50 protein-coding genes and 3 tRNA genes (1 of these 53 only partly in view) are annotated in these 56,847 nt (G+C 72.3%); 24 read left to right on the forward strand and 29 right to left on the reverse strand.

Going from position 1 to position 56,847, the window contains the following annotated elements:
- Positions 1-157: 157 nt before the first annotated feature.
- Positions 158-652 (reverse strand): hypothetical protein, encoded by a 495-nt coding sequence (locus CLV35_RS20060; protein WP_183061924.1) that lies wholly within the window; start codon positions 650-652, stop codon positions 158-160.
- A gap of 1,829 nt (positions 653-2,481) precedes the next feature.
- Here CLV35_RS20060 and CLV35_RS10950 point away from each other — a divergent pair.
- Both CLV35_RS10950 and CLV35_RS10960 read left to right on the forward strand, forming a co-directional pair.
- On the forward strand, positions 2,482-2,811 hold the full coding sequence (locus CLV35_RS10950; RefSeq protein ID WP_147431942.1) for a hypothetical protein: 330 nt from the start codon (positions 2,482-2,484) through the stop codon (positions 2,809-2,811).
- Between the two features lie 460 nt (positions 2,812-3,271).
- Complete coding sequence (locus tag CLV35_RS10960; RefSeq protein ID WP_121193549.1) at positions 3,272-4,423, forward strand: IS30 family transposase; 1,152 nt, start codon at positions 3,272-3,274, stop codon at positions 4,421-4,423.
- 4,096 nt (positions 4,424-8,519) lie between these two features.
- Here CLV35_RS10960 and CLV35_RS10975 read toward each other — a convergent pair.
- The 5 genes from CLV35_RS10975 to CLV35_RS10995 form a co-directional block, all read right to left on the reverse strand.
- The gene (locus CLV35_RS10975) at positions 8,520-9,125 is read right to left on the reverse strand and encodes a hypothetical protein (protein ID WP_121193552.1); all 606 of its coding nucleotides are present in this window, start codon (positions 9,123-9,125) and stop codon (positions 8,520-8,522) included.
- Positions 9,126-9,220: 95 nt separating this feature from the next.
- Positions 9,221-9,293 (reverse strand) — tRNA-Lys (locus CLV35_RS10980).
- A 45-nt stretch (positions 9,294-9,338) separates the two neighbouring features.
- Positions 9,339-9,467 carry a hypothetical protein gene (locus tag CLV35_RS20795; protein WP_269203911.1) on the reverse strand — a complete coding sequence of 43 codons (129 nt, stop codon included), beginning with the start codon at positions 9,465-9,467 and terminating at the stop codon, positions 9,339-9,341.
- A gap of 159 nt (positions 9,468-9,626) precedes the next feature.
- Positions 9,627-10,889, reverse strand: a complete 1,263-nt coding sequence (locus CLV35_RS10990) for a cupin domain-containing protein (RefSeq protein ID WP_121193554.1) — start codon at positions 10,887-10,889, stop codon at positions 9,627-9,629.
- Positions 10,890-10,898: 9 nt separating this feature from the next.
- Positions 10,899-11,153 (reverse strand): BatC protein, encoded by a 255-nt coding sequence (locus CLV35_RS10995; RefSeq protein WP_121193555.1) that lies wholly within the window; start codon positions 11,151-11,153, stop codon positions 10,899-10,901.
- Positions 11,154-11,365: 212 nt separating this feature from the next.
- Between CLV35_RS10995 and CLV35_RS11000 the strand changes: the two genes are divergently transcribed.
- The 3 genes from CLV35_RS11000 to ppk2 are packed head-to-tail and all read left to right on the forward strand — an operon-like array spanning position 11,366 to position 13,698.
- Complete coding sequence (locus tag CLV35_RS11000; protein WP_121193556.1) at positions 11,366-12,529, forward strand: inorganic phosphate transporter; 1,164 nt, start codon at positions 11,366-11,368, stop codon at positions 12,527-12,529.
- A 10-nt stretch (positions 12,530-12,539) separates the two neighbouring features.
- On the forward strand, positions 12,540-12,782 hold the full coding sequence (locus CLV35_RS11005; protein ID WP_121193557.1) for a hypothetical protein: 243 nt from the start codon (positions 12,540-12,542) through the stop codon (positions 12,780-12,782).
- Between the two features lie 46 nt (positions 12,783-12,828).
- The gene (gene ppk2 / locus CLV35_RS11010) at positions 12,829-13,698 is read left to right on the forward strand and encodes a polyphosphate kinase 2 (protein WP_121193558.1); all 870 of its coding nucleotides are present in this window, start codon (positions 12,829-12,831) and stop codon (positions 13,696-13,698) included.
- Position 13,699: 1 nt separating this feature from the next.
- Here ppk2 and CLV35_RS11015 read toward each other — a convergent pair whose 3' ends face one another.
- Entirely contained in the window at positions 13,700-15,958 is a 2,259-nt protein-coding gene (locus CLV35_RS11015) for a family 43 glycosylhydrolase (protein ID WP_121193559.1), read from the reverse strand.
- 72 nt (positions 15,959-16,030) lie between these two features.
- Between CLV35_RS11015 and CLV35_RS11020 the strand changes: the two genes are divergently transcribed.
- On the forward strand, positions 16,031-17,548 hold the full coding sequence (locus CLV35_RS11020) for a diguanylate cyclase (RefSeq protein ID WP_121193560.1): 1,518 nt from the start codon (positions 16,031-16,033) through the stop codon (positions 17,546-17,548).
- A 6-nt stretch (positions 17,549-17,554) separates the two neighbouring features.
- On the opposite strand, the gene CLV35_RS11025 is transcribed toward CLV35_RS11020, so the two are convergent.
- Entirely contained in the window at positions 17,555-17,977 is a 423-nt protein-coding gene (locus CLV35_RS11025; RefSeq protein WP_121193561.1) for a hypothetical protein, read from the reverse strand.
- A 111-nt stretch (positions 17,978-18,088) separates the two neighbouring features.
- Positions 18,089-18,286 carry a hypothetical protein gene (locus CLV35_RS11030; RefSeq protein WP_121193562.1) on the reverse strand — a complete coding sequence of 66 codons (198 nt, stop codon included), beginning with the start codon at positions 18,284-18,286 and terminating at the stop codon, positions 18,089-18,091.
- Between the two features lie 101 nt (positions 18,287-18,387).
- On the opposite strand from CLV35_RS11030, the gene CLV35_RS11035 reads away from it, so the two are divergent.
- The 4 genes from CLV35_RS11035 to CLV35_RS11050 are packed head-to-tail and all read left to right on the forward strand — an operon-like array spanning position 18,388 to position 22,325.
- Positions 18,388-19,365 carry a VWA domain-containing protein gene (locus CLV35_RS11035; protein WP_121193563.1) on the forward strand — a complete coding sequence of 326 codons (978 nt, stop codon included), beginning with the start codon at positions 18,388-18,390 and terminating at the stop codon, positions 19,363-19,365.
- A gap of 46 nt (positions 19,366-19,411) precedes the next feature.
- Positions 19,412-20,443, forward strand: a complete 1,032-nt coding sequence (locus tag CLV35_RS11040; RefSeq protein ID WP_121193564.1) for an AAA family ATPase — start codon at positions 19,412-19,414, stop codon at positions 20,441-20,443.
- Positions 20,440-21,372, forward strand: a complete 933-nt coding sequence (locus CLV35_RS11045; protein WP_121193565.1) for a DUF58 domain-containing protein — start codon at positions 20,440-20,442, stop codon at positions 21,370-21,372. Before CLV35_RS11040 ends, CLV35_RS11045 begins: the two co-directional genes overlap by 4 nt.
- A complete protein-coding gene (locus CLV35_RS11050; protein WP_121193566.1) occupies positions 21,372-22,325 on the forward strand; it encodes a VWA domain-containing protein in 954 nt (317 codons plus the stop codon). Before CLV35_RS11045 ends, CLV35_RS11050 begins: the two co-directional genes overlap by 1 nt.
- Positions 22,326-22,332: 7 nt before the next feature.
- Here the strand turns inward: CLV35_RS11050 and CLV35_RS11055 are convergent, their stop codons facing one another.
- From CLV35_RS11055 to orn, 3 genes are all read right to left on the reverse strand, one after another.
- Positions 22,333-23,076: a class I SAM-dependent methyltransferase gene (locus tag CLV35_RS11055; protein ID WP_121193567.1), complete on the reverse strand. Its 744-nt coding sequence runs from the start codon at positions 23,074-23,076 to the stop codon at positions 22,333-22,335.
- Between the two features lie 115 nt (positions 23,077-23,191).
- Positions 23,192-23,267, reverse strand: a tRNA-His gene (locus tag CLV35_RS11060).
- Between the two features lie 44 nt (positions 23,268-23,311).
- The gene (gene orn / locus CLV35_RS11065) at positions 23,312-23,926 is read right to left on the reverse strand and encodes an oligoribonuclease (protein WP_121193568.1); all 615 of its coding nucleotides are present in this window, start codon (positions 23,924-23,926) and stop codon (positions 23,312-23,314) included.
- A gap of 69 nt (positions 23,927-23,995) precedes the next feature.
- Between orn and CLV35_RS11070 the strand changes: the two genes are divergently transcribed.
- From CLV35_RS11070 to CLV35_RS11095, 6 genes are all read left to right on the forward strand, one after another.
- On the forward strand, positions 23,996-26,062 hold the full coding sequence (locus CLV35_RS11070) for a cytochrome c oxidase assembly protein (RefSeq protein ID WP_121193569.1): 2,067 nt from the start codon (positions 23,996-23,998) through the stop codon (positions 26,060-26,062).
- A 75-nt stretch (positions 26,063-26,137) separates the two neighbouring features.
- Positions 26,138-26,210: transfer RNA gene (locus tag CLV35_RS11075), tRNA-Arg, on the forward strand.
- 54 nt (positions 26,211-26,264) lie between these two features.
- Positions 26,265-26,654: a YybH family protein gene (locus CLV35_RS11080; RefSeq protein ID WP_183061925.1), complete on the forward strand. Its 390-nt coding sequence runs from the start codon at positions 26,265-26,267 to the stop codon at positions 26,652-26,654.
- 187 nt (positions 26,655-26,841) lie between these two features.
- On the forward strand, positions 26,842-27,351 hold the full coding sequence (locus CLV35_RS11085) for a hypothetical protein (protein ID WP_147431943.1): 510 nt from the start codon (positions 26,842-26,844) through the stop codon (positions 27,349-27,351).
- 51 nt (positions 27,352-27,402) lie between these two features.
- The gene (locus tag CLV35_RS11090) at positions 27,403-27,972 is read left to right on the forward strand and encodes a type VI secretion system tube protein Hcp (RefSeq protein ID WP_121193572.1); all 570 of its coding nucleotides are present in this window, start codon (positions 27,403-27,405) and stop codon (positions 27,970-27,972) included.
- Between the two features lie 87 nt (positions 27,973-28,059).
- Positions 28,060-28,314, forward strand: a complete 255-nt coding sequence (locus CLV35_RS11095) for a hypothetical protein (protein WP_147431944.1) — start codon at positions 28,060-28,062, stop codon at positions 28,312-28,314.
- Positions 28,315-28,405: 91 nt separating this feature from the next.
- On the opposite strand, the gene CLV35_RS11100 is transcribed toward CLV35_RS11095, so the two are convergent.
- The 3 genes from CLV35_RS11100 to CLV35_RS11110 form a co-directional block, all read right to left on the reverse strand.
- Positions 28,406-29,230: a hypothetical protein gene (locus CLV35_RS11100; protein ID WP_121193574.1), complete on the reverse strand. Its 825-nt coding sequence runs from the start codon at positions 29,228-29,230 to the stop codon at positions 28,406-28,408.
- A gap of 12 nt (positions 29,231-29,242) precedes the next feature.
- Positions 29,243-30,835, reverse strand: coding sequence for a hypothetical protein (locus CLV35_RS11105; RefSeq protein ID WP_121193575.1), 1,593 nt, complete (start codon positions 30,833-30,835; stop codon positions 29,243-29,245).
- A 108-nt stretch (positions 30,836-30,943) separates the two neighbouring features.
- Positions 30,944-31,723 carry a hypothetical protein gene (locus CLV35_RS11110; protein WP_183061926.1) on the reverse strand — a complete coding sequence of 260 codons (780 nt, stop codon included), beginning with the start codon at positions 31,721-31,723 and terminating at the stop codon, positions 30,944-30,946.
- Between the two features lie 235 nt (positions 31,724-31,958).
- Between CLV35_RS11110 and CLV35_RS20065 the strand changes: the two genes are divergently transcribed.
- Entirely contained in the window at positions 31,959-32,495 is a 537-nt protein-coding gene (locus CLV35_RS20065) for a dihydrofolate reductase family protein (RefSeq protein ID WP_183061927.1), read from the forward strand.
- A gap of 213 nt (positions 32,496-32,708) precedes the next feature.
- Positions 32,709-33,161 carry a hypothetical protein gene (locus CLV35_RS11120; RefSeq protein WP_121193578.1) on the forward strand — a complete coding sequence of 151 codons (453 nt, stop codon included), beginning with the start codon at positions 32,709-32,711 and terminating at the stop codon, positions 33,159-33,161.
- A gap of 19 nt (positions 33,162-33,180) precedes the next feature.
- On the opposite strand, the gene CLV35_RS11125 is transcribed toward CLV35_RS11120, so the two are convergent.
- Genes CLV35_RS11125 through CLV35_RS11135 form a run of 3 tightly spaced genes read right to left on the reverse strand, consistent with a single transcriptional unit; the run spans position 33,181 to position 35,216 of the window.
- Positions 33,181-34,032, reverse strand: coding sequence for a phosphotransferase enzyme family protein (locus CLV35_RS11125; protein ID WP_231121716.1), 852 nt, complete (start codon positions 34,030-34,032; stop codon positions 33,181-33,183).
- Positions 34,033-34,053: 21 nt separating this feature from the next.
- Positions 34,054-34,770, reverse strand: coding sequence for a helix-turn-helix transcriptional regulator (locus CLV35_RS11130; protein WP_121193579.1), 717 nt, complete (start codon positions 34,768-34,770; stop codon positions 34,054-34,056).
- A 41-nt stretch (positions 34,771-34,811) separates the two neighbouring features.
- Positions 34,812-35,216, reverse strand: a complete 405-nt coding sequence (locus CLV35_RS11135; protein ID WP_121193580.1) for a nuclear transport factor 2 family protein — start codon at positions 35,214-35,216, stop codon at positions 34,812-34,814.
- Between the two features lie 236 nt (positions 35,217-35,452).
- Between CLV35_RS11135 and CLV35_RS11140 the strand changes: the two genes are divergently transcribed.
- Positions 35,453-38,824: a BTAD domain-containing putative transcriptional regulator gene (locus CLV35_RS11140; RefSeq protein WP_121193895.1), complete on the forward strand. Its 3,372-nt coding sequence runs from the start codon at positions 35,453-35,455 to the stop codon at positions 38,822-38,824.
- Positions 38,825-38,831: 7 nt separating this feature from the next.
- Here CLV35_RS11140 and CLV35_RS11145 read toward each other — a convergent pair whose 3' ends face one another.
- The 10 genes from CLV35_RS11145 to CLV35_RS11185 form a co-directional block, all read right to left on the reverse strand.
- Positions 38,832-39,215, reverse strand: a complete 384-nt coding sequence (locus CLV35_RS11145; protein ID WP_121193581.1) for a RidA family protein — start codon at positions 39,213-39,215, stop codon at positions 38,832-38,834.
- A gap of 31 nt (positions 39,216-39,246) precedes the next feature.
- Complete coding sequence (locus CLV35_RS11150; protein WP_121193582.1) at positions 39,247-40,521, reverse strand: type III PLP-dependent enzyme domain-containing protein; 1,275 nt, start codon at positions 40,519-40,521, stop codon at positions 39,247-39,249.
- Positions 40,518-41,426, reverse strand: coding sequence for an SMP-30/gluconolactonase/LRE family protein (locus CLV35_RS11155; RefSeq protein ID WP_121193583.1), 909 nt, complete (start codon positions 41,424-41,426; stop codon positions 40,518-40,520). Before CLV35_RS11155 ends, CLV35_RS11150 begins: the two co-directional genes overlap by 4 nt.
- A gap of 13 nt (positions 41,427-41,439) precedes the next feature.
- Positions 41,440-42,201, reverse strand: a complete 762-nt coding sequence (locus CLV35_RS11160) for an SDR family oxidoreductase (protein ID WP_121193584.1) — start codon at positions 42,199-42,201, stop codon at positions 41,440-41,442.
- Between the two features lie 93 nt (positions 42,202-42,294).
- On the reverse strand, positions 42,295-42,918 hold the full coding sequence (locus CLV35_RS11165; RefSeq protein ID WP_183061928.1) for a CG0192-related protein: 624 nt from the start codon (positions 42,916-42,918) through the stop codon (positions 42,295-42,297).
- A gap of 34 nt (positions 42,919-42,952) precedes the next feature.
- Entirely contained in the window at positions 42,953-43,192 is a 240-nt protein-coding gene (locus tag CLV35_RS20070; RefSeq protein ID WP_183061929.1) for a hypothetical protein, read from the reverse strand.
- 21 nt (positions 43,193-43,213) lie between these two features.
- Entirely contained in the window at positions 43,214-44,446 is a 1,233-nt protein-coding gene (locus CLV35_RS11170; RefSeq protein WP_121193585.1) for a PD40 domain-containing protein, read from the reverse strand.
- A gap of 52 nt (positions 44,447-44,498) precedes the next feature.
- A complete protein-coding gene (locus CLV35_RS11175) occupies positions 44,499-45,302 on the reverse strand; it encodes an amino acid ABC transporter ATP-binding protein (RefSeq protein WP_121193586.1) in 804 nt (267 codons plus the stop codon).
- Positions 45,299-46,246 (reverse strand): amino acid ABC transporter permease, encoded by a 948-nt coding sequence (locus CLV35_RS11180; protein ID WP_121193587.1) that lies wholly within the window; start codon positions 46,244-46,246, stop codon positions 45,299-45,301. The genes CLV35_RS11175 and CLV35_RS11180 overlap by 4 nt, the downstream gene beginning before the upstream one ends.
- A 4-nt stretch (positions 46,247-46,250) precedes the next feature.
- Positions 46,251-47,231, reverse strand: a complete 981-nt coding sequence (locus CLV35_RS11185; protein WP_231121717.1) for an ABC transporter substrate-binding protein — start codon at positions 47,229-47,231, stop codon at positions 46,251-46,253.
- A gap of 391 nt (positions 47,232-47,622) precedes the next feature.
- Between CLV35_RS11185 and CLV35_RS11190 the strand changes: the two genes are divergently transcribed.
- From CLV35_RS11190 to cobN, 5 genes are read left to right on the forward strand one after another with little or no spacing between them, the layout of a single operon-like run.
- Entirely contained in the window at positions 47,623-47,880 is a 258-nt protein-coding gene (locus CLV35_RS11190; protein WP_121193589.1) for a CbtB domain-containing protein, read from the forward strand.
- A 12-nt stretch (positions 47,881-47,892) separates the two neighbouring features.
- Positions 47,893-48,657 (forward strand): CbtA family protein, encoded by a 765-nt coding sequence (locus CLV35_RS11195; RefSeq protein WP_121193590.1) that lies wholly within the window; start codon positions 47,893-47,895, stop codon positions 48,655-48,657.
- A gap of 17 nt (positions 48,658-48,674) precedes the next feature.
- A complete protein-coding gene (locus tag CLV35_RS11200; protein ID WP_121193591.1) occupies positions 48,675-49,628 on the forward strand; it encodes a cobalamin biosynthesis protein in 954 nt (317 codons plus the stop codon).
- On the forward strand, positions 49,625-51,148 hold the full coding sequence (locus tag CLV35_RS11205; protein WP_121193592.1) for a cobyric acid synthase: 1,524 nt from the start codon (positions 49,625-49,627) through the stop codon (positions 51,146-51,148). The genes CLV35_RS11200 and CLV35_RS11205 overlap by 4 nt, the downstream gene beginning before the upstream one ends.
- Positions 51,145-54,795 carry a cobaltochelatase subunit CobN gene (gene cobN, locus CLV35_RS11210; RefSeq protein WP_183061930.1) on the forward strand — a complete coding sequence of 1,217 codons (3,651 nt, stop codon included), beginning with the start codon at positions 51,145-51,147 and terminating at the stop codon, positions 54,793-54,795. The genes CLV35_RS11205 and cobN overlap by 4 nt, the downstream gene beginning before the upstream one ends.
- A gap of 31 nt (positions 54,796-54,826) precedes the next feature.
- Here cobN and CLV35_RS11215 read toward each other — a convergent pair whose 3' ends face one another.
- A protein-coding gene (locus tag CLV35_RS11215; protein ID WP_121193593.1) for a glycoside hydrolase family 2 TIM barrel-domain containing protein crosses the window boundary here: on the reverse strand, positions 54,827-56,847 show its 3' portion. Its footprint extends 319 nt past the window's final position; only the last 2,021 of its 2,340 coding nucleotides appear in the window; its start codon lies beyond the right edge, outside the window; the stop codon is at positions 54,827-54,829.

Here is a 56,847-nt window from a genome sequence, read left to right on the forward strand (position 1 = left end):
TTCGGACAAGTCACTTCCCGGACCCACCACGCCCGACGCTACGCCCGCGATCGACACCCGACCAGACCCCGCCGCCCCTCCCGTCCAAGCGCTCTTCGCGTGAGTCCCAACGGCACCCTTGACACAGAAGGGAGCCATGAGCGGGCGCTCGGCCGGGCTATCCCACGGACAGCACCGTGCTACCCGCCAGGGGCCTGGGCTCGCCGTTCCCGCCGGTCTGGACACTGACGAGGCACGGCAGCCCCGACTGCGCATCGGCGGTGATGACCATGGCTCGCACCATCGCGTCCGGCGGGAGGCTGCCCGAAGGAGCCGGGTGACCCGTGGTGACGGTAAGGGGGAAACGTCCGATAAGTTTGATCTGTAGTTCGCGGCCCGAAGTGCACGGGTGACCCGTGTTCGAGTGCTCCACACTGCCCGAACGCTCTATGGCGGTGGCGCTCGAGACCGAAGCTCCTTGCTCTGCGATCGTCTGGCGGGCCACCGCCTCGGCCTTCGTGATCGCATCCGGATCCAGCGAACTGACGCCCACCTGCCCGGCGCTTCGAGACGTCTCACGATTGGTCGGGGTCGAGGTCGGCTGCGGCGTCTGCGTAGAAGAGCACGCTGAGAGCACCGGCAGGACGACGAGAGCAGCGAGCGACACCTTCACGCCAGTCGGACGGCGAGTCATGCCCGATGGTTCCACGCCTGAGGCCAGGCGGTGCATCCCACTGACCACGTCGAGACAGTGCCTGGTTCCGATTGCGTACCCAACAGATCGGTCGGCGCGGCATGTCCGTGCATCTGGGCCGATTGCTTACCGCGACTCTGGGGCTGCGGCGAGCCGTCTCGGTCCGGGGATACCCGTCGGGTGCATGCAACGGACGGCCTGGGTGCGAGGGCGACGTGTTGACGAAGGCTCGGGTCCTCGATCTGCCCCCTTCCCTAACCGGCCTCGGTCTCGACAAGAGCGAGGCGGAGGTACGTGCAGTCGTCGCTCACATGGACGCCGAACAGGTGCGACGGATAGTTGACCGCTTCTGTTCTGGCTGGCCGGGAGAGGAACCCGGGAGCGCGTGCGTATGCGGTGCCATGGGAGCCGAGCGGCACGGGCGTCGAGTTGAGGCTCACTTTGAAGCCGAGGAGCTCGGCGCCGAGCGCGTAATGGCCTGGTGGGCGTATGAGCGCTACGGGCCGGACATGCCGTTCAATGGGCAGTCCGTCCGTGAGTACGTTCTCAAGTTCAAGCCGTACGACCCGGGCTGAGGACGAGGCACGCAAGTGGGCCGCTCTTGTTGCAGGCCGCCATGCATGATGGGCAACACAGCGCGCCTCGCGGTATGAGCGAGCGTCTGGCGGGCATGCACGTGACGCAGGAGGTGTAGTTGTGGCGAAGCGCAAGAAACCCCCAGCTAGCGAACTGTTGCGCTTGGCGTGGCAGTCGCCTGGAGGTCAGCGGCGCTGTCTAAGCGCGCTCGCGGCGGCGGTAGTACTTGGGCTGCTGCTCGGCGCTGCAGGCATCGACGACAGTCCTTTGGCGTACGTCGCGCTCGCTGTGCTGGTCGCCATCGTCGTCCCGGTGGTCCTAAGGCCGGCCAGTCGCGAGTGGAGCCGCCGGCAGGGCCTCTAGGCACCAGTGTTCAGCCCACCTCGTGCACATCGGCACGACCATGAGGTATTCGCCGTGCGCCTCGCACTCCGACCGTGGCATGTGTGGAGGCTTGCCGCTACTTGATCGCGGCGACGCGACCGCCGCGCCTCAAGCGGCACCGCAACTCGAGCCCTCGGCTAGAGCGGGACGGTGACAGTTCGCGGCGAGCTCCTCCTGTCACCTCATCAAGACCCGGAAGTTGATCAACGCGATGACTACCCCAGCGGACCCAAGGAGGCCTCCTCCCGCGACATGACCAAGCAGCGCGAGCACAAGACCCGCCAACCCTATGAGGATCGCGCCGAGGAAAGCGGCCCGCTCCATCGACGTCATGCGGCGCCAAGTTGACCGCTGATCTTGTCGCGGCATCGGTTCTCTCCAGTGATACGGACGGTCCCCTCATACCCGTCTAACTCTTTCGCACTTCGGCATGGTCGGGGGACACGCGGGCCTACCGCTGGGAGCCGCTCCGTCGTGCGGCGAGGAGAGCGAGAGTCACAGGGACGGCAGCCGCAAGCACGGGGACGAGCCGAGCGGCTCCATCGGCTCCAGTCAAGCGCAAGGACAGGTAGAGGCCGATGAGGGCGAGGACTGCGAACGCGCCCGTGGTCCAGTAGGTCCGCACACAAGATCACTTCCCCGGCGTCGCGGCGCCAACCGCACGTCCGTCCCGGCGCGCTCGTCGGCACGAGCGGTCATCGCCACGCGCTCCGTCGGCGGCATGAGCGGTGAGCGCTCGGAGCTAGGGACTGGCCTCGGCGCTTTATGCGCGCCCCGACGCTGGTCGTGTTGGCCCTGAGAGAGTGTGACAGCGATTGACGGGCTGACGACTCTAGGCGGCGGGCGACGTGCTTCAGATTGAGCGCTTCGGCAAAGTTCAAGAAGGTCGATGGAAAGGCTGGTGGATCTACGCAACCCGCCAGTCGGGCGATGCGGTGATGTTCTTCGCATTCGATTTTGATAACGATGCAAGCGGCATGGTGGCCGACGAACTATGGGCGCCAACTGCCGAATACGCGACTGATCTGGCTACTGACTGGGCTGTCGATTGGCTGAGTCTGGAGGAGTCTGAGCGTATCTGGGCGACCCGAGGCGTCCTCCGCAGCGAGCTCGACTACAAGCCGTTGCCATCGAGGAGCGAGAAGCTTCGGGCTTGGTGGGCGGGTAGGCGGCGCTGACTCGATTACCTGCAACTAGGGAGGAATCGACTGTGCCCGCCCTCACCTTCCTGAGCTTCGGTGCCGCAGGAAGCAGTGCGCCTGCTCTCGGAGCGGCATGGTCGCTCGCCCGCGAGCTCGGCGGCAAGAGCGGACGTTCCGTGCAAGTCTCACCGGCATGTCCCTGGACGACGAGACGAGCAGCGACCAGCCCACAGTCGTGACCGTGCGGGTGGAGTTGGGCCGAGATCCTGACGGCCCGCCTGACGTCTACGAGCTCTCTCACGTGAGTCCCTGGCCGCTGATGCTCGAGGATGAGGCCATCTCATCTGCTCTCCAGAGGGGCCTCGAGGCGCTGCTTGAGCAGCTTGGTTGGCAGGGGCCGCCCTGGCCGTCCTAGTCAAGCCCGCACCGATAGCGGGGCGGTCTCTAGCGGTCGTCGCAACACTCCTTGATCATCGGCTCTGCCGAGGAAGGGGTGGTGGTTGTGGCGGTGCGGACAGCGTTGACGCCGGCTGAGGTTGATGAGGTGTGGTCGCGGTGGCGTTCGGGGCAGGCGGTGAAGGTGCTGTCGCGGGAGATGCGGCGGCATCCAACGACGGTGCGTGATCTGCTCAAGCGCTGCGGAGGGATCCGGCCCAGGCCGCGCACGCGCCCACCGTTGCGGCTGAGTCTGGGCGAGCGGGAGGAGATCTCCCGCGGTCTGGCTGCTGGGCTGTCGTTGCGGGCGATCGCCACCGGGCTCGGTCGTGCCCCGTCGACGGTGAGCCGCGAGGTCGAGCGCGCAGGCGGCCGAGACGCGGATCGCGCGTTGGACGCGGACGCCGCGGCGTGGGCGGCGGCGTGCCGGCCTAAGCAGTGCAAGCTGGCGGCCCATCCGCGGCTGCGGGCGGTCGTGCAGGACAGACTGCGGGAGGACTTCTCCCCGGAGCAGGTTGCCGGGTGGCTGGTCCGCCAGTTCCCCGACGAGCCGGAGATGCGGGTGTCGCACGAGACGATCAACCGCTCACTGTTCGTGCAGTCCCGCGGCGCGCTGAAGAAGGAACTGACCCAGCACCTGCGCACCCGGCGGGCGATGCGCCGACCGGCCGGCAAGCGCCTGCCTGATGGTCGCGGGAACCGGCTGCATGAGCTGACGATCAGTGACCGGCCCGCAGAGGTCGAGGACCGCGCGGTCCCCGGGCACTGGGAAGGCGACCTGGTCTTTGGGCGCGGGATGAGCCCGGTCGCGACACTGGTCGAGCGCTCGACCCGGTTCGTGATGCTCGTCGCGCTGCCCGAGGGACACAAGTCCGAGCTCGTCGTCGACGCCCTCGCCGCCAAGATCCAGACCCTGCCCGCGGCGCTGGCGAAAACGCTGACGTGGGATCAGGGCAACGAGATGAGCCTGCACGCAAGGTTCACCGTCGCGACAGGTGTCCAGGTCTACTTCTGCGACCCGAAATCGCCGTGGCAGCGCGGCAGCAACGAGAACACCAACGGACTGCTTCGCCAGTACCTCCCAAGAACGCTGAACTTCCGCACACTGACCCAAGCCGACTTCGACGCCATCGCCGACAAGCTCAACACCCGCCCTCGACAGACGCTCGGCTTTCGGACACCATCCGAAGCACTGGACGAGGTGTTGCGTTAGCCGCCTGAGCCCGCAGGCAAGAGCGGACGTTGGACCAGACGAGCCCGATGATGGTTGAGTGGCGGACGAGAGCGACTACTGGCGTTGCCCCAACTGCGGTCACACGGATGAGACGCGCCCTCATCGCCGCGGCGTACAAAGAGCGTCCACCCTGCTCGGGATCACCGCCGCTCGAGGACCCCGCGAGCTGCACTGCGGCAACTGCGGGCACGTGTGGGGGATGCCAGCTCCCGATGAGTGGGACCGCCAGCAGCAGCGACAACAAGCCGCACGGCTCAGCAGGGTCGAGCAGCGCAACCGTGAGCTCGGCGGCCAGTGACGCGCTCCGCGGCATGACCGTGAGATCGAGGGTTCGCCTGATCCGAAGGATCACCGACGCCAGCATCAGCCCTGGAGGAGTTGTGCCATTTCCGACGCTTCAGCCCACTTCGACGCATAGGACTTCGCTTTGCCGGCGAAAGCGAAAGAGATGCGTCCTGCCTTCTCGCTGCGTTCGCGCCACCGCACGTCACTAAGGCTTGCGCGCGGGAACCGCTCTAAAACCCGGTCTCGCCTGAGCGCGAACGCGCTGGCTTGGACTCGGTACAAGTCCTCGTCAGTGAGAATCAACGCCTGTACTCCGTTGAAGCCATACCAGGGACCTCTACTGACGTGCGCGACGAGTCTGATCGGATGGCTCGGGCCAACCACCTTCTGCAGATTGTCCAATTCAGGCCCGCTGTACCCTCGTCGCTTCATGTAATCATCCTTCCGCATGAGCTGCTCGGAACTGCACCTACCCGCGTGTGGGCCTGCGCAGCCGTTGGCGTGAGCCTCCCACGCAGTCCCTCGATCGTCCGACCTTCGGCAGGGGCGGACGTCGCCGGCGCGCGGAGCGCGGCAAGAGCGGACACTGGCGGCGAGGCACGAGTGCCGCTGCTCAGTCCTGCGGGTGGTGCGCTCCTCGCAGGGCCATGTGAGGACGTTGCTCAACTTGCGAAGAAGAAGGCGACGCCGAAACAGATGAATCCTGCGCCGATGATGCGCATCATCCAGGGACTGGTCCGTCCCTCGTAAGCCTGGTAGCCGTAGTTGCGTAACCAGGCGGGACCCTTCGTGTCATTAGCGCGCGCTATCGGCGCAGCCTTGACCACGAGAGTGCCTCCAACTAAGAGGAAGATGATCCCGACAGTGATACCCAGATGGCTCACTTCCTTCTGCTCCGGACGAGCGTGACTACGAAGGATACGACCAGGAACGCGACAGCTAGCAGCACCAGCCAGAGCGGCCTCCCGCCTCCGCCTCCGTGGCTACTGTCCGCCGCCTGTGAAAGACCCTCGATCATGAGTTTGATCATCGCCTCGCCGGTGTCGACGCAAACGAAGCTTGCCTCTCGGCGCATGGTCGCTCATCGGCAGGAGCGGTCAGGGCTACGCACCATGACCGCGGCAAGACCGGATGATGGTTCGCTAGGGGTGGCGGTGCATGACTATGCAGCGCCGCGACAGGGACGGGCCCGGGTCGGGGCTGGACGTTACGCAGCAACCACGACCTTTCCTTGAGCATCCTGCCGGGCGCGCTCCGGTAGCTTCGGCACGAGGTGCGGCGCACCGCTTGGACGGTGCCGGTCACGGCCGCGCTGTGGGTCGCTGCCTACGTGACGAGATGCGGCCTCCTTTCTCCCACGGGCGGGCGGGCGCGTAGTGTCCGGTGAACACGAAGGACCTCACCGCCCTTGCGGACGCCTGCGTCAAACGTCTATGTCTAGGTGATAGCGCGCGACAACCGCGACAGGCATAGCGGAGGACAAGGGATAAGCGCGCACCCTGCGAAGGGAGGCGCGAAGTTACTTCGTTCCGCACGCCGTATGCGACGGCAACCGCGAGACCCGAGCGGTACTCCAGGCGCAGAAGATTACGGTTCCCGACCGGGGAAGTCCTCCCCTGAAGAAGTGCTTCGCTACTACCGGCACCCGAGTCCGAGCAACGACGGCATCAACAGCCAACGTGTACGGTGAGCCTCCTGGGCCGGTCACGATCACGCGGTAAGCCGCGTTCTGAGGCCCAAAGAGCAGGACTCCGGACCAGCCCCGTCGCCCGCGACGGTACACGGAGTAAGGAATCGCGCTTGACGAACCCCGCTTTGTTGCGCCGGTTCCATGGCCGTGCTTGTCCTTCACCAGCAACTGGTTTGGCGGCTCCTGTATGGCGTAGAACGGCCTGATCCACCCGAGATGTTGGGTGAGTGTGACGTGAATGTCCGACTCGGCCAACGGAATGAAGTCTGATGGCTTGTCGACGGAGTGCACGCGGTAGCAGTAGGTAAAGGGGCCCGAGTTGTAGAGTTCGGCTCCGAACTGGGTGCCCGCGTGCCAGATCTCATGGAATCCATCGGTGTGCCAACGGAGATACAAGTCCCCTGATCCGCCGACCACGCAATTGCTGACTACCTTCGTGGAGTTCTCAGGATTGGGCCACCGACAGTCCGGCGCCCCCGGATTCTGTCTCAGTATGTCGAGGTGGGCAGTGGCCTTGCTTTGGATGAGCACCTCGAACAACTGCATCACCGAGGGGCCGATGCCGATACGCACATTTAGTGTTCCGGATCCGCTATAAGAACAGGTGGCGTCAGGGGCCGGCTGCACGGGTGCGAAGTCCAACGGCAACGGGTCGTAGCGAACGCGTAGCAATTTCAGTGCGTCGTGGTAAGAAATGTCGATTGCGGGCAGAGTGACAAAGACATGAGCGGGACTGCATGAGGGTCGGAAGCTCCACGCTATATGGCCGTGGCAGGAAGCGTCTACGCCGTAGTGAAGATCCGCGGAGCCTGCAATGACGTCCGCTGCCGGTTTGTACGATCCCTGCATGTGCAGCAAGTCGCACGAGGTGATGGCGCTACCCTCGTCCCATGCGTCCGGCTGGTCGCAACCAGCCCCCACGAAGTGCAGGTCTACTGGGAGTTGTGACGGCCCCAGGATCCAATCGTATGAGAGGCCGCCGCTGCCGTCTGGAGGATCCTGCCAATGCTGGCTGTCGTCTGGAGGAGTAGGCGTCCGACTTGCAGTGGCTGAAGCGGTCGCCGTCTCCGCCGCGCCTTCGGGAGATGCGCAAGGAAATGTGACGGTTTTGCTTTGATGACCGCTGGCGGACAGGACTTGGATCTTGGTTATCACGGCGCCGTCACCGCTGTTCTGCTGTGTCAGGGCTGCGCTCATCATCAGATCCTCAGTGACAGTGCTGTGACTGCCTGGGGCCTCAGCGCCATCGACTTCAGCACCGCCGCTGAATGTTATGGTGCCAGTCCACTCCCTGGCCGGGTCGACACCAGTCGACTGGTGCGCGCTTGACGTCAGCGCCGTGACCGGCACGGGAAGCGTCGTGGCGGCAGCCACACTTGCGAAGGCAAAGCAGATGGCTCGTGACCGTGCCCCCATGCCCATGCTGAAGGATGCCCCCCAAGCGGCTCGCTGGCAAGACTCGCCGGACAGGCAGCCGAGGAGTGCTCGCCGGACCACTCGCCGTTGCTGACGCACCTTGGAGATGGCGCTCGGGCCGCTGTCCCGTAAGCCCACGGGTGAAAATGCCCGCTTAGGCACTTCATATGGCACAAGATCTGAGGGTCACCAGCCAGGCCTCGAGATGGAACGTTCGGCTCCGGGCTTGAACTCCGCTCTGCATGACCTTCCGGACCGCGGCATCCCTTGCAACCAATGCCGCTTTGCGCTTCTCGGCAGGACCGCGAAGTCGGCGGCGCCTGCCTAGCCAGAGCGTGGTTAGGCTGCCTGATCGGAACTAGTGCGGCCGGTGGTCGGAGCGCCGGCGAATGACCGCCATCGCTGTGGCGCCGACGACACCGCCGAAGAGGACAGCACGCACCCAAGTAGGCCAACCGACGGCATCAGACACATACGAGACGAGCAGCGCAACGAGGATCCCTGCGCAGAAGAGGACGAGCTGATTCGGCGGGCGCATCGGCCGAGCATGTCACTACGTCTGGAGCTTCCCGCCGGCTGTGCGCGGGGCGTGCGGTCGTCATCCGACCATCGGCAAGAGCGGAAAACGCTGACTGGTCTAGGCGGTCGCGCCGGCTCAGGCGTCCGAAATCGCCGTGCGACGTTTCAGCGTCTTGCGCCTGGTTCAGAGGTGGAGGCGGGCAGGTCGACCGTGCAGCTGGAGCCGTCGGGGGACTCGAAGTGGAGGTGCAGCGTTCGCGCGTCTGGCGGGGTCGGCGGCCGGAAGCGCGCGATGTAGCGCCAGGGGGCGTCTTCGCCACCAGCCTGCGCGGAGCCCAAGCGGTAGGCCGTGCCCCGGTCGTCGGTCACCGTCATGCTCACCTCGGTGAGACGCTCCGCCGGCCACCTCGGAGGGTCGACGGGGTCGTCCCTCGAGAACGTCTCGTGCCATGTGGCGGAGGCAGCGACGTACTCGCTGAGGATCGGCTCACCAGCTGGCTCCCGACCGATGAGCTCCAGCGTCAGGTGGTTCGCGACAGAGGCTGTGACGAGGTAGACGTCGGCGCCTTCGACATGGCCGACGACCGACTCCGGCACCGACAGCCGGACCCGTGGCACCTGCGTGACCTGCACGAGGTAGACCCAGTCCGGGTCGTCGAAGTCGGCGTGCACCAAGCCGTCGGCGAGCAGCTCCCGGGAGCTGTTCGGCGGAGGGTCATGACGAGAACCGCCGAAGACCAGCTCGGTGGTTGCCCTGCTCAGGTCGATCATGGCTAGACGCTAGCGGCGTGGACGCGCCTGAGCGGACCGGGCACCGAAACAAACCTGCGGCGATGCCCAGAAGGACATCGCCGCAGGTCAACGGGTGCGCCGCGAGGGAATCGAACCCCCAACCCGCGGATTAAGAGTCCGCTGCTCTGCCAGTTGAGCTAGCGGCGCGCGGGCAGAACATTACCAGGGTCCGTGGGCCCGCCCGGCCAGGCCCTAGCCAGCGGCCCACCAAGCGAGCTCGGGGCGCCCCTCGTGCTCGAGGATGTCGCGCGAGCTCGGCCCGTCGACATCGGTCAGGTCGCAGATCAGCGACAGCGGGATCCCGGCGGCCAGGAGCTGCATGCAGAGCTCCGTGGCCGGACGGCTGGTCTTCTCAAGAGTCGTTGCCCCCATGGCATATCCCTCGGTCGTCGAAGTGCCGCACTGATGCGCCGGTCGAGTGGAGGGATCCCCGCTCACGCTTGGTGCATGCCCGACTACGCAATAGACCACCCGATCGGGTCAGCCCTCGGCCGGGACGACCACTCCTTCGCGCAGCAGCCGACGCACCAGCACCACCCCGTCGGCCTCGTCCAGCCCGGGCAGCTCAGCGGCGAGGAACGTCTCCCCGCTCAGCAGCGCGTCGACAGCCGCCGCGGTGTCCGCCGGCAACGTCAGCGACCGACCGGGCAGCACGAGCTGGACCGAGTCACCGGCCGGCCGCAGCTGCGCGCGGAGGGCGTCGCGCAGACGTACGGCTGTGGTGCCCGTAGCCGACCGCGCCGCGGCCGCCTGGGCGAGCGGAGCGATCGGCGCCGGCCGGCTCTTCGGCCAGACGCTGCGGCGCAGCCGCTCGGCGACGTCAGCGGCAGGCACCTCGCGGACGGCGGCCGCGAGCGCCTCGAGCGTCGCGGCGACCTCTTCCTGCACGGCGGCTGGGTCGGCGACGTCGACGCCGAGCGGCAGGGATCGGCGCAGCTCGGGGGAGCGCGCGGCCAGCGCCGTCAGGGCCTCGGCCACCGCGTACCGCGTCACCGTGTGGATGCCGACGGTGATGTGGGCGGAGACGTCGCCCAGCGCCTCGGCGGCGTGGAGCCAGCCGCGGGGGAGGTAGAGCGCGTCGCCCGGGCGCAGCACCTCGTCGAGGAAGGGCTCCTCGGCGGCGCGCTCGGCCACAGCGGCCCGCCGGTCGGTCCACACCTGCGAGCGCAGGGGCGACTCGAGCACGGGCCGCGAGATGCGCCAGCGCTTCTCGCCGGCGACCTGGAGCACGAAGACGTCGTGCACGTCGTAGTGGGCGTCGAAGCCGCGCGACTGCGGCGGCGTGACGTAGGCGTTGACCTGCACCGGGTGGCCGAGCTCGGCGGCCAGCGCGCTGGCGAACGCGACGAGCGGCGGGTGGTTGCGGTGGAGACCCTGCAGCACGATCGAGGCGCCGTCGGCGAACAGGCCGAGCAGGGCGTCGTCGCGCACCTGGTCGGCGATCTCGGCGCCCGCGCCGCCGGAGCCGGTCCAGCGCGAAGGGTCGATGACCTGCCCGTCCTTCGCCACCCGGATGAAGGGGGTGCGCAGGCCGCGCTCGGAGAGCAGCTCGTCGACCGCGTCGAGGCTCAGCAGGTCGCTGAAGCCGCCCACTCCGCCGGGCAGCGAGGCGGCGCGGGCCAGCAGCGCCTGCCGGCCCCAGTAGTCCTCGGCGAAGGAGTCCACGTCGAGCGGCAGCACGCGCTGCAGCGCCGGGTGGGGGTCGGACCCCACCCGGCGCTCAGCGTCGTCCACCAGCGTCATGCGACGGGCTCAGGCGCCGCCGTCAGCGCCGCCGTCGGCACCACCGTCGGCACCGCCGTCCGCGCCACCGTCAGCCCCGCCGTCGGCGCCGCCGTCGTGCTGGCCCGGCTGGCCGGACGCGCCGCCGTCGGCGGGACCCTCGGCACCGCTGTCGGCGCCGCCGTCAGCGCCACCGTCCTGCTGGCCGGGGACGCCGGACGCGCCGCCGTCCGCGGGACCTTCGGCGCCGCTGTCGCTGGTGATGCTGTCGTCATCGAGGGCCATGAGGACTCCTTCTGTCAGGGACCGGAGACAGCATGATCACCCATCGCGATCACGCCCGTGGAGTCGCTACCCCGAACCGACACGCGCCACTCGTCCGGGAACGCCCGGCTCGGTTGATGAACAGTCGGTGAACGAGTGGCGCCAGGGCTGTCCTGGCGGGCTGCGGCGGGGGAGGTTGGCCCCGACACCTGCCCCAGAGAGACAGAGGAACGATGGACGCGGACACGCTGCTGCTGGCCACCGTGGTGGTCACGGCGTTGGGGTTCGACTTCACCAACGGCTTCCACGACACCGCCAACGCGATGGCCACCTCGATCGCGACCGGCGCGCTCAAGCCGAAGGTGGCGGTGGCGCTCGCGGGCGTCCTCAACTTCGTCGGAGCGTTCCTGTCGCTGACCGTCGCCGCGACGATCGCCAAGGGCATCGTCGACCAGGACGTGGTCACGCTGCCGATCGTGTTCGCCGGCCTGGCGGGCGCGATCCTGTGGAACCTGCTGACCTGGTACCTCGGCCTGCCGTCGAGCTCCTCGCACGCCCTCATCGGAGGCGTCGTCGGCGCGACGTTCATCGCGGCCGGCGCCGACGCGGTGCTCGGCAAGGGCATCCTCAAGTCGGTGATCATCCCCGCGCTGCTGGCGCCGTTCGCCGCGGGCTTGGTTGCCGCGATCGGGACGTTCGCCGCCTACCTCATCACCCGCCGCGTCAACGACGGGATCCGCACGCGCGGCTTCCGCGTCGCGCAGATCGGCTCCGCCTCGCTCGTCTCGCTCGCGCACGGCACCAACGACGCGCAGAAGACGATGGGCATCATCACGCTCGCGCTGGTCGCCAACCACGACCTGGGCAAGGGCGCCGACACCCCGATGTGGGTCATCGCCTCCTGCGCGGTCGCCATCAGCGTCGGCACCTACCTCGGCGGCTGGCGCGTCATCCGCACGCTGGGCAAGGGCCTGGTCGAGATCGAGACCCCGCAGGGCTTCGCCGCCGAGGCATCCTCGGCCTCGGTGATCCTCGCCTCCTCGCACTTCGGCTACCCGCTCTCGACCACGCACGTGGTCTCCGGCTCGATCCTCGGCTCGGGCGTCGGCAAGCGCGCCGCGCAGGTGCGCTGGAGCCTCGCCGGGCGCATGGCGCTCGGCTGGGTGCTGACGCTGCCGGCGGCAGCGGTCGTCGGAGGCGTCGCGTACGCCGGTGCGCACCTCATCGGCGGAACCGCGGGCGTCGTCGTGATGGCGCTCGTGCTCGCCGCCTGCGCGGCGGCGTTCTTCCTCGCCTCGCGCCGCAGCCCGGTCGACCACACGAACGTGAACGACGACTGGGAGGCCCGGAAGCCCGCGGCTCCCGCCGCGCCCCAGCGCGCGCTGGCGAAGGTCTGAGGGCGGCATCGTGAGCGACTACATCGACTTCAGCGCGCTCGGCCAGGTGCTGCTGGCCAGCGTCCTCATCGGCGCCGGCCTCGTGGCGGTCTTCTCCGTCGGGCTGGTCGGCCTCTCGGCCTACGAGGGCCAGCTCGTCGAGGGCTCCGCGGGCCGCAAGGGCACGCCGCTCGGCCTCGCCGTCGCGGTGCTCTGCTTCGCCGTCGTGGTCGGCGGGATCGCGCTCGGCCTGTGGACGATCCTCGGCAAGTGACCCGCCGACAGGTGGCCGGGCACGCCCGACGGGGAAGCATCTCGGCATGACGCAGCTCGCGCTCGACCCGGCCCTGCACGGCCTGCGCGTCGACGACGACGATGACGACGACCCGGTGCTGCTGCGTGCCGACGGCGAGCCGGTCGACACCTGGCGCGAGGGATACCCCTACGACGAGCGGCTCCCGCGCAAGGACTACGAGCGCGAGAAGCGGCTGCTCCAGATCGAGCTGCTCAAGCTGCAGAAGTGGGTCAAGGCGAGCGGCGAGAAGCTGGTCATCGCCTTCGAGGGCCGCGACGCCGCGGGCAAGGGCGGCACGATCAAGCGGTTCACAGAGCACCTCAACCCGCGCGGCTCGCAGGTCGTGGCGCTGGAGAAGCCGAGCGAGCGCGAGAGCACGCAGTGGTACTTCCAGCGCTACATCGCCCACCTGCCGGCCGCCGGCGAGATCGTGCTGTTCGACCGCAGCTGGTACACCCGCGCCGGCGTCGAGCGCGTCATGGGCTTCTGCACGCCGGCGGAGTACGCCGAGTTCATGCGCCAGGCTCCCGAGCTCGAGCGCATGCTCGTGCGCTCGGGCATCCACCTGGTCAAGTTCTGGTTCTCGGTGTCGCAGGCCGAGCAGCGCACCCGCTTCCTCATCCGGCAGGTCGACCCGGTGCGCCAGTGGAAGCTCTCCCCGATGGACCTCGCCTCGCTCGACAAGTGGGACGACTACACCGAGGCCAAGGAGGCGATGTTCCTCCACACCGACACCGACGACGCGCCCTGGATCGTCGTCAAGAGCAACGACAAGAAGCGCGCTCGGCTCGAGGCGATGCGCCACGTGCTCGACCGCTTCGACTACGACGGCAAGGACGCCTCCGTCGTCGGCACCCCTGACCCGCTCATCGTGGGCCGGGGGCTCCAAGCCTGACTCAGCGGTAGACGCAGAACCAGTCGAAGCTCACCAGCCCACCGGCGCCGGACTGCGAGAGCAGGCCGACGCGTACGGGGTCCGCGAGCGGCAGCGTCCAGGTGGCGCCGCGCACCCACGTCGCTCCGTCGTTGCTGCTGTACGCCGTCAGCAGCCGCTCGGAGCCCGACGCCCGCGACGCGATGCGCAGCCAGGTCGTCGCCCCGGGCGGGCCGACGATGCTGCCGCCCCACGACAGCAGCCCGGCGAACGAGCGCTCCTGCCCGAACTCGACCTGCCGGGTGTTGAAGATCGCGACGTTCGACAGGCGCACGAACTCGTCCGGACCTGCGTAGACCACCAGGCCGCCCTGCTGGAAGTTGCGGACGGTGTCGACCCCGAAGTCGTTGGTGAGCTTGGTCTCGACGACCCACCGGGCGCCGGGCACGTCGCGCAGGAGCAGCGAGGTGCCGCCGTCGCCAGGACCGACGAGGTCGCCGGCCTCGGTCGGCCACACCAGCGAGCCGCCGCTGACCGTGGCGGGCACCGGCCCGCCCTCCTGCGTCCACGAGGGGTCGATCGCGGAGCCGGTGAACTCGTCGCTGCGCGAGGCGTCGAGCCTGCCGAGCCGCAGGGGCGGCTCGAGCTCGAGCGGTCGCGACGGGATCGGCAGGGCGCTGATGTTGTCGACCGTCGAGCCGGCCGTGCCGACGACGCCGCCGGAGTACCAGCCGGAGCCAGTCGGCGCAGCGGCGGGCAGGGTCAGCGTCGCGACCGGGTCGCCGAGGCGGGCACTGCTCACGTCTGCGTACGCCGTGGTGCCCTTCACCTGCAGCACCACCGAGTGCCACGCCTCCACCGCGAAGCCGGCCGGGAGGGCGACGGAGGTCCTGCGTCCGCCGGCGACCAGCTCCAGGCGGGACGTCGAGGGCACCAGCCGCGCAGACACGGCCCAGCCGCCGCGCTCGGCCCGCACCGTGAGCGCGGTGGTCGCGGTGCCGCGCACGTCGGCCTCGACGCGCGCCCGGGCGCTGCCCGTGGGGAACAGCAGTGACGCGGGGGCCGGCGCCACCGCGTACGCACCGGAGTCGCGCTCCGAGCGCACCTGCCACCCGGCGCTGCCGCGCCACCTCGAGAACCCGGTGCTGACGTCGGTCGACCCGTTGCCCACGACGACCGGTGGCCGCTCCCTCGAGTCGCTCGGCCCAGCGCCCCCGTCGACGACCGGCCAGCCGCCGACCCAGTCGAGCCGGTCCATGAGCATCGGCCGCTGGTTGATGCCGCCCGGCTCGTCGAGCCACGGGTCGCCGCGGTCGATGGCGTGGTAGACGATCCAGTCCTGACCGGTGAGGTCGGTGAGCAGCGCGTTGTGCCCCGTGCCGATCCAGCGGTTGCCGTTCTGGCGCAGCACCGGCGTGCCGCCCGTGCGGGAGGCCATCAGCGAGATGCCCTGCGCGTCGACGAAGGGGCCGGTGATGCTGCGCGAGCGCCCCACCTGGACGCTGTAGCCGGTGGTCGGCCCGGCGCAGCAGTTGGCGGTGGAGGCGAACAGGTACCACCAGCCGGAGCGGTGCACGAGGTAGGCGCCCTCGAACTTGTTGTCGATGGCGATCTGGGTCGCCGGCCCGGTCGTGCGCCGGCCCGAGGGGTCGAGCGGCGCGGTCCAGAGGCCGCCGTAGTAGGAGCCGTAGACGATGTGCTGGCTGCCGTCGGCGTCGGTGACCACGTCGGGGTCGAACGTCCAGAGGTAGTTGCCCGGCCCGCCGTTGCCCCGCGGCGCCACGACCGGTGCCCCGGAGTCGGTCCACGGCCCGGCCGGTGTCGGCGCGGTGGCCATGCCGATGGCGTTGTCGTCGCGGTCGGGGCTGACGGTCGTCTGGGTGACGACGTAGTAGAGGCGGTACTCGCCGTCGACGTAGCGGATGTCCGGCGCCCACAGCCCGAGCCCCGGGGCCGTGTCCGCCCACGACGGCAGGGTGGTGGCGGTGAAGGCGTCGCCGACGTGGGTCCAGCGCACCAGGTCCTTCGACCGCACGATCGGCAGCCAGTGCGGGGTCCCCTCGCCCTCGCGCAGCGGGTCGGAGGTGCCGTAGGCGTACCACCAGCCGTCCTTGCCCCTGATCACCGAGGGGTCGGCGAAGGTGTCCGCCACCCCGTGCAGCACGGGGTTGACGTAGGGGCCCGAGGGGCGCGAGGCAGGTGCGGCGCCAGCAGGGGTGGCGGCGCCGACGGCGCAGAGGGCGAGGGTGGCGGTGACGGCCAAGGCCGCGCGGAGGCCCATGCCCGCTGTTGTACGCCTGCCCGGCATCGGTGGGAAGCCCCCGTTTCGTCCGTCACGGGTAGTCTTCCGCGCGTGAGCAGCCTCGAGGCGCGCGACGGCTCGTCGCCGAGCCGGCACGAGCTGCCGATCGCCGCGCTGCGCAGCCTCTACGGCGTCGTGCGCGCCATGAGCGAGGCGCGCACGCTGGCCGACGCGCTGCAGACGGTGTGCGACGGCGTCGTCGAGGGCGTCGGCTTCGAGATCGCGGTGCTCAACGTGGTCGACGAGGACGGCAGCTTCGAGACGGTGGCCGTCTCGGGCTCCGAGCAGGCGCGCGAGGCGCTGCTGGGCTCGCGCCACGACCGCGACACCTACGACACCGAGTTCTCCGTCGCCGAGGCGTGGGGCAACCTGCGCTTCGTGCCGCACGACGCGCTGCCGCCGGACCAGCTGACCGGCTGGGTGCCCGACATCGAGGTCTCGGTCGACCCGACCGCCTGGCACCCGATGGACGCGCTGTTCTCGCCCCTCTACGCCGCTGACGGCACGCTGATCGGCATGCTCTCGGTCGACCTGCCGCGCGACCGGCGGCGTCCCGGGCCGCTGCAGCGCGAGCTGCTCGAGATCTTCTCGACCCAGGCGGGCATCGCGATCGAGAACGCCCGGCTCATCGAGCAGCTGCGCCGCAACGAGGAGCAGCTGCGCGAGCAGGAGGAGTCGTTCCGGCTCGCCTTCGACGGCGCCGGGGTCGGCATGGGGATGCTGGTGCTCACCGACGACGGCTCGGCGGTCTACGAGCGCGTCAACGCGCGTCTCGCCAGCCTGCTCGGGCGCAGCGTCGACGAGCTGCAGTCGGGCGTCGCCCTCGAGCTGGTGCACCCCGACGACCTGGAGCAGGAGCTCGCCGTGCGCCGCCGGCTCTTCGAGCTGGTGCGGGCCGACCCCGACGCCCGCCCCCTGGAGCGCAGGGAGCTGCGCATCGCGCGCCCGGGCGGCGACGACACCTGGGTCGAGGTGACCACGGCGGTCGTCGCCGCCACGGCGCACTCGGTCCGAGCGCTCGACCAGGTCGAGGACGTCACCGAGCGGCGCCGGGTCGAGATCGACCTCCGCCGGCGCGCCCGCCAGGACCCGCTCACCGGGCTGCCCAACCGCGACACGATCGAGCGCCGGCTCGTCAAGGCCGTCGACCGCGCCCGGCGCACCGGACGCACCGGTGCGGTGCTGTTCTGCGACCTCGACGGCTTCAAGGCGGTCAACGACACCTACGGCCACTCGACCGGCGACCTGGTGCTCGTGGCGGTCGCGCGGCGCATCGCGGGAGAGGTGCGCGACAGCGACGTGGTGGCCCGGCTCGGCGGCGACGAGTTCGTCGTGGTCGCCGAGGACGTCTCGCAGCAGGACGCGCTCGCGCTCGCCGAGCGGATCCGCACTGCTGTGGCCCAGCCGGTGCGCGAGGGCACCGTCGACGTGGGGGTGACGGTGAGCATCGGGCTCGCCCGGATCACCGCTGAGGCCGAGGTCGCCGCCCTGCTCGACCTCGCGGACAGCCAGATGTACCGCGCGAAGGCGCTCGGGCGGAACGCGGCCTCCTACGCCGAGGAGGCGTAGCGAGCGTCAGGCGCCGAAGCGCAGGTGCGTGAAGACGCCCGACGTGGCGGGCTCGATCACGAAGGTGCCGCCCCGGCGGGCCAGCACGTAGTCGGCGTAGCGGAGGAACTCGACGAGGTCGGCGCCCAGCTCGGGCAGCTCGCCGACGTCGACGAGCACGACGTCGCCGGGCCGGGCGGCGAGGACCGCCTCGGCCACGCGCTGCCACATGAGCGGGCTCTCGGCGTCGCGGCCGAGGGCGACGCGCAGGCGCTTGGTGCGGCTCTCCTGCTCGCGGACGACGGTGACGGAGTGGTGCCCGGGCGCGGGCACGCTGCTCGCCGGGCGCCGCAGGTCGATGACCCGGCCCCTGCTGCCCAGCGAATCCCGCCGGACCACGTCCGGACGGGTCGCGGAGTGGACCGCGCTGCCTTCCAGGGTCGTCGACACGGGCGCCTCCTCCCTGAGGTTCCTGGGAGGCTTCTGCCCTCGTCGGCGCCGGTCAATCCCCGAGCGTGCGGTTTTCTCAACAACGACAGGCATCGTTGTCCGTCGGCGTCGTCAGCCCACCGCGAGCGAGAGGGCGAACCAGGCGAGCCACGCGAGCACGACGACCGCCAGGGCCGCCTGCCGGCGCACGACCACGGGACGGCGCGGACGGTCGCCCCCGAGCAGGTCGCGCCCCGTGACGGCCGACCAGGCCTGCACCACGGCGAGCGCTGCCGCCGCGACGCCGACGGCGCCGAAGACGTACCTCATGCGGCGCTGCTCATGGCTCCGGAGCATGCCACGCGCCCGCTCCCAGGAACTACACAGGATCTGACCAGCGGGCTGTCAGCCTCGTGCCGCAGAGTGGTCCCGTGCCCTCCTCCTTCTCGCTCGAGGCGCCCGGCCGGCTCTGGGCGCTGCTCGGGCTCGTCGCGCTCGTGGTCGCGGCCGCCGTGCTGGCCGCGCGCCGGCGGCGCGGCACCGACGCGTACGCGGTGCCCGCCCTGCGCGCCTCCGCCGCGCCTCGCGCCTCCGCCTGGCCACGGCGCGTGCTGGCGGCGGTCTTCGGCGTGGCGGTGCTCGTGCTGACCACCGGGTTCGCGCGGCCCAGCGTCGAGGCGAAGGTCGGCCACCAGCACGCCGTCGTCATGATCGCGCTCGACACCTCGACCTCGATGGAGGTCGACGACGTGAGCCCCAACCGCTTCGCGGCGGCCAAGGAGACGGCCAAGGAGTTCATCCGCAAGCTGCCCTCGACGATCGACGTGGGCCTGGTCGGCTACAACGCCACCGCGGCGCTGGTCGCCGCGCCCACCTCCGACCACGAGCAGGTCGCGGCCGCCGTCGACACCCTGACGATGAAGGGCGGCACGGCGATGGGCGACGCGCTCGAGCTCTCGCTCGACGCCGCGCTGCGCGACCTCGCCTCCGCCGGGGCGACGAAGGACGACGGCAGCCCGCCCGCCGCCCGCCTCGTGCTGCTCTCCGACGGCGGCAACACCACCGGCAGCCCGCTCGAGTCCGCCATCCAGGACGTCGCCGACGCCCAGGTGGCCGTGTCGACGATCGCGCTCGGCACCGAGAGCGGCGAGGGCAAGGTCTTCGACGGCCGGCAGGTCACGGCCCCGGTCGACTACAGCGCGCTGCAGCAGGTGGCCGACGGCACGGGCGGCACCGCCTACCGGGCCGCCGACGCCGACCGGCTCTCGCAGGTCTACTCCGACATCGGCACGCAGGTGGTGACCCGCACCGAGCGCAAGGACGTCTCCACCGCCTTCGCCGGAGCCGGGCTCGGCCTGCTCGCCCTCGTCGCCGCGTCCTCGCTGATCTGGTCGGGCCGGCTGCTGTGACGCCCGCACCGACCCGCCCCGCCCGCACCCTCCCGAGGAGACCCCGATGAGCCTGCACCACCCCCACGAGCGGACCGAGACCAGCGACCTGCTCGAGCAGGTGGTCATGGAGATCAAGAAGGTCATCGTCGGCCAGGACCGCATGGTCGAGCGCATGCTCGTGGCGCTGCTCTCGCGCGGCCACGTGCTGCTCGAGGGCGTGCCCGGCGTCGCCAAAACGCTGGCCGTCGAGACGCTCGGCAAGGTCGTCGGCGGCACGTCCGCGCGCCTGCAGTTCACCCCCGACCTCGTGCCCTCCGACATCGTCGGCACCCGGGTCTACCGCCCCAGCCAGGAGCGCTTCGACACCGAGCTCGGCCCCGTCTTCGCCAACCTCGTGCTCGCCGACGAGATCAACCGGGCGCCCGCCAAGGTGCAGTCCGCGCTGCTCGAGGTGATGGCCGAGCGGCAGGTGTCCATCGGCGGCACGACGTACAAGCTGCCGAACCCGTTCCTCGTCCTGGCGACGCAGAACCCCATCGAGAACGAGGGCGTCTACACGCTCCCCGAGGCCCAGCGCGACCGCTTCCTGCTGAAGGTCGACGTGCCGCACCCGACCATGGCCGAGGAGCTCGAGATCGTGCGCCGGATGTCGGTGGCCAAGCCGGTCGCCGAGCAGGTCATGGAGACCGAGCAGCTGGTCGCCGCGCAGGCCGAGGCCGACCGCGTCTTCGTGCACCACGCCGTCGCCGAGTACGCCGTGCGCCTGGTCATGGTCACCCGCGACCCCGTCGCGTGGCACGCGCCCGACCTCGCGCCGCTCATCGCCAACGGCGCCTCGCCGCGCGGCTCGCTCGGCCTGGTGCAGGGCGCGCGGGCGCTGGCGCTGCTGCGCGGACGCCCCTACGTCCTGCCCGCCGACGTCGCCGACCTGGCCGTCGACGTGCTCTCGCACCGCATCGTGCTGACCTACGACGCCCTCGCCGACGCGGTGCCGGCCCGCACGGTCATCGAGCGCGCGCTCTCGGTCGTCGCGCAGCCGGTGGTGGCCCCCGCGCAGAGCTCGCTGCAGCACGCCGCGGACGCCTCGGTCGCATGAGCCCCACGCTGCCCCCGCCGCCGCTGGTGGCGCCCTCGACCGTCAAGCGGCTCTCGCTGCAGGTCGCGCGCCGCCTCGACGGGCTGCTGCAGGGCGAGCACCTCGGCCACCGGCTGGGGCTCGGCAGCGAGCCGGCCGACGCTCGGGCCTACGTGCCCGGCGACGACGTGCGGCGCATCGACTGGGCGGTCACCGCGCGCACGTCGGAGACCCACGTGCGCACGACGATCGCCGAGCGCGAGCTCGAGTCGATGCTGGTCGTCGACCTGTCGGCCTCGATGTCGTTCGGCACCGCGACCGCCGAGAAGCGCGAGGTGGCCATCGCGGTGGCCGCGGCCTTCCTCCACCTGGCGAAGGGACCGGGCGACCGCACGGGCGCGCTGCTGATCGGCGAGGACGGGCTGCACTCCCTGCCGCCGCGCGGAGGGGCGCTGGGCGCCTACTCCACCCTGAGCGCGCTGCTGCGCCAGCCGCGCGCGACGACGGCCGGCGCGGGAGCGCCCGACCTCGCAGCAGGGCTCCGCGCCGCCGCGGTGCGCCAGCGCCGGAGAGGGCTCGTGGTCGTGGTCAGCGACCTGCTCGACCCGGTCGAGTCGTGGCACCGGCCGCTGCGCCACCTCACCGCCCGCAACGACGTGATCGTCGCCCAGCTCGTCGACCGGCGGGAGCGCGAGCTGCCCGACGTCGGCGTGCTGCGCCTGGTCGACCCCGACTCCGGCCGCGAGGTCGAGCTCGCCACCAACGCCCGCACGCGGGCGAGGTACGCAGAGGCCGCCGCAGCGCGGCTCGCGGCCCAGGCCGCCGCCGTGCGCGACGCCGGTGCGTCGCACCTCGTGGTGCGCACCGAGGACGACTGGCTGCCGCAGCTCGCCCGCCACCTCGTACGCCGCCGTCGCGTCGGTCTCGCACCCACCACCCGGAGGACCTGATGCACGGCCTCGCCTTCGACCACCCAGGGCGTCTGCTGCTGCTGGCGCTCGTGGTGGTGCTCGGGGTCGCCTACGCGCTGCTGCAGCGGCGCCGCTCGCGCGATGCCGTGGTGCTGCCCGGTCTCAGCGCGCTGATGGCCTCGCTGCCCAAGCTGGGCTGGCGGCGCCACGTCGTGGCCGCCGCCATGCTCGTCTCGCTCGCGGGCGCCACCGCTGCCTTCGCCGCCCCGACCGCCGAGGTGAAGGTCGCGCGCGAGCGGGCGACCGTCGTCGTCGCCCTCGACGTCTCGCTCTCCATGGCCGCGACCGACGTGAGCCCCGACCGTCTCAGCGCCGCGAAGTCGGCCGCGTCGCAGTTCGTCTCCGGGCTGCCGGCCCGCTTCAACGTCGGGCTGGTCGCCTTCAGCGGCGTGGCCGACACCGTCGTCGCACCCACCCAGGACCACCAGAAGGTCGAGGACGCGATCGCGACGCTGCAGCTCGGCAACGGCACCGCGATCGGTGACGCGGTCGCCTCGTCGCTCGACGCCATCGCCGCGGTGCCGGGTGCGCGCGGGACCGCCGCGGCGCCCGCCCGGGTCGTGCTGCTCTCCGACGGCGCCAACACGACCGGGCGCACGCTGCCCGACGTCGAGCAGCAGGCGCTGGCCGCAGGCGTACCCGTCTCGACGATCGCCTACGGCACCCCGGACGGCATCGTGCGGGTGCAGGACGGCTTCGTCCGCGTGCCGGTCGACGGTCCGGCGCTCGCCGAGCTCGCCGACGTGACGCACGGGCAGGCGTACCAGGCCGCCAGCGGCAAGGAGCTCGAGGGCGTCTACGACGACATCGGCAGCCAGGTCGGCTACACCACCGAGCGGCACGGCGTGGCCGCGGGCGCGACGGGTCTCGCGCTGCTGGCCGCGCTGGCGGCAGGCGCGGCGGCCCTGGCGTGGAGCCCGCGGACGATCTGAGGCCGTCTCAGGCGCGGGTCGCCTCGAGCTGGAGGCGCACGTAGTCGACCACCGGCTCGGGCATCCGCGCGGTGACCGCCTGCACGAACGGCCGTCGCTCAGCGGGCGGCAGGTCGTGCAGGTGGGCGGCGAGCAGGACCGTCGCGACGAAGGTGTCGAGCTGCTCGCCGCGCTCCAGGCGTGCGGGGTCCTCGACCAGGCGGACCTCGACGTCGACGAAGCCGGCGGTCAGCAGGCTGTCGCGCGTCTGGTCGACGTCGCGGAACTCCCACATGTCGCTGTCGCTGCTGCCGGTGACCTCGGCCAGCGCGTGCTGGAAGGCGGCGATGTTGCCGCGCCCGCCGCACTCGGCGACGAACCGGCCGCCCGGGCGCAAGCAGGCGGCCAGGCTGCGGAAGACGACGTCGATGTCGGGCACCCAGTGCAGGGTCGCGACGCTGATGGCGGCGTCGGCCGGCTCGTCGAGGGTGAAGGGCTGACGCAGGTCCGACTGCACGGCGGTCACCCGCGGGTCGTCGCCGATCGTGGCCCGCAGCTGCTCGAGCATGTGCACCGAGCCGTCGACCGCCACGACCTGCCCGCGCGGCAGCCGCTCGAGCAGCAGCCCGGCGTCGCGGCCGGAGCCGCAGCCGATGTCGAGGACCGTCTCGTCACCGGTGAGCGCCAGGCGCTCGACCACCGCGCGGCCCCAGTGCTCGTGCGGCAGCGGCAGCGAGTCGTAGACGCGCGCGTCCCACTCGACCAGCTCCATGTCCTCGGCCCCTCCGCCTCGCCCCACCCCGTTCGGGCACGAGAGTAGGGCCACGGGACGAGCGAGCCCCCGTCGCCGCGCGCGGAGGTCCGCACGTCGGCCACGGGGGCTCGGGTGGGGTGAGTGACGGGGCTCGAACCCGCGACAACCGGGATCACAACCCGGTGCTCTACCAGCTGAGCTACACCCACCATGGGCGCGCCGGTGGGGGCCGCGCCGGAGAGAAGTGTAGCGGTCAGCCGGACGTCGGCTGCGCGGGTGCCTCGTACTTCGCCGCGATGGCCCGCGTGGTGTCGGTGTCGGGCCCGGGCTGGGGGACGAACACGGCCTCGCGGTAGTAGCGCAGCTCGTTGATGCTCTCGTGGATGTCGGCGAGCGCGCGGTGGCCGCCGGCCTTCTTCGGCGAGTTGAAGTAGGCGCGGGGGTACCACCGGCGCGCGAGCTCCTTGATGCTCGACACGTCGACGATGCGGTAGTGCATGAAGGCGTCGAGCGCCGGCATGTCGCGGGCGATGAAGCCGCGGTCGGTGCTCACCGAGTTGCCGGCCAGCGGCGCCTTGCGCGCGTCGGGGACGTGCTCGCGCAGGTAGGCGAGCACCTGGGCCTCGGCGTCGGCGAGGGTCACGCCGCCCTCGAGCTCGTCGAGGAGGCCGGAGGCGGTGTGCATCTCGCGGACCACGTCGGGCATGTGCTCGAGCACGCCGTCGGGCGGCCGGATGACGACGTCGACGCCGTCGCCCAGGATCGTCAGGTCGCTGTCGGTGACGAGGGCCGCGATCTCGACGAGGGCGTCGCGCCCCAGGTCGAGACCGGTCATCTCGCAGTCGATCCACACAAGCCGCTCGGACATGGCCTCAACCCTAGGGGGGCGCAGCTCACATCGCCCGCGCACCCCACGAGGGGGCATGCTTGAGGCGACATGTCTGCTCCCACCGCGCCGAGCCCCGGCCCTCGCACCGACCCGGCTGCGGGCACCGCCCGCCAGGAGCGGCCGTGGGGCCCGCCGGCCGCGGCGGTCGCCCTCGCGGTGCTGCTCGTCTCGGCCCTCGTGGGCGGCGGCGACCCGCACGGGTCGACCCCAGGCGTACCGAGCTCCGGGCCGCTCGTGGGCTGGGGGCTGCTGGTCACGCGGCTGCTCAGCGACGCCGCCGGCATCGCGGCGGTCGGGCTCCTGCTCGGCGCCGCCGTCCTGCTGCCCAACCGCGAGGGCCGGCTCACGGGCAGCGGCTTCAGCGGTGTGCGCCTCGCCTCGCTCGCCGGGGGCGTGTGGGCGGTGTCCAGCCTGGTGGAGTTCGCGCTCACCACCTCCGACATCCTCGGCCGCCCGGTGGCCGACGTGCTCCAGCCGCGGGTCTTCCGCGCGACGATGGACCAGGTGCCGCAGGCACGTGCGCTGGTCGTGCAGGTCCTGATGGCCGTCGTGCTCGCCGTGGCCGCGCGGTTCACCTTCACCGCCGGTCGGGCGCTGGCGCTGCTCGCGCTCGCCGTGGCCACGCTGGTGCCGCCGCTGCTGACCGGGCACTCTGCCGCCGCGGGCCAGCACATGCTCGCGATCTCGAGCCTGGTCGTCCACGTCGTGGCCCTCGCTCTCTGGGTCGGTGGTCTCGGCGTGCTGCTGTGGGTGTGGCGCCGCTCGCCGGAGAGCCGGGCACTCCAGGTCGCGGCGACGCGCTTCAGCACGCTGGCACTCTGGGTGGCGGTCGCGGTCGGCGTCAGCGGCATCGTCAACGCGGCAGTGCGGCTCGCGACCTGGCCGGCGCTGCTCGACACCGCCTACGGCGGCCTCGTGCTCTTCAAGGCCGCGCTGTTCTTCGCACTGGTGGCGGCGGGCGCCCGTCACCGGGCGGTGACGCTGCCGCGGTTCGGCAGCGACCGGCGCGCGTTCGTACGCCTCGCTGCGGCCGAGCTGCTCGTCATGGCCGCCGCTGTCGGACTCGCTGTGGCGCTCGGGCGCACGCCCACGCCGGCGCCGCTGGACGAGGGCTCCGACGCCACGGTCGACCTCGACGTGCTGCGCTCGGTCATCGGCTTCGACCCGCCGCCCCGCCCTGCGCCGATGCGGTTCGTCACCGAGTTCCAGATCGACGGCTTCTTCCTCACCGGCGTGCTGACGGCCGGGATCCTCTACGCCATCGGCCTGCGCATGCTGCACCGGCGAGGCGACGCGTGGCCGGTCGGCCGAGCGGTGTCGTGGTACGTCGGGCTCGCCGTCGTCCTGTACTCGACGTGCGGCGGACTGGGCGCCTACTCGCACCTGCTGTTCAGCGCCCACATGGTCAGCCACATGCTGCTCTCGATGGTGGCGCCGATCTTCCTCGTCCTCGCCGCGCCGGTGACCCTGGCACTGCGTACGCTGCCGACCGGCTCCGGCCCCACCGACCTCGGCGCGCGGCAGGCGCTGCTCGGCGTGCTGCACTCACGGCCGGTCGCGTTCTTCACGCACCCGCTGGTGGCGGCAGGCATCTTCGTCGGCAGCCTGTTCGGGCTCTACTTCACCCCGGTGCTCGACTACCTGATGAACGCCCACCTGGGCCACTCGATCATGGCGGCGCACTTCCTGCTCGCCGGCTCGCTGTTCTTCTACGTGCTCGTCGGCATCGACCCGGCGCCGCGGCGGCTGCCGCACCTCGCGCGCATCGGGGTGCTCTTCGCCGTCATGCCCTTCCACGCGTTCTTCTCCGTGGCCGTCATGTCGACGTCCACCGTGCTGGCGAACGACTACTACACGGTGCGGCTGCGCGACCCCTACGGCGTGGGGATCCTGCACGACCAGCACGTCGGCGGCGGGCTCGGCTGGGCGCTCGGCGAGGTCCCCGTCGTCATCGTGCTGGTGGCGATCTTCGTCGCCTGGGTGCGCGCCGACGAGCGGGAGGCCAAGCGGCGCGACCGCGCCTCCGACCGCGCCGTAGCTCGCGGAGAGGACGACGAGCTGGCCGCGTACAACGCGTGGCTCCGGCAGATGAACGAGCGGGCGGGCGGCCGGTAGCGCCGTCGGACGGTTGCGCTCCGACCCGCGTGGGACCATCGACGCGAGCGCGTCGGACGTGTCCGGGCGCGACTCGCCCTCGTAGCTCAGCGGACAGAGCAGCGGACTTCTAATCCGTCGGTCGCAGGTTCGATCCCTGCCGGGGGCGCCTCTGAGGGCAACGGGCTTCCACGCGGCAGCCGAGGGGAGCAGGATGCGCCCCGTGAGCGATCCCGAACTGGCTGCGGCCCGTACCGAGTTCCAGCGCTGCATCGAGCAGCGCGACCAGGACCTGGCGAGGCGCGTCCTGCACGACGCGTACGCGCTCGTCGTGGTCGTCCCGCAGCCCGCCGTCATGCCGCGCGAGCGGTGGGTCGAGCTGCTGCCGGAGTATGTCGTGACGGGCTACGAGGAGCACGAGGCGTTGGTCGACGTCGAGGGCGATGTCGCCGTCGTGCTGTCACGGGCGACGCAGCACGCGACGTTCCTGGGCCAGGACCGCAGCGGCGTCTTCGTGATCACCGACACGTGGCTGCGCGGTGCCGACGGCCGGTGGCGGGTGTGGCGCCGGCACTCGACGCCCGCGTCGGCGGGGGCGCTGCCGGGGGCCTGAGGTCGCCTGGTCGCGCCCGTCGGGCGGCCTCCGGCGCGTGAGGCGACGGAGCGAGGATGTCGCACGGATGACAGCTGCCCTGTGCCGGTCGTGACAGACGGGGACGCCGACGCCTGGCACTTTTCCAGGTGTCAGAACGAACCAGCACCGAGCGGCCGCAGACGGCCACCGAACCACGGAGGTCCCGATGCCGAACGTCTCCCGCCGCGGAATGCTCAAGTCAGCGGGCGCGCTGGTCGGAGCCACCGGCCTGGCCGTCGCTCCCGCGACCGCAGCGCGGGCCGCGGCGGCCCGACCGGCCGGCCCCGCGACGCTCGTCCTGCACGCGTCAGCCCTCCGCCTGCTCGGCGTCAAGGCGCGCAAGCCCGGTGACGCCATCACGGCACGCGGGCTGGTGAGCACCACCGAAGGCGCCGAGCCCCGCGGCGAGCTGTTCATCACCGGCACCCGCATGGCGGCCGAGAGCCTGCTGCTGCCGTCGCTGGCCGCGGTCGAGAACCACCTGTTCGTCCTGCCGGAGGGGACCCTGACCGGCACCGGCACGGTCGACCACGACGGGCACGGCACCTTCACGGTCACCGGCGGCAGCGGCGCGTACGCCGGCGCCCACGGCACCTACAGCACCCGTCAGAGCGCCGACCACTCCGGGTCGGGCACCGCCGTCGTCACCCTCGTGCTGCACAGCAGCGCCCGCTAGCACGCCCTGCACCGACAGACCGACCCCCCAGACCCGAAGAGGAAACCCGACATGGCCATCGACGTCTTCATGACCCTCCAGCGGTACGACCGCACCTACCTCCCGAGCGAGAGCCAGGTGGACGTGTCGACGCTCACCGACTACACCGGCCGGGTCATGCCCGCGGCCATGAGGGGCTTCGTCTTCCAGCTCTCCGAGTACTCCTTCGACGTGGAGCAGACCCTCAACATCGGCTCCGCCTCGGGAGGCGCCGGGGCCGGCAAGGTGACCTTCAACCCGCTGTCGATCACGCGGCTCGTCGACGTGTCGAGCCCGTCGATCTTCCTGGCGTGCGCGAGCGGCGCGCCGTTCATGCAGCTCGACCTCTACCTGCGCAAGGCCTCCGGCGGTGCCGCGGCGGGGTTCGTCTTCCTGCAGTACACGTTCAAGCTCGTCGCGGTGAAGACCCTCGCGTGGTCGCACGACGAGGAGAGCCCGAGGGAGTCCGTGACCTTCGACTACGGCGGCCTGCAGGTGAAGTACCGCGCGCAGAACCCCGACGGCAGCGGCGCCAAGCCGATCGTCAACGGGTGGAACCGGGTCAGCAACGTCGCCGACGTGGGCACGAACCCCATCAACTAGCAGGAGTAGTCGACCGGACACGTTGGTGAGCGTGACGTCGTTCGACCCGGGTGGGGGCGGGGCTCGCCTGCGCTACCGTCTCCGGCCATGAGTCAGACGCAGCTTCGAGAGGCCCGACGGCGGGTCGAGGGTCTCGCCGTTCTGGCCGCTGTAGTGGGCTACGGGCTCGCTGCCGTGCTGGCCGTGCTGGGGGTGTTCGGAGGCGGTCAGTCGCTGCTCGGCGGGGTCGTCGCCGCCGCGGTCGTCGTGCTGGTCGTGCGTCTGGGCACCGCGTACCACCGCCTTGCGGTGGCCACGGCGCTCGCCGTCGACAGCCTCCTCGCGGAACCGGCGGCAGACTAGCGAGAGCCTCGACATCCGCACGAGCGCGAACAGCCGGCTCGTACACCGCAGTCACAGCCACAACGTGTTGGCGCTGCCGAAGGGACGCCCGCTACCCGCGCGTTGCACGAGAGTTCACCAGGTCGCCTGAGTACGACAAGTCGTCCTGCGGGCCCACTGGCCAGGCCTCCAGGTCCCTCGCTCCGATGACCGCATCGATCAACTCGCGGGAACCTCCGACGAGGGTCGAGTCGAAGTCGACCTCGGTGGCGATGCACCAGCTGCGGTCGGCCGGCCACATCAGGCTCGGGGACTGGGGGACGAACCAGTCCGGCGTGACCTGGTGGCCGACCGTCGTCGCAGCATGCAGGGTCCCCTTGAAGAGCAGGTAGTTCCGCTGCGGATGCTGGAGCCGGGGCGCCTCGAGGGCAGCGAGGGGGACGCCCGGACGGCGAGGCGGAACCGGCGGACGCAGCTCCCGCGGACCGCTCGTCGCGCTGACGAACGCTGTGCCGCCACCGTCCACCCAGCCCCAGCCCTCCCAGACGGCGACGAAGCAGTCCTGGCCACCCGCGTACGGCTCGAGCACTCCCAGGAGAGCCTGCAGGGCAGGCTCGGCCAGGTTGCCCTCGCGCGGCTTCGGGCCGGTCCACCGTCCGGCCGGCGGGTCAGCCTCCGCGTCCGCACGCGTGGTCCTCGAGATCGAGTGCCACTGCATGAGGGCGTGCGGGACAGCCCCCGTGGCCCTGCAGACATCGGCCCACGTGAGCCCGTCGACCGGCGCAGCGTTGCCGTCGGGCGGGTGGAGGACGCGCGCGTACGCCTCGAAGCCCTGAGGCACGACACTGCAGACCCTGCCGCCGAAGCCGCACAGGCGGGGCGCGATCCACGCAGCCACGCCCACGTCGGTCTCCGGGAGCAGCCCCTCGAAGCTCATCGCCGTCCTCCGTCAGCGCGTGCGCAGGAGGGTGCGCAGCACCACGGCTCCACCCACCCGCACCTCCACCACGTCGCCGGTGTGGATGGTCGTTCGGAGCCTGTGAGCAGGTCGAAGGGTGGCGTTGCCGCTGGCAGTGAGCCGGACGGTGCCCAGTGCCAACGCGTCCCCGTCCGCACCGACGACGCTGACCTCGGCCGCAGCGTGCGCGCGGGCCTTGCCCAGCCGGAGGGCTAGCGTCCGCCCGTCCCACGCTGCGCTGCCCGTGCCGACCACCGATCCGGGCCAGCCCGGAAGCACCGCCGGCCCGTCGACCTCGGTGTCCCGAGCGCCGAGGGCTTCGTACTGGAGGTCGAGGAACACCTGCGGACCGCCCGCCTGGCACACCCCGGAGACCGTCAGCGCGGCGTGCCGCAAGGTGCCGTAGACCGGGTCGTACACGGCCTGTGTCACCTCGACATGACCGGCCGCGACGTCGCAACCGGACGAGGCGTGAGACAGCGAGAGAGCCGCCCGGCCGTCGCCGATCTCGTAGCCGCCGACCTCGAGCGGTCCGGCGTCCGGAGCAGTGAGGTCGAGGGACCAGTAGGAGTAGTTCTCGTCAGGAGCGGTGCTGATCTGGAAGTGCGTCGTTCCTCCGCTCTGGTACGGCAGGAACTGGTAGGCCGGCGGGGTGACGGCGCCGGAGGGGGCGGCACCGAGCAGCGTGCGTGCACCAGTGCGCCAAGTCAGGGCCGTCGTCCCGGGACGCAGAACTCCAGCCAGCGGGACGTCCACGTCCCCCGCACTCGTCACCAGGTGCAGTGCGGCATCGCGCTGGCCGGTGGATCGCGGTGCGAAGCGGACGCCGACCCGACAGCCGGCCCCGGCGTACCCGTCGGCCGAGCAGCCGTAGCTGTGGAGCGAGAACTCGCTCGCTGCAGGACCCTCGACCGCCGCCGAGCCCACGTCGAGCGGCAGGCCGTCCGCACCGAGGACCCAGACGGCGGCGTCGCCGAAGTCCGTGTCCTTCGTGCCGGACGGGAAGGCCAGGGCGTCGGGAGCGGTGACGACTCCGGTGACGAGCTCGTTCAGCTTGAGCTCACCGTAGAGCGGGGTGTCGACGCCGTCGCAGTACTGCACGAACGAGAGCCAGAGCCGCTGCACCGATCCGTCAGCGGCGAAGGCGACGTCCCGGATCGAGAGGGTCCCGCCGGTGACCCTGCAACCACGCCCGTTGCCGGTCACCAGGAGCCGCGGCAGGCCCGCGCTGACCTCGTCGGAGGCGATCCGCGGGAACACCCCCGGCACGAGGGCGTGGCCAGCAGGCGCTGCCAGCACGACGGACACGTCGTCGACGTACGTCGGAGTTGCGGGGTTCTGGGCGCGCACCTCGACGTAGCTCGGGCCCTCGCTGTACGTGCTGAACTCGGCGTGCGGCGCCGCGTAGAGCCGCGGGACCCCGCCACCGACGAAGTCCCCCGGCGCCGAGTAGAGGGCGAGGAAGCTGACCAGACGGCTGGACTCCGCGTGTGCGGCAGGCGGCACCGCGACGCTCGCCGCCAGGGCGCAGAGGAGGGCGAGGAGGCCCGACACCAGGCCGAGCAGACGACGTGTGCGGAGCACGGATCTCCTTGCGGTCGAGGGCCGGTCGGCCGGGGCAGACCCTACAACTGCGCGGTTCGTCGACGACGAGGTCGCCCAGGCGTCACGCCGTCGTACGGCTGCTCGTCATCAGCAGGAGCTCTCGGCGATACGGCCGTTGAGCCTGCGCTGCCACAGCACGTCGTCCCGGCTGCTGACGGCTCGCAGCCTCACGCGGAAGCGTCCGTTGCGATCCGTCCGGACGGCGGTCGCCGGCTCTTCGGTGCAGTCGTCGGTCAGGTCGACGTTGAGTCGGAGTCCCTTCACCGGTCGGTGCGACCGCGCGAGGCGCACGACGCCCGTCACGACGCTGCTGCGGCCACGGCGGGGCGGCGGGCTGGCCGTCGTCGTCACGGTGATCCAGTCGACCGCACGCACGTTGACCGAGACGTCGGTGGGTGCGGCGAGGAGCTGGTAGTGGGAGGTGCTGTTGTCCGCGCCCACTCCGCGCAGGCGCCAGATGCCGGCCTGCCCGCTGGTGATCGCCACGCGTCCCACCCAGGTGCCGTCCGTGGCGGAGCCCTCGGTCAGGTGCAACGTCACCGCGAGCTCTGCCCGCCCGTGGCCACCTGGGCCGGCGCCGGCGCGTGTGAGGACGGCGCACGGGCAGGGGACGTAGAGCGGCTCGCTGCCGCCGGTGTCGACGGAGCCGCTCGCGAGGATCGGTGAAGGTGAGGTCAGGCGGACGCTGACGGTCAGCAACCCGTACCCCGTGCCCGTGATGCGTGCCGTCGGCCCGCTCAGGGAAGCGGCGGCGACGACCGGTGGCCCGTCGGCGGTCGCCGCGGCCGGCGCCCCGGAGAGGAACGCCCCCAGCACCATGGCGCTCAGCACCAGCGGTCGAGAACGGTGGAGCAGAGCGTCGCGCATCCGCATCGAGGATCCTTCCGGCCAGGTCGTTGCCCTCCTAGGAGACGGCATCCGGCCCAGCCGGTTCATCGAGGGCACTCGTCCGGCGCCCGTGCCTGCCGTCGACGACGACGAGTCCTCGAGGTCCCGATCCGCACGACCCGAGCGGCGGTGCCGTGCCGTGGCGGTACGGGCGACCAGTTCGCCTGGGCCAGGGCGTCTGCACCTCGACAACGCCCGCACGCAGGAGGTCCCGATGGGTCGAATCATCAGCTCGGTGCTCGTGTCGCTCGACGGCGTGGTCGAGGCGCCCTGGACGTGGGCACCGTTCGACGACGAGGCGAAGGCCGTCGCGCTGGGCGCGCTGCGGACCTACGACGGTTTCGTCATGGGCAGGGAGAGCTACGAGCGGTTCTCGACGATGTGGGGCCCGGTCGTCGGCGACCCCTACATCGACGCGGTCAACGCGGCGCCCAAGCACGTGGTGTCCTCGACGCTCGACGACGTCTCGTGGAACGCCTCGCTGGTCACCGGCGACCCGGTCGAGCAGGTGGCCGAGCTGCGTGCGAGCAAGACCCTGGTGAAGTACGGCACCGGTCGCCTCGACGACCTGCTGCTCGCCCACCGGCTGCTCGACGAGGTCAACCTCTGGGTCTGGCCGGTCGTCGTCGGCTCCGGTCGCCACGTCTTCGAGGGCCTGTCGACGCCCGTGCCACCGCTGGAGCTGACATCGGTCCGCGAGCTGGCGAACGGGTCCGTGATCCACTCGTACGTGCCGAGGTACGCGGGGTAGCTGACGAGCAGCGGGTGGATCGGCTGTTCAGGGGCTTCCTCGTCCTCTTTGCAGTCGTCTTCGTGGTGATCGCCGGCGGGTTCGCCTACGTGACGACGAAGGGCGTCTCGCAGCGGCGCGGCACGCGCGACAAGAGCTCCGACCCCCGGGAGCGGCAGGAACGAGCCTCGGGGCAGGCACGTCGGCGACCCGCAGGCTCGGTAGCCTCCAGCCGTGACCCTGGTCCTGGTGCTCCTGCACGGCGGGCTCGCCGCGGTGTGGCTCGGCGCCATGGCCTACAGCCTGCGCGTCGTGCAGCCCCGGCTGGTCGAGTTCCACGGTGGGCCGGCCGCGGCCGAGGACGCCGCGACCTTCGTCGCGGCCGGTGCCCGGTGGAAGGTCGTCGGTGTGCTGGCCGGGCTGGCCCTCACCGGCGCCGGCCTCGTCGCGCTCGAGGGCGATGACGCGGGCACGGGGTGGTGGGTGCTCGTGGTGGCCAAGCTGGTCGCGCTGGCGCTGGCGTCGGGCATCTTCTGGTACGTCTCCTGGCGGATGTGGCCGCGGCGGCTGTTCGCCACAGCGGCCGAGGTGCCGGCACACCGCCGCCGTTTCGAGCTGGCCGGGACGACCCTGCTCGCCCTGGCTGCGCTGGCTTCGGTGCTCGGCGTCGTGCTCCGCTACCTCTAGCCCCCGCTGCGCGCCGACGTCATCGCAGGGCGAGCAGCTCGTCCAGGACGCGGTAGCCCCGCTGCACCACCTCGGCGGCGAGGTCGTCGTGCCCGACGCGGCCGGACCACTCCAGCTGCAGGAGGACCTGGGTCGCAGACAGGACAGCAGCTCCGTCCCAGCCGACGAGCGTCAGGACCCTGGTCCACAGTTGAGTCCGGGCGTCGTCCAGCGGACTGTGGAAGGTGTGCCACAACAGGGTCGTGAGGTCGGTGGCACGCGTACCGCTGCCTGCGTTCTCGATGTCGACGACCGCCACGACCGCTCCGTCACGGACGAGGACGTTGCTCGGGTTCAGGTCGGCGTGGACCATGTCGGGCGCCTCGCCCGGCGGCTGGGCGTCGACGCACAGGGCCTGAAGGCGCTCGACCAGGTCGGCGGCAGCGGGGGAGTGCGCGGCGCCGGTGCGGCGTACGCCGGTGGCGACCTCCCAGGCGTACGACCAGTGGTCGTAGGGCTCGGAGGCCTGGCCCGCCTGGAGCTCGACGACGTCCATCAGCTGCTCGACGAGCGCCGGGGTCAGCTCCGCGGGAGACGCGTCCACGGCGTCCATCACGTGCCAGACGTGGGTGGCTGTGGCGCCCGAAGCGAGCCACGCCGGGGTCGGGTAGCCGCGCCGCCGCATGTGCTCGACCACTCGCTGCGCGCGGAGCACGTCGTCGAGGGAGTGCGCGTGGGCGCGGGGCACGGCCTTGAGGACTGCGTCCGCTCGTCCCGCCAGCGTGGCGCGGAAGGCGCCGCTGTTGACGCCTCCTGACAGGCGGCTCAGTGACGTGACCTCCGCCCCGACGGCGCGCATGACCTCGTCGAGCACATCAGCCGGAACGTCCACCTGTCCAGCCAACCAGACCACCTACGCCAGCCGCCGGGTCTGCCACCGTGCGAGGTCCGCCTCGAGCAGCGCCGGGTCGCGGGCCGGCGGCACCTCGTCGAGGATCTCGAGGCGCGAGATCCGCTCGATGCGGAAGCCGCGGATCGCCTCCCGGAGCCGGCACCACCCGACCAGCAGCCACGCGTCGCCGGCGCGCAGCAGCCCCATCGTCTCGACCTCGCGCACGGTGCTGCTGGAGAGGTCGGGCCCGCCGTCCTGGTCCTCGCCGAGGTAGGTCAGCCGCACCACGCGGCGGGCGGCGATCACGTCGGCGAGCAGCCCGAGCGGCACCGCGTCGTCTCCCGGTGCGGCGGCGTCGATGACCCGCAGCCTGCCGAGCACCTCCTGCACGGGAGCGCGGTGCTCCTCCGCCATGACTGCGGCGATCTTGGCGTCCGCCCGGCGGGCGGCGCTCCGGTAGGGCGAGGAGTCGAGCAGCGCGAGCCCGGCAAGGACCGCCAGCGACTCCGCAGCCGACAGGTTGAGCGGGGGCAACGAGTACTCGCGCAGGATCGAGTAGCCGCCCGCAGCTCCGTGGTCGGCGTAGATGGGGACCCCCGTCTGCTGGAGCGACGCGATGTCGCGCTCCACAGTGCGCGAGGAGACCCCGAACTCCGTGGCGAGCCGAGCGGCCGACCACGGTCGGCGCGCTCCGCGGAGCAGGTCGACCAGCGCGTACTGCCGCTCGGCTCGCTTCATGCACCAACCCTGGCAGACACAGGCGCGTACGGTGCGGTGCCTCAGCTGCGCATGCTGCGCTGCCCGCCGACCGACCAGGCACGGCGGATGCGGCCGTCCGGGGCGAAGTCGAACACGTCGACGCCGCCGGCGCGGTGGTTCCCCGCCTCGACGTCCCAGAGCAACCGGCCGTGCTCGCCGTCGACGGCGTCCGCGACCTTGGTGAAGACCACACCGGGGTTCTGCCCGTGCCACCAGTCGAGGTAGCCCGCGAAGTCCTCCGCACTGCGGATCGCGTCCGCAGGGGTCGACCCGTCCGGCTCGGTCACGGCGAAGTGGATGCGGAAGTCGTCGGAGCAGATCTCCCGGGCGATGCCGCCGTCGGTGTTCCACATCGTCAGCCACCGGTCGAGCGAGGCGCGAGCGCTGGCGGGAGTGGGCGTCGTGCGGTTCGTGGTGTCGGTCATGCACCCACCGTCGAGCACGCCCGCGACAACGGTGTGTCGGAGTTCTCGCGACGGATGCGGACAGGTTTCGTTCACCGGCCCCGACGCCGGATCCGACCACGGGGACGAGGGCCTGACCCGCCTCGGGCTCGCGCCGCCAGAGCCCGCATGAAGCGGCCGATCGTGCCGGACGGCCCGTACGCGCTGCGCCGTTCGGCCCCGGCGCCCGGCGCCGGGGTGCGAGGATCCCGGGCGTGATGCTCTACCGGCTCCTCGGGCCCTTCGCGGTCGAGCGGGCCGGTCGCCCGGTCGACCTCGGCGGGCCGAAGCAGCGCGCCCTCGCGGCGGCCCTCGCGCAGGAGGCGGGCGTCACCGTCAGCACCGACCGGCTGCTGCAGTGCATCTGGGGCGACGACCAGCCCCCGAGCGCCGTCTCGAGCCTGCACGCGCTGGTCTCCCGCGTGCGCAGCGCCCTGCGCGCCGAGCCGGGGGAGCCGGCCGCGGTCGTACGCAGCGGCAACGGCTACTCGCTCGACGTCCCGGCGTCAGCCCTCGACACGACGCGGTTCGTCGAGGCCGCCCGGGCGGCGCGCTCGTCGGTGCAGCGCGGCGACTGGGCCGGCGCCGTGCGGCAGGCCGAGTCGGCGCTGTCGTGGTGGCGCGGAAGCTACCTCGAGGACCTCGCGGACGAGGACTGGGTGCGCCCGTCGTCCGCGGCGTGGAGCGAGCGCCGCGCCGGTGTGCTGGAGGACCTCGTGACCGGCCTGCTCGGTGTCGGCGAGCTGGCCACGGCGGTCGCCAGGACCGGCACGATGCTCGCGGAGCAGCCGCTGGGCGAGCGGGCGGCGTGGCTGCACATGACCGCGCTGCACCGGGCCGGTCGCTCGGGGGACGCGCTCGCGGCCTACCGAAGCCACGCCGCCGCGCTCGACGACGAGCTCGGGCTGGAGCCCGGTCCTGAGCTCAAGGGCCTGCAGACTGCGATCCTGCGCCAGGACCCGGCGGTCGCGGGCTGGCCGGCCAGTGCGTCTCCACCGATCAGACCAGAGCAGACCTCTGAAGTCAGAGCGGTGGAGACGGGCGAGCGGCTGGTCGGGCGCACCGCAGAGCTGGCTGTCGTCGACGAGGTCCTGCATCTCGCGCGAGGACAGCGGTCGGCGTGGCTGGTGCTCATGGGCAAGGCAGGCATCGGCAAGACGCGGCTGGCTACGGAGGCGGCGGCGCACTGGCGCGCCGAGGGCGGCTCCGTCGTGCAGGTGGCCTGTCCTGACGACGACGCGCCACCGCCGTGGTGGCCGGTCCGGCAGGTGCTGCGAGCGCTGGGCGCCGACCCCGGCCCGGTGCTTGCGCCGGAGGCGAGCGTCGACGCGGACACCGCCCGCTTCGACGCTCTCGAGCGGGTGCGCGACGTGGTGGTCGCCGAGCTCGCCCGAGGCCCGCTGCTGCTCCTCGTCGACGACGCGCACTGGGCCGACCCGGCGTCGCTGCGCCTGTTGTCGCTGCTCGCCGAGACGGTCGACGTGGCCGGGCTCGCCGTCGTGCTGACGGCCCGCGACGGCGTGGACGCCCAGCCGCTCGCCCGCGTGCTCGCCGCCGTCGCGCGGCGGCCGGGCAGCCGGCACCTCGTGCTCCCACCCCTGGGCGCGGGCGACGTCGAGGCCCTGGCCTCGCAGGTGTCCGGACGCTCCCTCTCCGCAGCAGACGCCGGTCAGCTCGTCTCGCTCACGGGCGGCAACCCCTTCCTGGTGCGGGAGTACGCACGTGGCGGCACCAGCGACGAGGCACCTGCGGCAGTGCGCTCGGTGCTCCGCCGACGGCTCGACGCGTTGCCTGCTGCCCTGCTGGAGGTCGTACGCGTCGTGGCGGTCCTCGGCGACCCGCTCGACGTCCGGACGGTCGCGGCGGTGCTCGGACGCGACGAGCTCGAGGTCGCCGGTGATCTCGACGACGCGGCCGACAGGGACGTCCTGGCACCGGCGCTGGCCGGCGGTGGATACACCTTCGCGCACGCCCTGCTCCGCGAGGAGGCGGCGGCCGACGTGCCGGGGCTGCGGCGGGAGCGGATGCACCTGGCCGCTGCCGAAGCGCTCGCGTCCTCCTCGCTGGCCGACGACGTCGTGCGTCGGGCAGCCCACCTGCGGGCTGCCGGCCAGCTCGCCGACCCGCCCACCACCTTCGCCGCCGCTCATGCGGCAGCGCTGGCCACGGAGGCACAGTGGGACCCGGACGCGGCCGCGACGTGGTGGCGCGTCGCCGTCGAGGCCCTCGACGCCTCCGTCGGCACCGACGCCCGGCAGCGCGACGGCCTCGTCGCCGCCGAGCTGGCAGCGCTCTCCCGCGCCGGCCGAGGGCAGGACGTGCTCGACGTGCTCGACCGCGAGCTGGTGGTGGCCCTGCGAGCTGGGCTTCCTGGCTCGGCGGGACGGCTCGCAGCGAACCTGATGCGCGCGTCGGGCTCCTGGCCGTGGCCGGCCTACGGGTCGGACCCTGCACCACTGATGACCACTCTGCGCGGGCTCGAGCCGCTTCTCGCCCGAGATCCTGCGGCTCGGTCCCGCGTGCTCGCCGTCACCGCCATCGGCAGCTGCTACGACCTCGACCCCGCGGTGCCCGACGGGCTCAGCGCCCGGGCGCTCGAGCTGGCCCGCTCGACGGGCGACCCCGACGTCGTCGCCGACGCCCTGCTGGGGCGCGCACTGACGTTCTCCGGTGTCGCGTCCCACGCCGAGGAGTCGATCGCCCTGCTGGAGGAGCTCGGCTCGCTCGGGCACGCGTTGGCACCGCTGGACGAGGTGATCCGGCACAACGTTCTGACGATGGCCTGCATGAACCTCGGCCGGGTCGACGAGGCGGAGCACCACGTCGCCGCCGGAGTGCTCGGCAGCGACCTGTTGCGGCTGCCGGTCAACCGCGTGCAGCTGCGCTGGGCGGAGGCCTGCACCGCGCAGTGGCGCGGCGACCTCGACCGGGCCGAGCAGCTCTACGCGGCGGCCGAGCGCGCGCACCGGGCGACCGAGCTGCAGCAGTCGGGCACCTTCGAGCTCGCCCAGCTGGTGCTCGCCTGGGAGCGGGGCAGGGTCGGCACCCTCGTCGGCCGCGTGCCGACCAACCCCGTGGTGGAGGCGTGGGTGGCTCCCGTGGTCGCGGCTGCTGCCGACCGCCCGGGCGCCGACCGTGCGCTCGAGGCCGAGGTCCGCAGACCCGAGCCCGACGTCTGGACCTCGCACGGCCGGCTGACCCTGCTCGCGCACGCTGTGGCAGACCGTGGTCTGCTCCACCTCGTACCGGAGCTGCGGACGCGCCTGGAGCCGCTCGCGGGAGAGCTCGCCACCATCGGGCAGATCGGGACGCCGGGACCGGTGTCGCTGGCTCTCGCCCGGCTCGCCCGGCTGGCGGGGGAGCGGGAGGCGGCCACCGCGTACCTCGCTGCTGCACTGGAGACCGCTCGCCGCCTGCGCGGCGCCACGTCGGAGCTGAGGTGCCGGCTGCTCGCGCTCGAGTGGGCGGTGGGCGACGGGATTCCTGCTGCGCGCGAGCGAGAAGAGCTCGAGGAGCTCGCCCCGTCGGCTGCTGCCCGTGGCATGCACGGGCTGGCCGAACGGGCCGACGAGCTGCTCGCGCGGCGGTGACCTCGGCTCAGGCGCCCGGGTCGCGCATCGCCACGGCGTCGATCTCGACCAGGATGCCGGCGAGCTGGCTGCCGACGGTCGTGCGCACGGGGTAGGGGGCCGGCACGACCCGGGCGTAGACCTCGTTGAACTCCGCGAACAGCGAGAGGTCGGAGAGGTGCACAGTGGTCTTCATGACGTCAGCGAGGGTCAGGCCGACGACGTCGAGCGCCAGACTGAGGTTGCGCAGCACCGCCTCGGTCTGGGCGGCCACCCCCTCGGGGACCTCGCCGGTCTGGGGGTCCTGCGGGCCGAAGCCGGCGGTGAAGACGAGCCCGTTGAGCTCGACGACCTGGCTGTAGGGGCCGGCCGGCGCGGGCAGCCGGTCGCTCACGTGGGCCTGCTTGGGCATGGCGTTTCCTCTCCTCGAACGGGTGCAGTGCTCAGAAGAACGTGTGGGCCACGCCGGTCACGCGGCCCTCGTCGTCGGCCAGCAGGGCGTGCTGCCACTTGTCCATCGCCGTGCAGGGATGGGAGATGCCGAGCACGACGGTGTCGCCGACCTGCAGGGGCTCACCCGTCACGCGGAGGAAGCCGTGCTGGTCGTTGAGCGCGACCACCTCGGCCTCCCTGACGTCGACAGCCTCGCCGCCGCGGTCGGCGGCCAGCACCACCGGCAGCCCCTCGTCGAACGACACGTCGCGCCGGCCGGCGTTGAGCAGCACCAGACCCGGCTCGGGCGCCGAGACCACCGTGGTCCGCACGCGGAGCGCGGGCACGAACTCCGGGAGGTCGGCTCCGCGCAGTGAAGGTGAGTCGCGCAGGTAGACGCCGTGGTCGTGCACGACGTAGGCCCCGCTCCGCACGACCACCGACGTGCCGGGCAGCGGGTCGCGCCACAGCTCCTCGGCGACGACGTCGAAGAAGTGGCTGCCACCGGCGGAGAGCACGAGCCCGCCACCGAGCAGACCGAGCTCCGCGAGCTGGCGGCCGGACAGACGTACGCTGCGGCACAGCTCCCGGACGCCGTCGACCACCAGCTCCGGCGTCGGTGCCGTCACCGGTCCCTCGAAGCACGACACCCCTGCGACCTCCAGCCCGGCCGCGTGGGCGGCGCGGGCCACCGACACGACGTCGGCACCACTGCGTACGCCGGTGCGGCCCTGCGCCACCCCCACGTCCACGAGGAGGCGGAGCCGCCGGCCGACGAGCGGTGCCAGCAGCTCGACGCCGCGGGTGCTGTCGACGTGGACGAGGACCTCGAGCCCCTCGGTGGTGTCGAGCAGGCGCCGCAGCGCAGCGAGGCCTCCGGGGTCGGCCACCTCGTTGGCGATGAGGACCCGTCGGGCGCCGTGCGCGACGAAGACCGCTGCCTGCCAGGGGTTCGCAGCGGTGAGCGCCCAGGCGCCCGCCTCGAGCTGGGCGACGAAGAGCTCCGGGCTCATCGTCGTCTTGGCGTGCGGGGCGAGCTGGACGTCGCGGCTGCGGCAGAAGTCCGCGAGGACGGCGATGTTGTGGCGCACGGCCGGTGCGCTGACCACCAGCGACGGGGTCGAGAAGCGCTCGTCGGTGACGCGGACGCCCGACTCGACCAGCGCGCGCGGCGTCGTCGGACCCGCCAGCCCGGCGAAGCCCTTGGCCAGCGGGGTCACCGGGGTGTCCGCGAGCGCGTCGAGCGCCGCACGGGCGGCCACCGCGTCGAAGGCCTCCGCGGTCACCGGGACCCTGGTGCGAACGTGCGGGGTGCGCCGGTGACCGACATGACGAGCGAGTAGATCGACGTGGTGGCGGCCATGAACATGCGGTTGCGGCGCTGGCCGCCGAAGGTGATGTTGCCGACGACCTCGGGCACGAGGATGCGCCCCAGCAGGGTGCCGTCGGGGTCGTAGCAGTGGACGCCGTCGGCGCTGGCCGCGGCCCACAGCCGTCCGGCGTCGTCGAGGCGGATGTTGTCGAACCCGCCGTCTGCCGGCCCGGTCGCGAAGAGCCGGTCGTCGGCCAGCGTCCCGTCGTCGGCGACCGAGAAGGCCCGGATGAGGTTGGCGCCGCTGTCGGAGACGAACAGCTGCGACTCGTCAGGGGTGAGGACCAGCCCGTTGGGGTTGTCGAACCCGTCGGCCGCGAGCGAGACGGCGCCGGTGGCGGGGTCGATGCGGTAGACGTTCGACGCGCCGATCTCGCTCTCGCCGCGGTTGCCCTCGTAGTCGCTGAGGATGCCGTAGACCGGGTCGGAGAAGAAGATCGTGCCGTCGGAACGGACGATCACGTCGTTGGGGCTGTTGAGCCGCCGGCCCTCGAACCGCTCGGCGAGCACGGTGACCGAGCCGTCGTGCTCGGTGCGCGTCACCCGCCGGTTGCCCTGCTCCGCGCTGACCAGGCGCCCGTGGTGGTCGATGGTGTTGCCGTTGGGGAACCCCGCGGGCGAGCGGAAGACGCCGACCGTGCCGGTGGCCTCGTCCCAGCGCAGCAGCCGGTCGTTGGGGATGTCGCTCCACAGCAGGTAGCGCCCGGCAGGGAACCAGACGGGCCCCTCGGCCCAGCGGCAGCCGGTGTAGACGGTCTCCAGCTGCTTGTCGCCCCGCGCGCAGTCGGCGAACCGCTCGTCGAGCACCTCGTAGAGCACTGCCCCTCCTCGCTCAGCCGCGGCCGACGAAGGGCATCTTCGTCGCCATCACGGTCATGGTGGCCACGTTCGCGTCGAGCGGCAGGCCGGCCATGTAGACGACGGCCCGGCCCACCTCGGCGACGTCCATCAGCGGCTCGGGCCGGACGCTGCCGTCGGCCTGCACCGCCCCGTCGGCCGCGCCGCGTGCCATGTCGGTTGCCGCGTTGCCGATGTCGATCTGCCCGCAGGCGATGTCGAACTCGCGCCCGTCGAGCGCGGTCGCCTTCGTCAGTCCGGTGACCGCGTGCTTGGTGGCGGTGTAGGCGATCGAGCGCGGACGCGGCGCGTGGGCGGCGATGGACCCGTTGTTGATGATGCGGCCGCCGCGCGGGTCCTGGTGGCGCATGACCCGGAACGCCTCGCGCGTGCAGAGGAACGCGCCCGTGAGGTTGACGGCCACGACCTCGTTCCACGCGGCGAGGTCGTGGGCGTCGATGTCGACGCTGGGAGCTCCGGTGCCGGCGTTGTTGAAGAGCAGGTCGAGGCGTCCGTGCCGGCGCACGGTCTCGTCGAACAGCGCTCGTACGCTGCCCTCCTCGGTCACGTCGGCCGCCACCGCTTCGAGCGAGCCGGCGAGCCCGTGGCCCTGGTCGACGACCGACTCGAGGGCGGCGACCCTGCGCCCGGCGAGCACCACGGTCCAGCCGGCCGCTGCGAGAGCCGTGCCGACCGCCGCGCCGATGCCGCTGCCGCCGCCCGTGACGACGGCGATGCGCGGGCTGTCGCCGGCCATCGGCCCTCCTGACTGCTTCGCGGGCCGACGGATGCGGCGCTCGAGCCGATCATGCACCCCGTCGTGCACGCTGCGGCACGTGGGTCGACCCGGTCAGCGGACGACGGCCAGCACGACCGGCTCGTCCTGGCCGGCCCAGGTGCCCGTCAGCGCCGGACCGCCCGGGAGGACCCGGTCGAGCCTGCGCGCGACCACCAGCTGACGCCCGCCCGCCTCGACGGTCGCCGGGTCGCTGTCGGCGTCCGTGCGTACGCCGTCCACCTGCGGCACCGTCGCGTCCGGCGACCCGCTGCCGCGCACGAGGACGGTGGGCGTACGCGCCTCCCGCCGGTCGCCGTGGTCGACCTCCTCCGCGGCGCCCGTGCCGCCGGTGAGCACCACCCGCAGCAGCCCGGCGGCGTAGACCGGGTCGCTGCACGCGTCGTAGACCCAGCGCCGGCCGAGCACGGAGTGCTCGACCGTCCCGACGAGGGCCACCGCCTGCTCGTCGACCGGTGCTCCGCGGTAGGTCAGCGGCACCTGCAGCAGCGGGCCGGCACCACTGCGTACCACGAGGGTCTCGACGCCCACCTCGCCGGCCGGGTCGTCGAAGCGGTAGGCGCCCACCTGCTCGAGCTCGGGCGTCCCGGAGCCCGTCCACCACGGCCGCGTCGGCAGCCACGCGGTCAGCAGCTCGAGCTTGGTCGGGACGAGGGTCGCGCGGTGGATCAGTGCCATGCGACGGATCGTAGGCGAGGCCGGTCGGGCCGGCTCAGCGGTCGCCGACGGCGTTGACCGCCCGCAGCACCACCCAGTAGATGACGCCGGCGATCGCGCCGGTGAACACCCCTGCCAGCACCGCGTGGAGTACCGACGTACCGGCAATGAGGTCCTTGACGATCCACGCAACCACGAAGACCAGGGCGAGGCCGGCGGCACCGACGGCGGGTGACCGGCGCCGGTCCCACAGCTCCTGCTGCGCACGGCGGGCGAAGGCGGGGAGCTCGGGCACGGCTCCCATGCTCCCAGACGCTCAGGGGGCGAGCGCCAGCACGCCCGCCTGGTAGAGGACACGGCCCGGCACCAGCGGCCCGACCGAACGCAGGCCGTCGAGCCTGTCGCGCCACACGAGCAGGCGGGTACGGCTGCCCTCGCCCAGCGACACGACCAGCCAGCTGCTGTCGGGCGACCACGTCAGCCCGGCGGAGTACTTCGCCGCGAGCTCCACGCCGTCGAGCACGCGCAGCTTCCCCGTGCGCAGGTCGAGGACGGCGATGTCGGAGGTCGGCCCGGGGTGGTCGAGGTAGAGCCGCGGGTCGCTGAGCTCGCGCGAGAGCTGGAAGGCGGCGTACCTGCCGTCCGGGCTGAGCGCCGCTGCAGAGGTCGGCGCCCGACTGCTCGGCACGGTGACGCGCCGCAGCGTACGAGCAGCGGGCGAGCCGAAGCTGAGGACGCACGGGCTGCCCTCGTCGCAGTAGCCGGCGAGCAGCACCGCGCGGGCGTTGGCGCCCATCAGGCGGCCCTCGCCGACCGTGCGCAGCCGGTGCCCGTCGGCGCGTGAGCGCACCTCGACGGCGGGGGCGAAGTTGCCCGACGTGCCGAGGATGCCTTCGGGCAGGGTGCTGTCCGGCGAGAAGTCGCCGCTCAGGCGTAGCGTGCCCCGCCCGTCGAGCCGGTGCATCACCACCGGGGCGGAGTTGTCGTCCGGCCAGTCGACCGCGTAGGTGCCACCTGAGCCGGTCACGATCTGGTCGGCGTGCGACCGGCTCGGCGCCACCGGTGCCAGGTCGCCGTCGAGCCGCAGGACCTCGGAGGTCAAGGCGCTCAGCTCGTCGCAGGTCGCGGCCAGCAGGGCGAAGCCGCTGCCCGCGCGCTGGAGCGAGGTGACGTAGCCGCCCGCGAGCCCTCCGACCGCGCTCACCCGTCCCGAGTCGAGGTCGACCGCGTGCAGGCCGTCGCCCGCCACGAGCAGGCGCAGGCCCGTCGGCTCGTCGAGGGCCGGCGCCGTGACCCGGGGCACCGCGACGGTGTTCCCGCACGCGCCGGCGCGCTCCGGCCACGGCGTGGGCGTGGGACGAGACACCTCCAACGACGCGGTGGTGGTGGGCGCCGCACGCACCGTCTCGGGCAGCGGCGGTGACCCGCGGCTGACGAGCCAGCCCCCGACGCCGAAGGCGGCGAGCAGCACCGCCACCACCGCGATGCCGCGGCGCGACGGCGGCGGCGGCGCGGGCTCCGGCTCGGGCGTCAGGTCGAGCAGCTCCACCGCCCCAGTGCACCACCGCCCGCGCGTCAGGAGAAGCGCGGGGCGGTCACGATCACAGCACCTTGGACAGGAACGCCCTCGTGCGCTCGTGGCGCGGGTTGCCGAGGACCTCGGCGGGGGAGCCGTACTCGACGATCACCCCGCCGTCCATGAACGCCACCTTGTCGGCGACCTCGCGGGCGAAGCCGATCTCGTGGGTGACCACGACCATCGTCATGCCGTCGGCCGCGAGCCCCCGCATGACGTCGAGCACCTCGCCGACCAGCTCGGGGTCGAGCGCGCTCGTCGGCTCGTCGAAGAGCATCAGCCGCGGCTTCATCGCCAGCGCGCGGGCGATCGCGACGCGCTGCTGCTGCCCGCCCGAGAGCTGCGAGGGGTGGTGGTCGGCGTGGTCGAGCAGGCCCACCCGGCTCAGCAGGGTGCGCGCCTGCTCCCTCGCCTCGCCCGGCTTGACGCCGCGCACGCGCACCGGCGCCTCCATGACGTTCTCGATGGCCGTCATGTGCGGGAAGAGGTTGAAGCGCTGGAACACCATGCCGATCTCGGCCCGCTTGGCGGCCACCTCCTTCTCGCGCAGCTCGTGGAGGGTGTCGCCGACGCGGCGGTAGCCGACCAGCTCGCCGGAGACCTCCAGCTCGCCGCCGGAGATCTTCTCGAGGTGGTTGATGCAGCGCAGGAAGGTCGACTTGCCGCTGCCGCTCGGGCCGAGCAGGCAGAGCACCTCGCCGGGCGCGACCGAGAGGTCGATGCCCTTGAGCACCTCGTGCCGGCCGAAGCTCTTCCGCACGGCCCGGGCGCAGACGACGGGCTCGGTCGGCGTGCCCGTCGTCGCGGTGCTGGTCGTCGGGGTGCTCACGAGGGTCCTCCACCGAGGCGGGGCATGCCCAGGGCGAGCATGCGCAGGCGCTGCAGAGGCGTCGGCGGCAGCGCCCGGCTGGCGCCGCGGGCGAAGCGCCGCTCGAGGTAGTACTGCCCGACCGTCAGCGTGCTGGTCATGATGAGGTACCAGGTCAGCGCGACGAAAAGCAGTGGCATCACCTGGTAGTTGGTGTTGTAGATCAGCTGCGCCGAGTAGGTCAGCTCGGTGTAGGCGATGATCGTGACGATCGAGGTCGTCTTCAGCATCGAGTTGAACTCGTTGCCTGTCGGCGGGATGATCACGCGCGCCGCCTGCGGCAGGATGATGCGCCGCAGCGCCAGCCCGCGGCCCATGCCCAGCGCGGCCGCGGCCTCGCCCTGGCCCTCGTCCACCGAGAGCAGGCCGGCGCGGACGATCTCGCTGTAGTAGGCCGCCTCGCTGAGCCCGAGGCCGAGGATCGCCGCCATGAACTTGGTGACGACGTCCTTGGCGTCGGCGGAGACGAACTCCGGGCCGCCGAAGGGGATGCCGAAGCTGACCTTCGGGAGCAGGGCGCCGATGTTGTACCAGACCAGCACCTGCACGAGCACGGGCACGGCGCGGAAGAACCACACGTAGAGCCAGCAGATGCCCGCCACCACCGGGTTCGCCGACCGGCGCCCGATGGCGAGCAGGGTGCCGAGCACGATGCCGAGCAGCATCGCGACGATCGTCAGCACGATGGTCGCGCGCACGCCGGAGAGCACCTGGGAGTCGAAGAAGAAGTCCCCGAAGGTGCCCCAGCCGAAGCGGGGGTTGCGGAACGCGCCCTGCACCAGCTGGGCGAGGACGACCAGCAGGAGCACCGCCGCCACCCACCGCCCGGGATGGCGTACGGGGACGACCCGGGCGGGTGGGCGGTCGGTGGTCGGCGCGTCGGCGGTGACGGGCGGCTGGCTCATCGGATCAGCTGGTGGCGCCGTTGATCACCGGGTCGGTGATCGCACCGTTCTGGGTGCCCCAGGTCTCGAGGACCTTGGCGTAGCTGCCGTCGGCGATCAGCGCCTTGAGCGCGTCCTGCACGGCCTTGGCCATGCCGTTGCCCTTGGGCAGCGCGATGCCGTAGGGCGCCTCGCCGTAGGGGTCGCCCGAGAGGACGAACGCGCCCTTGCTCCGCTTGACCTGGTAGGCGGCGACGGGGGAGTCGGCCATCGACACCGCGTCACGGCCGCTCGACAGGGCGACGTTGGCCGCGCCCTGGTCGGGGTACTGGTCGACCTTGACGGCCTTCTTGCCGCCGTCGGTGCACTTCTTCGACTGCGCGGTCGCGTCGTCGGCCTGGGTGGTGCCCTTCTCGACCGCGACGTTGAGCCCGCACAGCTCGTCGAGGGTGGTGACGGGCTTCGCGCCGGCCTTGGTGAAGAACGAGGTGCCGGCGTTGAAGTAGGTCACGAAGTCGACGACGGCCTCGCGCTTCTTGGTGTCGGTGAAGCTGCTCATGCCCATGTCGTAGCGGCCGGCCTGGATGCCGGGGATGATCGAGTCGAACGTCTGGTTGACGACCTCGACCTGCAGGCCGAGCTTCGCGCCGATCGCCTTGGCCAGGTCGGCGTCCATGCCCACGACGGTCTTGCTGCCCGGCTGGAAGAACTCGTTGGGCGCGTAGCTCGCGTCGGCGGCCACGGTCAGCTTGCCCTTGCTCTTGACCTCGGCGGGCACCTCGCTGGCCGGGTCGGCTGCCGCTCCCGTGCCGCCGGAGGCGTCGGCCGAGGCCGCGGGGGCGTCGGAGCCGCCGGCCGCGGGCGCCGAGGCCGCCGCGGAGGAGGGCGCCGAGGCCGCCGGTGCCGCACCGGCGTCGGTCGACGGCGAGCTGCTGCCGCCGCAGCCGGCGAGCGCCAGGCCGGTGACGGTCAGCGCCAAGGGGAGAGCGCGGAGCGGAGTACGCACGGAGGACCTTCCTGTCTCGTCTGTCGGACCCGGACCTTCCCGGATTCGGGTGGTGATGCGGGTGCCGCACGCAGGATTGAACTCGAACGGACGACCCTGCGTGTTGCGTCCAGGTGACCGGCGCGTGTCCGCAGGTGGGGGCACGACCGGGTCGCCTGGTCGGGCGAGCCTACCGACCGGCGAGCGCTCTGGCAGCCGTCCTGTCCACACGCCCCTCCGGCGTGCCATGATGGCCGCCTCGAGCGCTGGAAGCCGGTGAGAGCCCGGCGCGGTCGCGCCACTGTGACTGCTCGTGCGGACGGAGCGCCGTCCGCACGGTGGGAGCCAGACCTGGCCTCGGGACCGTCCCACCCGTCATCCGTCCGGGCGCGTCTACCCAGGAGCCGACACCATGGCCCACGCCTTCCCCCCTGCCCAGCTGCCTGCGACTGCCGCCGCTGCGCGTGCCGACGGGGCCGGTGCCCCCGTGGCGCTGCCCACCGTGTCGCTGCGCGAGCTGGCCCCCTTCCTGCTGCTCGCCCTGGTCCTGGGTGCGCTCGCGGTCTACTTCGTCGGCGCCGAGCAGGGCGCCACCTCGCTGCTGGGCGGCCACGTCGTGCACGAGTTCGTGCACGACGGGCGCCACCTCATCGGCTTCCCCTGCCACTGAGGCGCGGCTCGCATGGCACGCACGCTGCTCGTCCGCGGCATGCTCGTCGGCCTCGTCGCCGGCGTGCTCGCCTTCCTGGTCGCCCGGCTGCTCGGCGAGGCGCAGGTCGCCCACGCGATCGCCTTCGAGTCGGCCCGCGAGGCCGCCGAGGGCGCCGCGCCCGAGGAGGAGCTGGTCTCCCGCACGGTGCAGAGCACCCTCGGCCTGCTGACCGCGACCACCGTCTTCTCCGTCGGCCTCGGCGGGGTCTACGCGCTGGCCTACGCGCTGGTGCAGGGCCGCCTCGGCCGGCTCGGTGCCCGGGCGACCGCCGCGCTGACCGCGCTGGGAGGTTTCCTCGCCGTCTACGCCCTGCCCGCGCTGAAGTACCCCGCCAACCCGCCGGCGATCGGGCGCGCCGACACGATCGGCTCCCGCACCGCCTACTACCTCGCGATGGTGCTGCTGTCGTTCGCGGTCGTGGTCTCCGTGGCGGTGGCCGGCCGGGCGCTGGTCGGGCGGCTGGGCACCTGGAACGCCTGGACCGTCGCGGTCGCCGGCGGCGTCGTCGCCGTCGGCGTCTGCTACGCGGCGATGCCCGGCGTCCACGAGACCCCGGCCGGCTTCCCCGCCGACGTCCTGTGGCGGTTCCGGCTCGCCTCGTGGGCGGTCTCGCTCACGGTCTGGGCGACGTTCGGCCTGCTGTTCGGCGCCCTGACCGAGCGCGCGCTGGCGGAGCACCCGTCCCGGCGCCGCGCCCGCGGCACTTCTGCCGCCGCCCGCTCATCGCTGGCCTGACCGCCCGCCGCGGCAGGGTGCCCACCGCGGCCGGGCTGCTGCTCGGGTCGGCCCTCGACGCGGCGCTCGGCGACCCCCGCCGCGGCCACCCGGTCGCCGGCTTCGGCGCGGTGGCCGCGCGGCTGGAGGCGCTGGTGTGGTCCCCGTCGCGGGGACGCGGCACCGCGTACGCCGTGGTGCTGACCGGGTCGGCAGCCACGCTGGGCGTGGCGCTGGCCCGCGCCACGCGCTCGCGCCCGCTCGCCCGCACGGCCGTCACGGCGCTCGTCACCTGGTCGGTGCTCGGCGGCACGTCGCTGCGGCGCGAGGGGACGACGCTCGGCGACCGGCTGCTCGAGGACGACCTCGACGCCGCCCGCGCGCAGCTGCCCGCGCTGTGCGGGCGCGACGCCTCCGTCCTCGACGGGGGCGAGCTCGCCCGTGCAGGCCTGGAGTCGGTGGCCGAGAACACCTCCGACGCCGCCGTCGCGCCCCTGCTGTGGGGAGGGCTGCTCGGGCTGCCGGGACTGCTCGCCTACCGCGCGGCCAACACCCTCGACGCCATGGTCGGGCACCGCAGCGAGCGCTACGAGGCCTTCGGCTGGGCCTCGGCCCGGCTCGACGACGTGCTGAACCTGCTGCCCTCGAGAGTGACCGGTGTGCTCGCGGTCGTTCTGGCGCCTATGGTCGGTGGCCGCTCGCGCGACGCCCTGCGGGTCTTCCTCGCCGACCGCGCCGCCCATCCCAGTCCCAACTCCGGCCAGTGCGAGGCCGCGTTCGCCGGTGCCCTGAGCGTCCGGCTCGGCGGCACCAACGTCTACGCCGGGCGGGTCGAGCACCGGCCGGTGCTCGGGTCGGCCTCGCCCGCGTGCGGTCCTCGGGACCTCGCGCGGGCCGCCCGGCTGTCAGGTGCGGTGCAGATAGGGGCGGTGGCTCTGGGCGTCCTGCTCGCGCTGCTCCGTCCGGCGTCGTCGAGGCGTGGTGCGGCATGAGCGGCGCGCTGCTGGTGGCCGGCACCACCTCCGACGCCGGGAAGAGCCTGCTGACCGCAGGCATCTGCCGCTGGCTCGTGCGGCGAGGCCTCTCGGTCGCGCCGTTCAAGGCGCAGAACATGTCGCTGAACTCCTGGGTCACCGCCGACGGCGCCGAGATCGGCCGTGCGCAGGCCGTGCAGGCCGCCGCCGCGCGGGTCGAGCCCGAGGCCGCCATGAACCCCGTGCTGCTCAAGCCGGGCAGCGACCGGCACTCGCAGGTGGTGCTGCTCGGCCGGCCGGTCGCCGAGGTCGACGCGATGAGCTACCGCGAGCACAAGCCGCGGCTGCTCGAGGTGGCGCTCGAGAGCCTCGCGGACCTGCGTCGGCGCTTCGACGTCGTGGTCTGCGAGGGTGCCGGCTCGCCCGCCGAGATCAACCTGCGCGACCGCGACATCGCCAACATGGGGCTCGCGCGAGCCGCGGGGCTGCCCGTCGTGGTCGTCGGCGACATCGACCGCGGCGGCGTGTTTGCCTCTATGTTCGGCACGCTGTCGCTGCTGTCCGCGGCCGACCAGGCGCTGGTGGCGGGCTTCGTCGTCAACAAGTTCCGCGGCGACCCCGCGCTGCTCGAGCCGGGGCTGGCGATGCTGCGCGTGCTCACCGGCCGCCCGGTCCTCGGCGTCGTGCCGTGGGTCGGTGGGCTGCAGCTCGACCTCGAGGACTCGCTGGGCATGGACGTGCCGCGCGCCCCCGCCGGCCCGCCGGTGGGCGCCGAGACGCTGCGCGTCGCAGTCGTACGCCTGCCGCGCGTCAGCAACGCCACCGACGTCGACGCGCTGGCGTGCGAGCCGGGCGTCGAGGTCGTCTTCGCCGACCGGCCCGAGCAGGTGCTCGCCGCCGACCTCGCCGTCCTGCCCGGCTCGCGGGCCACGGTCACCGACCTCGACTGGCTGCGCTCGCGCGGGCTGGACGTGGCGCTCGCCCTGCGCGCCGACCGTGGGCTGCCGGTGCTGGGCATCTGCGGCGGCTACCAGATGCTCGGGTGCACGATCGTCGACCCGGTCGAGAGCCGCCGCGGCGAGGTCGAGGGTCTCGGGCTCCTGCCGGCCTCGACCCGCTTCGAGCGCGACAAGACCCTGGGGCGTCCTCGAGGCACCGCCGCCGGTGGCGAACCGGTCGAGGCCTACGAGATCCACCACGGCATCGTGACCGCTGACGCCGAGCCGCTGTTCACCACCTCCGACGGTGTCGGAGAGGGGTGCCGCGCGGGCTCCGTCTGGGGCACGACCTGGCACGGCGTGCTCGAGAACGACCTGTGGCGCCGGGCCTTCCTGCGGGAGGTCGCCGACCTGGCCGGCCGCGCGTTCGAGCCGGCGCAGCGTACGTCGTTCGCGGCTGTCCGCGATGCGCGCCTCGACGCGCTCGGCGACCTCGTCGAGAACCACTGCGACACCGGAGCGCTGCTCCGCCTGATCGAGGAGGGCGCGCCGACCGGGCTGCCCTTCGTCCCGCCCGGAGCACCGGAGGTCCCCGCGTGAGCCCGTTCGTCCTGCTGTCCACTGCCGACACCGAGCTGCTGGCGGCGCGGGCGAGCGACGCCGGCTGGCGCACCGCGAACCCCGCGCGCCTCTCTGCTGACGAGGTGGGGCCGCTGCTCGCGGGCGCCTCGGGCGTGGTGGTGCGGCTGCTGGGCGGCCGGCGCACCTGGCCCGAGGGGCTGGACGCGGTGCTCGCGTCGGGGCTCCCGGCAGTGGTCCTCGGTGGTGAGGCGGTGCCCGATGCCGAGCTGCAGGCGCTGTCGACCGTGCCTGCGGGTGTGGTCGCCGAGTCGCTGGCCTACCTGCGCGAGGGCGGGGTCGCGAACCTGCGGGAGCTGTCGCGGTTCCTCTCCGACACCCTCCTGCTGACGGGTGAGGGCTTCGCGCCGCCGGAGACCATGCCGTCGTGGGGGGTGCTCGGGCCGCGCAAGTCCGACGACGCCGTGCCAACGGTCGGCATCGTCTTCTACCGCGCCCACGCCCTGTCGGGGAACACCGCCTTCGTCGAGTCGCTCGCCGACGCGGTCGAGGCGGCCGGTGCCAACGCCCTGCCGGTGTTCTGCTCGTCGCTGCGGGCGATGGAGCCGGAGCTGCTGGCCGCTCTCGGGGCCTGCGACGCGATCGTCGCGACGGTCCTCGCCGCGGGCGGGACCCGGGCGGCCGACGCGTCGGCCGGTGGCGACGACGAGGCGTGGGACGTCGGCGCGCTCGCGGGCCTCGACGTACCCGTCGTGCAGGGCCTGTGCCTCACGTCCTCGCGCGCTCAGTGGGCAGCGTCGTCCGCCGCCCTCTCGCCGATGGATGCTGCTATGCAGGTGGCGATCCCGGAGTTCGACGGCCGGCTCATCAGCGTCGCCTTCTCCTTCAAGGAGTTCGACGGCGATGTGCCGGTCTACGTCGCCGACCCGGAGCGCGCGGCCCGCGTCGCCGGCATCGCAGTGCGGCACGCGCGTCTCTCGCACGTGCCGGTCGCCGAGCGCCGGCTCGCCGTCGTGCTGTCCTCCTACCCGACCAAGCACGCGCGCGTGGGCAACGCGGTCGGGCTCGACACGCCCGCCTCGGCCGTACGCCTGCTGTCGGCCCTGCGCTCGTCCGGTTGGGGCGTCTCGGAGTTCCCCTCGGACGGAGACACGCTGATCCACTCGCTGATCGCGGCCGGCGGGCACGACGTCGAGTGGCTGACGGAGGAGCAGCTGGCGGCGGCGCCTGCTCGGGTTCCGCTGTCGGTCTACTCGTCGTGGTTCTCGGCGCTGCCGGAGGACCTGCAGGCGAGCGTCGAGGAGCACTGGGGCCCGCCGCCCGGGTCGCTCTACGTCGACGGCGACGACATCGTGCTCGCCTCGCTGCAGTTCGGCAACGTCGTGCTGATGATCCAGCCGCCGCGCGGCTTCGGCGAGAACCCGATCGCGATCTACCACGACCCCGACCTGCCGCCGTCGCACCACTACCTCGCTGCCTACCGCTGGCTGTCCGCGCCGTCGTCGGCGGGCGGGTTCGGTGCGGACGCGGTCGTGCACCTCGGCAAGCACGGCACGCTCGAGTGGCTGCCCGGCAAGGGGTTGGGGCTCTCGGCCTCCGACGGGCCCGACGCGGCGCTCGGCGACCTGCCGCTGGTCTACCCGTTCATCGTCAACGACCCGGGCGAGGGCACCCAGGCCAAGCGCCGCGCCCACGCGACAGTCGTAGACCACCTCGTGCCACCCATGGCACGGGCCGACTCCTACGGCGACATGGCCAAGCTCGAGCAGCTGCTCGACGAGTACGCGACGGTGCAGGCGCTCGACCCGACCAAGGTTCCGGTCGTGCGGGCGCAGATCTGGGAGCTGGTCGAGGCGGCGCAGCTGCACCACGACCTGCACGTCTCCGAGACGCCGTCCGACGACGAGTTCGACGACTTCGTGCTCCACATCGACGGCTACCTGTGCGAGGTCAAGGACGTCCTCATCCGTGACGGCCTCCACATCCTCGGCGACGCGCCCTCGGCGGAGGCGCTCGACAACCTCGTGGTCTCGGTGCTGCGGGCGTCGCAGGTGTGGGGCGGGCGGCAGGGCGCCCTCCCGGGCATCCGCGCGGCGCTCGCCACTGCGTACGGTCTCGACGAGAAGGCCCTGCTCGCCGACCCCGGAGCCCTCGTGTCCGAACCCGCTGGGCTGTTCGCGCAGGTCGAGGGACGAGTGCGGTCGGACATCCGGGCGTCGGCGGTGGTGGACCGCATCGACGCCTTGGCGCTCGAGCTCGTGCAGACCGCGCGATCGTCGGACCCCGCCGCTGCGGTGGAGTCGGTCGTCGGGCGGCCGGTGCCGGAGCTGGTGGCCGTGCTCGAGTTCGCCCGCGACGAGCTGCTGCCCCGGCTGGCCCGGACGACCGACGAGCTCGACAACGTCGTGCGCGCCCTCGACGGCCGCTTCGTGCCGCCGGGACCGTCGGGCTCGCCGACGCGTGGCCTGGTCAACGTGCTGCCGACCGGCCGCAACTTCTACTCGGTCGACCCGAAGGCGATCCCCTCGCGCAACGCCTGGGACGTGGGCGTGGCGCTGGCCGACTCACTGCTGGCGCGGCACCAGGCCGACACGGGGGAGTGGCCGCAGTCGGTCGGCCTCACCGTCTGGGGCACGTCGGCCATGCGCACGCAGGGCGACGACATCGCAGAAGTCCTGGCGCTGCTGGGATGCCGGCCGACCTGGGACGACGCGTCGCGGCGCGTGACGGGCTTCGAGGTCGTGCCGCTGGGTGAGCTCGGTCGGCCCCGGGTCGACGTCACGGTGCGCATCTCGGGCTTCTTCCGCGACGCGTTCCCGCACGTGGTCGCGCTCCTCGACGACGCGGTGCGTGCCGTTGCGGCGCTGTCCGACGAGGCGGCCGAGGACAACTTCGTGCGCGCGCACGTCGTCGAGGACCTGGCCGACCACGGCGACGAGCGGCGCGCGACGTCGCGGATCTTCGGGTCTAAGCCGGGCGCGTACGGTGCCGGCCTCCTCCCGCTCATCGACGCGCGGAACTGGCGCTCCGACGCCGACCTCGCCGAGGTCTACGCGGTATGGGGTGGTTTTGCCTATGGTCGTGGGCTGGACGGCGTCGAGGCCCGCGGCGACATGGAGCAGGCGTACCGGCGCATCGCCGTCGCGGCGAAGAACCAGGACACCCGCGAGCACGACATCATGGACAGCGACGACTACTTCCAGTACCACGGCGGCATGGTCGCGATGGTGCGCTCGCTGACCGGTACGTCACCTGCCGCCTACGTCGGTGACTCCGCAGTCCCAGACAGCGTGCGTACGCGCTCGCTGCAGGAGGAGACGCACCGGGTGTTCCGCGCGCGCGTCGTCAACCCGAAGTGGGTGTCGGCGATGCAGCGGCACGGCTACAAGGGCGCGTTCGAGCTCGCGGCGACCGTCGACTACCTGTTCGGCTACGACGCGACGGCGGGCGTCGTCGACGACTGGATGTACGAGAAGCTCGCCGAGTCCTACGTCTTCGACGAGACCAACCGCGCGTTCATGGAGAAGAGCAACCCGTGGGCGCTGCGCGGCATCTCGGAGCGGCTGCTCGAGGCGGCCGAGCGCGGGCTGTGGGCCGAGCCCGACGCCGCCACCCTCCAGCGGCTGCGGGAGACCTACCTCGAGCTCGAGGGCGACCTCGAGGAGTGAGTGTCCGAACGCGTACGCCTGTCCGCGCTGGTCAGCGCGCGACGGGTTCGGACACGAGGACGGTGGCGGGCGGGAGACCGTCGACGCGCACGGTGACGGTCGCGGCGCCCGGCCCGTCGGCGCGCACGAAGCCGACCATCCGTCCGAGGTGCGCGCGCCGCGAGCCGGACCGGCCGTCCTCGCGGTCGAGCAGGTCGCCGGTCTCCAGCGCCACCAGGGTGACCGGACCCTCGACCTCCCAGTGCAGCCGGCCGTCGTAGCGCGGCACCGGGTTGTCCGCCGCGTCGACCACGTGGACCGTCACGTGCGCGAGCTGACCCGGGGCGAGCTGGGGCCGGTCGACGCCGAGCACGAGCGCAGCTGGTGGTCCAGCGGTGTGGAGGAGATCGGTCACCGGTTCCTCGCCCGCGTCGCTCGCCACGACGTACAGCGATCCTGGCTCGTAGGCGACGTCCCAGTGCAGTGCGCCGTCCGTCGACTCCGTGCGGTGCCGGACGCCCGCGGACACGTCGTTGACGAACAGCTCGGCGCTCTCGCAGGTGGTGAAGCAGACCACCCGAGCCGTGGTGCCGACAGCGGAGTCCCACGCTCGCACGACGTCGCGGTAGGGCCAGCCGCGCCCCTCGGGCACCGGCAGCGGCGCGACACCGAGCCAGGCCATGGGCACCGGGCTCCAGAGGCTCCGACGCCAGTGGTAGTGCGGCTTGGGGAAGCCTGCGAGATCGAGAAGGCCGGCGCCGTTGCCGCGCGCCGGCCACTCGTGCACCTCGCCGAGGTAGTCCACGCCGGTCCACAGGAACTGCCCGGAGATGAAGTCGTTGTCGGCGACACCGCGCCACGCGTCCCAGGTGTGGGAGTTCTCGCTGCCGTAGAGCACTCGTGCCGGGTAGGCGGCGTGGTCGTCGGCGTAGCGGTACTCCTGGTAGTTGTAGCCCACGACGTCGAGCGCGTCGGCGAACCCGACCTCGTTGGCGACGACCGCCGCCGCGAGCCCCGCGGTGACCGGCCGCGTGTCGTCGTGCTCCTTGACGACTGCTACCAGGCGCCGCGCGATCTCGCCCATGCGCGCGGCATCGGGCCGCTCGGGCTCGTAGCCGCTGCCGTAGATCTGCGGGTTGGGCCCGATGTCGAGCGCCGGGTGGGAGTAGGGGTCGTTGGGGTAGTCGATCTCGTTGCCGATGCTCCACATGACGATGCTGGGGTGGTTGCGCCCGCGGCGGACCATGTCGGCGAGGTCGCGCTCGCCCTCGGCGACGAAGTCCGCGGCCGTCCCTTCGTTGCCCGGCTCGCCGAGGTTCCACCCCTCGAGCCACTTGTTCTTGTTGACCTCCCACTCGTCGAAAGCCTCGTCCTGCACCAGGAACCCGAGCCGGTCGCAGAGGTCGTAGAGGTAGGCGGCGTGCGGGTTGTGCGACATGCGTACGGCGTTGGTGCCCGCCGCCTTCAGCACGTGCAGCCGGCGCTCCCACACCTCGGACGGCACGGCCGTGCCCAGCACGCCGGCGTCGTCGTGCAGGCAGACGCCGCGCAGCGTCGTGCTGCGGCCGTTGAGGAAGAAGCCGGCGTCGGGGTCGAAGCGGAAGCTGCGTACGCCGACCGCCACCTCTTCGTCGTCCAGGACCTCGTCGCCCGCCCGCAGCTCGACGCGCAGTCGGTAGAGGTGCGGGTGCTCGGGGGACCAGAGGCTCGGTGCGTCCAGCGAGAGCTCGAGCGCGGCTCCTCCGTCCGTGACCTCGGCCGCGGCGCCGGCGACCCTGCGATCGTCGGGCCCGCGCAGCGCGCAGTCGACGGTGAGCCCGTCAGGTGCAGCGCCGGCGATGTCGAGGCGTACGCGTACGGCCACGGTCGCCGACTCCGCTGACACCTGCGGCGTCGTGACGACGACGCCCCACTCGGCGAGCCGAGCCGTGCCGGTCGACACGAGGGTGACGGGCCGGTTGATGCCCGAGCCGGTGTACCACCGCGAGTCGGCGTGGGCGGAGTGGTCGACCCGCACGGCGAGCACCTGGCGTCCGGAGGGGTCGAGCGCGTCGGTGAGCTCGTAGGTGAAGG

Source organism: Motilibacter peucedani, assembly GCF_003634695.1.
Classification (GTDB): Bacteria; Actinomycetota; Actinomycetes; order Motilibacterales; family Motilibacteraceae; genus Motilibacter; species Motilibacter peucedani.

What these genes read in the sequence shown, in the direction of transcription:
- CLV35_RS10975 (WP_121193552.1), bottom strand. Translation starts at nt 9,125, where the DNA reads ATGATCGACCTGAGCAGGGCAACCACCGAGCTGGTCTTCGGCGGTTCT.
- CLV35_RS20795 (WP_269203911.1), bottom strand. Translation starts at nt 9,467, where the DNA reads ATGCAGCTCCTGGCCGCCGGGATCCCGCTGTCGCTGATCTGCGACCTG.
- CLV35_RS10990 (WP_121193554.1), bottom strand. Translation starts at nt 10,889, where the DNA reads ATGACGCTGGTGGACGACGCTGAGCGCCGGGTGGGGTCCGACCCCCAC.
- CLV35_RS10995 (WP_121193555.1), bottom strand. Translation starts at nt 11,153, where the DNA reads ATGGCCCTCGATGACGACAGCATCACCAGCGACAGCGGCGCCGAAGGT.
- CLV35_RS11000 (WP_121193556.1), top strand. Translation starts at nt 11,366, where the DNA reads ATGGACGCGGACACGCTGCTGCTGGCCACCGTGGTGGTCACGGCGTTG.
- ppk2 (WP_121193558.1), top strand. Translation starts at nt 12,829, where the DNA reads ATGACGCAGCTCGCGCTCGACCCGGCCCTGCACGGCCTGCGCGTCGAC.
- CLV35_RS11015 (WP_121193559.1), bottom strand. Translation starts at nt 15,958, where the DNA reads ATGGGCCTCCGCGCGGCCTTGGCCGTCACCGCCACCCTCGCCCTCTGC.
- CLV35_RS11030 (WP_121193562.1), bottom strand. Translation starts at nt 18,286, where the DNA reads ATGAGGTACGTCTTCGGCGCCGTCGGCGTCGCGGCGGCAGCGCTCGCC.
- CLV35_RS11040 (WP_121193564.1), top strand. Translation starts at nt 19,412, where the DNA reads ATGAGCCTGCACCACCCCCACGAGCGGACCGAGACCAGCGACCTGCTC.
- CLV35_RS11045 (WP_121193565.1), top strand. Translation starts at nt 20,440, where the DNA reads ATGAGCCCCACGCTGCCCCCGCCGCCGCTGGTGGCGCCCTCGACCGTC.
- CLV35_RS11050 (WP_121193566.1), top strand. Translation starts at nt 21,372, where the DNA reads ATGCACGGCCTCGCCTTCGACCACCCAGGGCGTCTGCTGCTGCTGGCG.
- CLV35_RS11055 (WP_121193567.1), bottom strand. Translation starts at nt 23,076, where the DNA reads ATGGAGCTGGTCGAGTGGGACGCGCGCGTCTACGACTCGCTGCCGCTG.
- orn (WP_121193568.1), bottom strand. Translation starts at nt 23,926, where the DNA reads ATGTCCGAGCGGCTTGTGTGGATCGACTGCGAGATGACCGGTCTCGAC.
- CLV35_RS11070 (WP_121193569.1), top strand. Translation starts at nt 23,996, where the DNA reads ATGTCTGCTCCCACCGCGCCGAGCCCCGGCCCTCGCACCGACCCGGCT.
- CLV35_RS11085 (WP_147431943.1), top strand. Translation starts at nt 26,842, where the DNA reads ATGCCGAACGTCTCCCGCCGCGGAATGCTCAAGTCAGCGGGCGCGCTG.
- CLV35_RS11090 (WP_121193572.1), top strand. Translation starts at nt 27,403, where the DNA reads ATGGCCATCGACGTCTTCATGACCCTCCAGCGGTACGACCGCACCTAC.
- CLV35_RS11095 (WP_147431944.1), top strand. Translation starts at nt 28,060, where the DNA reads ATGAGTCAGACGCAGCTTCGAGAGGCCCGACGGCGGGTCGAGGGTCTC.
- CLV35_RS11100 (WP_121193574.1), bottom strand. Translation starts at nt 29,230, where the DNA reads ATGAGCTTCGAGGGGCTGCTCCCGGAGACCGACGTGGGCGTGGCTGCG.
- CLV35_RS11110 (WP_183061926.1), bottom strand. Translation starts at nt 31,723, where the DNA reads ATGCGCGACGCTCTGCTCCACCGTTCTCGACCGCTGGTGCTGAGCGCC.
- CLV35_RS20065 (WP_183061927.1), top strand. Translation starts at nt 31,959, where the DNA reads ATGGGTCGAATCATCAGCTCGGTGCTCGTGTCGCTCGACGGCGTGGTC.
- CLV35_RS11130 (WP_121193579.1), bottom strand. Translation starts at nt 34,770, where the DNA reads ATGAAGCGAGCCGAGCGGCAGTACGCGCTGGTCGACCTGCTCCGCGGA.
- CLV35_RS11135 (WP_121193580.1), bottom strand. Translation starts at nt 35,216, where the DNA reads ATGACCGACACCACGAACCGCACGACGCCCACTCCCGCCAGCGCTCGC.
- CLV35_RS11140 (WP_121193895.1), top strand. Translation starts at nt 35,453, where the DNA reads ATGCTCTACCGGCTCCTCGGGCCCTTCGCGGTCGAGCGGGCCGGTCGC.
- CLV35_RS11145 (WP_121193581.1), bottom strand. Translation starts at nt 39,215, where the DNA reads ATGCCCAAGCAGGCCCACGTGAGCGACCGGCTGCCCGCGCCGGCCGGC.
- CLV35_RS11160 (WP_121193584.1), bottom strand. Translation starts at nt 42,201, where the DNA reads ATGGCCGGCGACAGCCCGCGCATCGCCGTCGTCACGGGCGGCGGCAGC.
- CLV35_RS11165 (WP_183061928.1), bottom strand. Translation starts at nt 42,918, where the DNA reads ATGGCACTGATCCACCGCGCGACCCTCGTCCCGACCAAGCTCGAGCTG.
- CLV35_RS11180 (WP_121193587.1), bottom strand. Translation starts at nt 46,246, where the DNA reads ATGAGCCAGCCGCCCGTCACCGCCGACGCGCCGACCACCGACCGCCCA.
- CLV35_RS11190 (WP_121193589.1), top strand. Translation starts at nt 47,623, where the DNA reads ATGGCCCACGCCTTCCCCCCTGCCCAGCTGCCTGCGACTGCCGCCGCT.
- CLV35_RS11195 (WP_121193590.1), top strand. Translation starts at nt 47,893, where the DNA reads ATGGCACGCACGCTGCTCGTCCGCGGCATGCTCGTCGGCCTCGTCGCC.
- CLV35_RS11205 (WP_121193592.1), top strand. Translation starts at nt 49,625, where the DNA reads ATGAGCGGCGCGCTGCTGGTGGCCGGCACCACCTCCGACGCCGGGAAG.